Source organism: Bacillus sp. NPDC094064, assembly GCF_050279585.1.
Lineage (GTDB): Bacteria > Bacillota > Bacilli > Bacillales > Bacillaceae_G > Bacillus_A.
Genome location: NZ_JBNNUI010000002.1, coordinates 42,487 through 100,157 on the forward strand (window position 1 = coordinate 42,487; position 57,671 = coordinate 100,157).

Annotated in this window: 57 protein-coding genes, 2 pseudogenes and 3 other annotated features (1 of these 62 running past the window's edge); of the genes and pseudogenes, 35 read left to right on the forward strand and 24 right to left on the reverse strand. The window is 36.7% G+C overall.

Annotated elements, in window-relative coordinates; translation table 11 throughout:
• Window positions 1–218 precede the first annotated feature (218 nt).
• Window positions 219–1,208 carry a tryptophan--tRNA ligase gene (trpS, locus tag ACQKNI_RS04770; protein ID WP_088231442.1) on the reverse strand — a complete coding sequence of 330 codons (990 nt, stop codon included), beginning with the start codon at window positions 1,206–1,208 and terminating at the stop codon, window positions 219–221.
• 74 nt (window positions 1,209–1,282) lie between these two features.
• Window positions 1,283–1,499 (reverse strand) — a binding site (T-box leader).
• 105 nt (window positions 1,500–1,604) lie between these two features.
• Window positions 1,605–1,985: a DUF3899 domain-containing protein gene (locus tag ACQKNI_RS04775; protein ID WP_088231441.1), complete on the reverse strand. Its 381-nt coding sequence runs from the start codon at window positions 1,983–1,985 to the stop codon at window positions 1,605–1,607.
• A gap of 319 nt (window positions 1,986–2,304) precedes the next feature.
• On the opposite strand from ACQKNI_RS04775, the gene ACQKNI_RS04780 reads away from it, so the two are divergent.
• The 5 genes from ACQKNI_RS04780 to ACQKNI_RS04800 all read left to right on the forward strand — a co-directional run bounded on the left by ACQKNI_RS04780 (window position 2,305) and on the right by ACQKNI_RS04800 (window position 8,022).
• Window positions 2,305–3,954 (forward strand): peptide ABC transporter substrate-binding protein, encoded by a 1,650-nt coding sequence (locus ACQKNI_RS04780; protein ID WP_088231440.1) that lies wholly within the window; start codon window positions 2,305–2,307, stop codon window positions 3,952–3,954.
• A gap of 133 nt (window positions 3,955–4,087) precedes the next feature.
• Complete coding sequence (opp3b, locus tag ACQKNI_RS04785; protein WP_088231439.1) at window positions 4,088–5,017, forward strand: oligopeptide ABC transporter permease; 930 nt, start codon at window positions 4,088–4,090, stop codon at window positions 5,015–5,017.
• Window positions 5,014–6,030, forward strand: a complete 1,017-nt coding sequence (opp3C, locus tag ACQKNI_RS04790; RefSeq protein WP_088231438.1) for an oligopeptide ABC transporter permease — start codon at window positions 5,014–5,016, stop codon at window positions 6,028–6,030. Before opp3b ends, opp3C begins: the two co-directional genes overlap by 4 nt.
• A gap of 20 nt (window positions 6,031–6,050) precedes the next feature.
• Window positions 6,051–7,094 carry an ABC transporter ATP-binding protein gene (locus ACQKNI_RS04795; RefSeq protein WP_000854340.1) on the forward strand — a complete coding sequence of 348 codons (1,044 nt, stop codon included), beginning with the start codon at window positions 6,051–6,053 and terminating at the stop codon, window positions 7,092–7,094.
• A complete protein-coding gene (locus tag ACQKNI_RS04800; protein WP_088231437.1) occupies window positions 7,087–8,022 on the forward strand; it encodes an ABC transporter ATP-binding protein in 936 nt (311 codons plus the stop codon). The genes ACQKNI_RS04795 and ACQKNI_RS04800 overlap by 8 nt, the downstream gene beginning before the upstream one ends.
• A 108-nt stretch (window positions 8,023–8,130) precedes the next feature.
• On the opposite strand, the gene ACQKNI_RS04805 is transcribed toward ACQKNI_RS04800, so the two are convergent.
• A complete protein-coding gene (locus ACQKNI_RS04805) occupies window positions 8,131–9,576 on the reverse strand; it encodes an MATE family efflux transporter (RefSeq protein WP_140417403.1) in 1,446 nt (481 codons plus the stop codon).
• 353 nt (window positions 9,577–9,929) lie between these two features.
• Between ACQKNI_RS04805 and ACQKNI_RS04810 the strand changes: the two genes are divergently transcribed.
• On the forward strand, window positions 9,930–11,576 hold the full coding sequence (locus tag ACQKNI_RS04810) for a peptide ABC transporter substrate-binding protein (RefSeq protein WP_088231435.1): 1,647 nt from the start codon (window positions 9,930–9,932) through the stop codon (window positions 11,574–11,576).
• A gap of 27 nt (window positions 11,577–11,603) precedes the next feature.
• On the opposite strand, the gene ACQKNI_RS04815 is transcribed toward ACQKNI_RS04810, so the two are convergent.
• Window positions 11,604–11,807 (reverse strand): hypothetical protein, encoded by a 204-nt coding sequence (locus ACQKNI_RS04815; RefSeq protein ID WP_088231434.1) that lies wholly within the window; start codon window positions 11,805–11,807, stop codon window positions 11,604–11,606.
• Window positions 11,808–12,399: 592 nt separating this feature from the next.
• On the opposite strand from ACQKNI_RS04815, the gene spx reads away from it, so the two are divergent.
• On the forward strand, window positions 12,400–12,795 hold the full coding sequence (spx, locus tag ACQKNI_RS04820; protein ID WP_000258267.1) for a transcriptional regulator Spx: 396 nt from the start codon (window positions 12,400–12,402) through the stop codon (window positions 12,793–12,795).
• 49 nt (window positions 12,796–12,844) lie between these two features.
• Here the strand turns inward: spx and ACQKNI_RS04825 are convergent, their stop codons facing one another.
• Entirely contained in the window at window positions 12,845–13,519 is a 675-nt protein-coding gene (locus ACQKNI_RS04825; protein ID WP_088231431.1) for a TerC family protein, read from the reverse strand.
• A gap of 357 nt (window positions 13,520–13,876) precedes the next feature.
• On the opposite strand from ACQKNI_RS04825, the gene mecA reads away from it, so the two are divergent.
• The 4 genes from mecA to pepF all read left to right on the forward strand — a co-directional run bounded on the left by mecA (window position 13,877) and on the right by pepF (window position 19,378).
• Window positions 13,877–14,560 (forward strand): adaptor protein MecA, encoded by a 684-nt coding sequence (gene mecA / locus ACQKNI_RS04830; RefSeq protein WP_088231430.1) that lies wholly within the window; start codon window positions 13,877–13,879, stop codon window positions 14,558–14,560.
• A gap of 72 nt (window positions 14,561–14,632) precedes the next feature.
• Window positions 14,633–16,177, forward strand: a complete 1,545-nt coding sequence (locus ACQKNI_RS04835; RefSeq protein WP_088231429.1) for a cardiolipin synthase — start codon at window positions 14,633–14,635, stop codon at window positions 16,175–16,177.
• Window positions 16,178–16,256: 79 nt separating this feature from the next.
• Window positions 16,257–17,501 (forward strand): competence protein CoiA, encoded by a 1,245-nt coding sequence (locus ACQKNI_RS04840; protein WP_427282232.1) that lies wholly within the window; start codon window positions 16,257–16,259, stop codon window positions 17,499–17,501.
• Between the two features lie 50 nt (window positions 17,502–17,551).
• Window positions 17,552–19,378 (forward strand): oligoendopeptidase F, encoded by a 1,827-nt coding sequence (gene pepF, locus ACQKNI_RS04845; RefSeq protein WP_088231427.1) that lies wholly within the window; start codon window positions 17,552–17,554, stop codon window positions 19,376–19,378.
• 531 nt (window positions 19,379–19,909) lie between these two features.
• On the opposite strand, the gene ACQKNI_RS04850 is transcribed toward pepF, so the two are convergent.
• The 3 genes from ACQKNI_RS04850 to ACQKNI_RS04860 form a co-directional block, all read right to left on the reverse strand.
• Complete coding sequence (locus tag ACQKNI_RS04850) at window positions 19,910–20,803, reverse strand: ClpXP adapter SpxH family protein (RefSeq protein ID WP_088231426.1); 894 nt, start codon at window positions 20,801–20,803, stop codon at window positions 19,910–19,912.
• On the reverse strand, window positions 20,803–21,201 hold the full coding sequence (locus ACQKNI_RS04855; protein WP_088231425.1) for a globin: 399 nt from the start codon (window positions 21,199–21,201) through the stop codon (window positions 20,803–20,805). Before ACQKNI_RS04855 ends, ACQKNI_RS04850 begins: the two co-directional genes overlap by 1 nt.
• Before the next feature lie 184 nt (window positions 21,202–21,385).
• Window positions 21,386–21,964 (reverse strand): CYTH domain-containing protein, encoded by a 579-nt coding sequence (locus tag ACQKNI_RS04860; RefSeq protein ID WP_098252437.1) that lies wholly within the window; start codon window positions 21,962–21,964, stop codon window positions 21,386–21,388.
• A 144-nt stretch (window positions 21,965–22,108) separates the two neighbouring features.
• On the opposite strand from ACQKNI_RS04860, the gene ACQKNI_RS04865 reads away from it, so the two are divergent.
• Genes ACQKNI_RS04865 through ACQKNI_RS04880 form a run of 4 tightly spaced genes read left to right on the forward strand, consistent with a single transcriptional unit; the run spans window position 22,109 to window position 24,874 of the window.
• Complete coding sequence (locus tag ACQKNI_RS04865; RefSeq protein ID WP_088231423.1) at window positions 22,109–22,480, forward strand: hypothetical protein; 372 nt, start codon at window positions 22,109–22,111, stop codon at window positions 22,478–22,480.
• A 30-nt stretch (window positions 22,481–22,510) separates the two neighbouring features.
• The gene (locus ACQKNI_RS04870; RefSeq protein ID WP_001081488.1) at window positions 22,511–23,149 is read left to right on the forward strand and encodes a GTP pyrophosphokinase; all 639 of its coding nucleotides are present in this window, start codon (window positions 22,511–22,513) and stop codon (window positions 23,147–23,149) included.
• A gap of 18 nt (window positions 23,150–23,167) precedes the next feature.
• Entirely contained in the window at window positions 23,168–23,965 is a 798-nt protein-coding gene (locus ACQKNI_RS04875) for an NAD kinase (RefSeq protein WP_088231422.1), read from the forward strand.
• Window positions 23,966–23,980: 15 nt separating this feature from the next.
• The gene (locus tag ACQKNI_RS04880; RefSeq protein ID WP_088231421.1) at window positions 23,981–24,874 is read left to right on the forward strand and encodes an RluA family pseudouridine synthase; all 894 of its coding nucleotides are present in this window, start codon (window positions 23,981–23,983) and stop codon (window positions 24,872–24,874) included.
• A gap of 47 nt (window positions 24,875–24,921) precedes the next feature.
• Here the strand turns inward: ACQKNI_RS04880 and ACQKNI_RS04885 are convergent, their stop codons facing one another.
• The 5 genes and pseudogenes from ACQKNI_RS04885 to ACQKNI_RS04905 all read right to left on the reverse strand — a co-directional run bounded on the left by ACQKNI_RS04885 (window position 24,922) and on the right by ACQKNI_RS04905 (window position 29,842).
• Window positions 24,922–26,310: a peptidase G2 autoproteolytic cleavage domain-containing protein gene (locus tag ACQKNI_RS04885; protein ID WP_088231420.1), complete on the reverse strand. Its 1,389-nt coding sequence runs from the start codon at window positions 26,308–26,310 to the stop codon at window positions 24,922–24,924.
• A gap of 158 nt (window positions 26,311–26,468) precedes the next feature.
• A complete protein-coding gene (prpE, locus tag ACQKNI_RS04890; protein ID WP_088231419.1) occupies window positions 26,469–27,209 on the reverse strand; it encodes a bis(5'-nucleosyl)-tetraphosphatase PrpE in 741 nt (246 codons plus the stop codon).
• 75 nt (window positions 27,210–27,284) lie between these two features.
• Window positions 27,285–28,445 (reverse strand): FtsW/RodA/SpoVE family cell cycle protein, encoded by a 1,161-nt coding sequence (locus tag ACQKNI_RS04895; RefSeq protein WP_088231418.1) that lies wholly within the window; start codon window positions 28,443–28,445, stop codon window positions 27,285–27,287.
• A 114-nt stretch (window positions 28,446–28,559) separates the two neighbouring features.
• Window positions 28,560–28,727, reverse strand: a pseudogene (locus ACQKNI_RS04900) (glycosyltransferase family 2 protein); the annotation flags it as partial.
• A gap of 152 nt (window positions 28,728–28,879) precedes the next feature.
• On the reverse strand, window positions 28,880–29,842 hold the full coding sequence (locus tag ACQKNI_RS04905; RefSeq protein ID WP_427282236.1) for a BclA C-terminal domain-containing protein: 963 nt from the start codon (window positions 29,840–29,842) through the stop codon (window positions 28,880–28,882).
• A gap of 241 nt (window positions 29,843–30,083) precedes the next feature.
• Here ACQKNI_RS04905 and ACQKNI_RS04910 point away from each other — a divergent pair.
• The 3 genes and pseudogenes from ACQKNI_RS04910 to ACQKNI_RS04920 form a co-directional block, all read left to right on the forward strand.
• Window positions 30,084–30,543: pseudogene (locus ACQKNI_RS04910) on the forward strand (tetratricopeptide repeat protein); the annotation flags it as partial.
• Between the two features lie 186 nt (window positions 30,544–30,729).
• A complete protein-coding gene (gene fabI / locus ACQKNI_RS04915; protein WP_000421885.1) occupies window positions 30,730–31,500 on the forward strand; it encodes an enoyl-ACP reductase FabI in 771 nt (256 codons plus the stop codon).
• Window positions 31,501–31,641: 141 nt separating this feature from the next.
• Window positions 31,642–32,163, forward strand: a complete 522-nt coding sequence (locus tag ACQKNI_RS04920; protein ID WP_088231505.1) for a CotO family spore coat protein — start codon at window positions 31,642–31,644, stop codon at window positions 32,161–32,163.
• Between the two features lie 60 nt (window positions 32,164–32,223).
• On the opposite strand, the gene ACQKNI_RS04925 is transcribed toward ACQKNI_RS04920, so the two are convergent.
• A complete protein-coding gene (locus tag ACQKNI_RS04925) occupies window positions 32,224–32,682 on the reverse strand; it encodes a CotY/CotZ family spore coat protein (RefSeq protein WP_088231417.1) in 459 nt (152 codons plus the stop codon).
• Between the two features lie 125 nt (window positions 32,683–32,807).
• On the opposite strand from ACQKNI_RS04925, the gene ACQKNI_RS04930 reads away from it, so the two are divergent.
• Both ACQKNI_RS04930 and ACQKNI_RS04935 read left to right on the forward strand, forming a co-directional pair.
• Entirely contained in the window at window positions 32,808–33,167 is a 360-nt protein-coding gene (locus ACQKNI_RS04930; RefSeq protein ID WP_088231416.1) for a DUF1360 domain-containing protein, read from the forward strand.
• Between the two features lie 101 nt (window positions 33,168–33,268).
• A complete protein-coding gene (locus ACQKNI_RS04935) occupies window positions 33,269–33,454 on the forward strand; it encodes a cytochrome C oxidase subunit III (protein ID WP_088231504.1) in 186 nt (61 codons plus the stop codon).
• Window positions 33,455–33,529: 75 nt separating this feature from the next.
• Here ACQKNI_RS04935 and exsF read toward each other — a convergent pair whose 3' ends face one another.
• The 6 genes from exsF to ACQKNI_RS04965 form a co-directional block, all read right to left on the reverse strand.
• Entirely contained in the window at window positions 33,530–34,033 is a 504-nt protein-coding gene (gene exsF / locus ACQKNI_RS04940) for an exosporium protein ExsF (RefSeq protein ID WP_088231415.1), read from the reverse strand.
• A gap of 167 nt (window positions 34,034–34,200) precedes the next feature.
• Entirely contained in the window at window positions 34,201–34,668 is a 468-nt protein-coding gene (locus ACQKNI_RS04945) for a CotY/CotZ family spore coat protein (protein WP_098252435.1), read from the reverse strand.
• A gap of 141 nt (window positions 34,669–34,809) precedes the next feature.
• Window positions 34,810–36,876 (reverse strand): ATP-dependent helicase, encoded by a 2,067-nt coding sequence (locus ACQKNI_RS04950; protein WP_427282238.1) that lies wholly within the window; start codon window positions 36,874–36,876, stop codon window positions 34,810–34,812.
• Between the two features lie 99 nt (window positions 36,877–36,975).
• Window positions 36,976–37,398: a GNAT family N-acetyltransferase gene (locus ACQKNI_RS04955; RefSeq protein WP_088231412.1), complete on the reverse strand. Its 423-nt coding sequence runs from the start codon at window positions 37,396–37,398 to the stop codon at window positions 36,976–36,978.
• 1 nt (window position 37,399) lies between these two features.
• Window positions 37,400–37,918 carry a YjcG family protein gene (locus tag ACQKNI_RS04960; RefSeq protein WP_088231411.1) on the reverse strand — a complete coding sequence of 173 codons (519 nt, stop codon included), beginning with the start codon at window positions 37,916–37,918 and terminating at the stop codon, window positions 37,400–37,402.
• Window positions 37,919–38,011: 93 nt separating this feature from the next.
• Window positions 38,012–38,743, reverse strand: a complete 732-nt coding sequence (locus ACQKNI_RS04965; RefSeq protein ID WP_088231410.1) for an alpha/beta hydrolase — start codon at window positions 38,741–38,743, stop codon at window positions 38,012–38,014.
• Window positions 38,744–38,945: 202 nt separating this feature from the next.
• Between ACQKNI_RS04965 and ACQKNI_RS04970 the strand changes: the two genes are divergently transcribed.
• Both ACQKNI_RS04970 and ACQKNI_RS04975 read left to right on the forward strand, forming a co-directional pair.
• The gene (locus tag ACQKNI_RS04970; protein ID WP_088231409.1) at window positions 38,946–39,857 is read left to right on the forward strand and encodes a DMT family transporter; all 912 of its coding nucleotides are present in this window, start codon (window positions 38,946–38,948) and stop codon (window positions 39,855–39,857) included.
• Window positions 39,858–39,933: 76 nt separating this feature from the next.
• Window positions 39,934–40,329 (forward strand): PH domain-containing protein, encoded by a 396-nt coding sequence (locus ACQKNI_RS04975; protein ID WP_088231408.1) that lies wholly within the window; start codon window positions 39,934–39,936, stop codon window positions 40,327–40,329.
• Between the two features lie 25 nt (window positions 40,330–40,354).
• On the opposite strand, the gene ACQKNI_RS04980 is transcribed toward ACQKNI_RS04975, so the two are convergent.
• The gene (locus ACQKNI_RS04980) at window positions 40,355–40,750 is read right to left on the reverse strand and encodes an Ig-like domain-containing protein (RefSeq protein ID WP_098252433.1); all 396 of its coding nucleotides are present in this window, start codon (window positions 40,748–40,750) and stop codon (window positions 40,355–40,357) included.
• A 161-nt stretch (window positions 40,751–40,911) separates the two neighbouring features.
• Complete coding sequence (gene putP, locus ACQKNI_RS04985) at window positions 40,912–42,384, reverse strand: sodium/proline symporter PutP (RefSeq protein WP_088231406.1); 1,473 nt, start codon at window positions 42,382–42,384, stop codon at window positions 40,912–40,914.
• Window positions 42,385–42,690: 306 nt separating this feature from the next.
• Window positions 42,691–42,928: a binding site (T-box leader), on the forward strand.
• Window positions 42,929–42,970: 42 nt separating this feature from the next.
• Window positions 42,971–43,215: a binding site (T-box leader), on the forward strand.
• Window positions 43,216–43,267: 52 nt separating this feature from the next.
• Between putP and trpE the strand changes: the two genes are divergently transcribed.
• The 10 genes from trpE to ACQKNI_RS05035 all read left to right on the forward strand — a co-directional run bounded on the left by trpE (window position 43,268) and on the right by ACQKNI_RS05035 (window position 52,459).
• Complete coding sequence (trpE, locus tag ACQKNI_RS04990; protein WP_140417401.1) at window positions 43,268–44,686, forward strand: anthranilate synthase component I; 1,419 nt, start codon at window positions 43,268–43,270, stop codon at window positions 44,684–44,686.
• Entirely contained in the window at window positions 44,683–45,270 is a 588-nt protein-coding gene (locus tag ACQKNI_RS04995; protein ID WP_098252431.1) for an aminodeoxychorismate/anthranilate synthase component II, read from the forward strand. The genes trpE and ACQKNI_RS04995 overlap by 4 nt, the downstream gene beginning before the upstream one ends.
• Window positions 45,267–46,292, forward strand: coding sequence for an anthranilate phosphoribosyltransferase (gene trpD / locus ACQKNI_RS05000; protein WP_088231403.1), 1,026 nt, complete (start codon window positions 45,267–45,269; stop codon window positions 46,290–46,292). Before ACQKNI_RS04995 ends, trpD begins: the two co-directional genes overlap by 4 nt.
• A 1-nt stretch (window position 46,293) precedes the next feature.
• Window positions 46,294–47,055 carry an indole-3-glycerol phosphate synthase TrpC gene (trpC, locus tag ACQKNI_RS05005; RefSeq protein ID WP_088231402.1) on the forward strand — a complete coding sequence of 254 codons (762 nt, stop codon included), beginning with the start codon at window positions 46,294–46,296 and terminating at the stop codon, window positions 47,053–47,055.
• Window positions 47,052–47,666 (forward strand): phosphoribosylanthranilate isomerase, encoded by a 615-nt coding sequence (locus tag ACQKNI_RS05010; RefSeq protein WP_088231401.1) that lies wholly within the window; start codon window positions 47,052–47,054, stop codon window positions 47,664–47,666. Before trpC ends, ACQKNI_RS05010 begins: the two co-directional genes overlap by 4 nt.
• Entirely contained in the window at window positions 47,663–48,856 is a 1,194-nt protein-coding gene (gene trpB / locus ACQKNI_RS05015) for a tryptophan synthase subunit beta (protein ID WP_098252430.1), read from the forward strand. The genes ACQKNI_RS05010 and trpB overlap by 4 nt, the downstream gene beginning before the upstream one ends.
• A 3-nt stretch (window positions 48,857–48,859) precedes the next feature.
• Window positions 48,860–49,636, forward strand: coding sequence for a tryptophan synthase subunit alpha (gene trpA, locus ACQKNI_RS05020; protein WP_098357504.1), 777 nt, complete (start codon window positions 48,860–48,862; stop codon window positions 49,634–49,636).
• Window positions 49,637–49,709: 73 nt separating this feature from the next.
• A complete protein-coding gene (locus ACQKNI_RS05025) occupies window positions 49,710–50,069 on the forward strand; it encodes a DUF4029 domain-containing protein (protein WP_088231398.1) in 360 nt (119 codons plus the stop codon).
• A gap of 115 nt (window positions 50,070–50,184) precedes the next feature.
• Window positions 50,185–51,684: an L-lactate permease gene (locus tag ACQKNI_RS05030; protein ID WP_098252428.1), complete on the forward strand. Its 1,500-nt coding sequence runs from the start codon at window positions 50,185–50,187 to the stop codon at window positions 51,682–51,684.
• A gap of 91 nt (window positions 51,685–51,775) precedes the next feature.
• Entirely contained in the window at window positions 51,776–52,459 is a 684-nt protein-coding gene (locus ACQKNI_RS05035; RefSeq protein ID WP_088231396.1) for a DUF2278 family protein, read from the forward strand.
• A gap of 296 nt (window positions 52,460–52,755) precedes the next feature.
• Here ACQKNI_RS05035 and ACQKNI_RS05040 read toward each other — a convergent pair whose 3' ends face one another.
• Window positions 52,756–53,589, reverse strand: coding sequence for a hypothetical protein (locus ACQKNI_RS05040; RefSeq protein WP_088231395.1), 834 nt, complete (start codon window positions 53,587–53,589; stop codon window positions 52,756–52,758).
• Window positions 53,590–53,785: 196 nt separating this feature from the next.
• Between ACQKNI_RS05040 and ACQKNI_RS05045 the strand changes: the two genes are divergently transcribed.
• Window positions 53,786–54,568 (forward strand): zinc ribbon domain-containing protein, encoded by a 783-nt coding sequence (locus ACQKNI_RS05045; protein ID WP_088231394.1) that lies wholly within the window; start codon window positions 53,786–53,788, stop codon window positions 54,566–54,568.
• A 19-nt stretch (window positions 54,569–54,587) separates the two neighbouring features.
• Window positions 54,588–55,823 carry a TcaA 3rd/4th domain-containing protein gene (locus ACQKNI_RS05050; RefSeq protein WP_088231393.1) on the forward strand — a complete coding sequence of 412 codons (1,236 nt, stop codon included), beginning with the start codon at window positions 54,588–54,590 and terminating at the stop codon, window positions 55,821–55,823.
• Between the two features lie 37 nt (window positions 55,824–55,860).
• Here the strand turns inward: ACQKNI_RS05050 and ACQKNI_RS05055 are convergent, their stop codons facing one another.
• A complete protein-coding gene (locus ACQKNI_RS05055; protein ID WP_088231392.1) occupies window positions 55,861–56,289 on the reverse strand; it encodes a hypothetical protein in 429 nt (142 codons plus the stop codon).
• A 199-nt stretch (window positions 56,290–56,488) separates the two neighbouring features.
• Here ACQKNI_RS05055 and ACQKNI_RS05060 point away from each other — a divergent pair, with 199 nt between their 5' ends.
• Window positions 56,489–57,671: the 5' portion of an FAD-dependent oxidoreductase gene (locus tag ACQKNI_RS05060; RefSeq protein WP_088231391.1), read on the forward strand. 152 nt of this gene lie beyond the right edge of the window; 1,183 of the gene's 1,335 nt are visible here — the first part of the coding sequence; its start codon is at window positions 56,489–56,491; its stop codon lies beyond the right edge, outside the window.

Sequence of the window (57,671 nt, forward strand, 5' to 3'; positions counted from 1 at the left end):
CGCGTCTAAGAACCTTCCGCATAAGAAGACAAAGAGCGTCTTCTATGCGAAAGAACCTTAGCCGTCAGGGCTAAACAGTCGCCTCCGCTTTTTATGAAATCCAGCTCCGGCTCCTAGCCCTTCGCGTCTAAGAACCTTCCGCATAAGAAGACAAAGAGCGTCTTCTATGCGAAAGAACCTTAGCCGTCAGGGCTAAACAGTCGCCTCCGCTTTTTATGTTACCTACGCTTTCTACTTAATCCCATTGCGTTTTCTACTTTGCGTAGTTGTTTGAATGCAACGCGGTTTGCTTTTTCGGCACCTTTGTCTAGAATTTCGTCTAGTTCTGGTGAGTTGATTAGTTCGTTATATTTGTCTTGGATTGGGCGAATTGCTTCTACGACTACTTGTGCTAGGTCGCCTTTGAAGTCACCGTATCCTTTTCCTTCGTACATTGCTTCTATTTCTTCAACTGTTTTTCCTGAGAATGAAGAGTAGATTGTTAATAAGTTAGAGATACCAGGTTTGTTTTCTTTATCAAATTTCACGATACCTTCAGAATCAGTTACGGCACTTTTAATTTTCTTTTCAATTGTTTTTGGCTCATCAAGCATACTGATCATCGATTTTGGGTTTGGATCAGATTTACTCATTTTTCTCGTAGGTTCTGTTAATGACATAACGCGAGCTCCTACTTTTGGAATGCGAATTTCTGGCATTGTAAAGATTTCACGGTAACGTTTGTTGAAACGGTCTGCTAGGTCACGTGTCAATTCGATATGTTGCTTTTGGTCGTCACCAACTGGTACGATTTCAGTGTTGTAAAGTAAAATATCAGCAGCCATTAATGGTGGATACGTAAGTAATCCAGCTGGAACTGAATCTCTACCTGATGCTTTATCTTTATATTGTGTCATGCGCTCTAATTCCCCAACGTAAGCAACAGATTGCATAATCCATCCTAATTGAGCGTGTGCTGGTACTTCTGATTGTACAAATAAAGTAGCTTTTTCAGGATCGATGCCGCATGCAACATATAAAGCTGCAAGACTGCGGATATTTTTACGAAGTTGTACGGAATCTTGAGGTACTGTAATAGCATGTTGGTTTACAATACAGAAATAACAGTCGTGTTCGTTTTGGAGTTCTGTAAATTGCTTCATAGCTCCTAAATAGTTTCCAAGTGTAATCGTTCCACTCGGCTGAATACCAGAAAAGATAACTGACATAAGTAATTCCTCCTAAAATTGAATGCGTGATAGGGAAGAGAAGGCAAACAAAAAAGCCCATTCATCCCAAAAATGATAGGGACGAATGGACCGCGGTACCACCCTAATTATTTCACTACTGTGAAATCTCTTTAATCCATAATAACGTTTGGATATAACGCCAAAGCCTACTACTTTCGGTTCGGTTTGGTGCTCAAAAGCCCATTCCACATTGTACAATTACTTGTTCACACCAACCACAAGCTCTCTGAAATTGCCTCAATATGTACTCTTCTTTGTCATCGCATACATATAAATTTATTTATTGTTACTTGAGCTCTTTTAATATGAAAGAACTAAAGTTTTATAACAAAATGTTTTGCTGATAATTATATCATATGGGCTAGTGTTTGCAAACTACATCAAAATAGTAAAGCTAATGAGAGTCGAGAACACCCCAAGTACGATGCCTGTAATACATATAGGATATGTCCATTTGAATGAATATGTTTTATAAATACGTTCTTTCTTATTAACAGGTTCCTCTGCTTCTTCAATTAAAGAGTCTATTTTTTTGTTCGTACCAAATACTTTTTGGAAAGCATACATGGTTACATTAAAAAATCCATTTTGAAATATGTATAAAAAACCACCAACCAGAATAAAAAATAGTGCGATATAAAACGAGATATTGACAAAATTCAACAAAAATTGAGATGAAATGAGGAATGCGCCAATACTAGAAGCAATGATCGCTATAAAAATTAGTATACAAGTATGGAAAAAAACTTTATTCAAAATATTCCCCTCCGTCAAAATATTACTAGAATTATTATACTATAAAAGCTATAATAAGTACTAGAAATAATTTTTTGAAAATTATACGCAATTAAAGGTCTGATTTCAAGATGATGGTAGCAATGTTAACGTATCCCTTTACAGAAAAATAAAAAAATAAACATTTTATTAAAAATTTTAACAAAAAAACAAAAAACTATATTCACAATCGTCGTATTATATGTATAATGAAAATTGTAGAAACTTGGAGATTATTCTTTCAATTCTACTTTTTAACAAGTGGGGGTACAGGAAGTGCAATTAGGGGAGGCAACACAACATGAAGAAAAAGATACCGTTATTACTTGCATCAACTTTAACTGCAAGTATGTTGCTTAGCGCGTGTAGCTACGAAAAAGATGACGCAAAAGCAAAAGGGAAAGAGAATGCTACTAGTAGTAGTAATGGAAAACAGATTCTTAATTTAACAGAGTTATCTGAAATTCCGTCAATGGATGCATCATTAGCATCTGATTCTTCATCTTCTACAGCATTAAATAACACGATGGAAGGTTTATATCGTATCGGCAAAGATCAAAAGAGAATGCCGGGAATTGCTGAAGATGTCGAAAAACTAGATGATGGGAAGAAATACATATTTAAATTAAGAAAAGATGCGAAATGGTCGAATGGGGAACCTGTAACAGCGAAAGACTTTGTGTATTCATGGAAAAGAGCAGTAAATCCAGATACAAAAGCGACGTATTCGTACATTATGTTTGATATTAAAAATGCAGAGAAGATTCATAAAAAAGAATTACCTGCTGATCAATTAGGTGTAAAAGCGATTGATGATTATACATTAGAAGTGGAATTAGACAACCCTGTTCCTTACTTTATCGATTTAACAGTTTATCCAGTATTTTACCCACTGAATGAAAACTTTGTAAAAGCACAAGGTGATAAATTCGGTTTAGAGGCAAATACAACACTATATAACGGGCCATTCGTAATGAGTGATTGGAAACATGAACAAAGTTTCCAATTCAAGAAGAACCCTTCATATTGGGACAATAAAACGGTTAAAATCGAAGAGATTAATTTTAATATTGTAAAAAATACAGCAACTGATGTGAATTTATATGAGACAAACGCGATTGATCGTGCGGCTTTAACGTCGGAATTTGTTGATAAATTTAGACAAAGCCCAGAGTTCGAAACAAGAAAAGAAGCAGGTGTTGCTTACTTAAGATTTAATCAAAGTAATCAATACTTAAGTAATAAAAACTTAAGAAAAGCAATTTCAATGTCATTTGACCGTGATAACATTGCAAAAGTTATTTTAAATAACGGTGCAATTGGAGCTTACGGATTTGTTGGAAAAGATTTCGCTGAAGGCCCGAATAAAAAAGACTTCCGAGATGAAAATGGAAAGTTAGTTGAAACAAATCCAAAAGAAGCGAAAAAGCTTTGGGAAACAGCGAAGAAAGAGCTTGGCACTGATAAAATCGAACTAGAATTCTTAAACTTCGATAATGAAGATGCTAAAAAAATTGGCGAATTCTTAAAAGGTGAGATGGAAAAGAACTTACCTGGTTTAACGATTAAAATGAAACAACAGCCATTCGCACAAAAAAATAAATTAGAAGATTCTCAGCAATATGATATTGCGTATGGTATTTGGGGACCAGATTTCCCAGATCCAATCTCATATTTAGATATGTTTGTTACGAATGGTTCTCAAAATAAAACAGGATATTCTAATCCGAAATATGATGAGTTAATTCTAAAAGCTAAAACAGATACAAAAGATTTACAAGCTCGCTGGAACGACCTTTTAGAAGTAGAGAAAATGCTAGTTAAAGAGGATGCGGTTATCGCTCCGATCTTCCAAAAAGGCTCAGCGTATGTAGTAAAAGGTGCTGTAAAAGATATTATCCCAATCAACTATGGGGGTAAATTAACTTACAAATGGGCATCTGTTGAATAAAAATAATCTTTTTTTCCATCGTTTACAGGGGTATGTGCCTATGATGGGCATATGCTCTTATTTTAAAAAAATAAAAGTAAGAATATTTTAAACTATCTTATTGCTTTTGAGAAAAACGGGGAGGTGCTTGACTATGGGACGTTATGTATTAAAACGTTTCGTGTACATGGCTTTGACATTATTTTTAATTACTACACTGACTTTCTTTTTGATGAAATTACTTCCGGGTTCTCCGCTTAAAAACCAGGAGAAGCTATCGCCGGCACAAAAAGAAATCATTCTTGAAAAATACGGATTGAATGATCCAGTACCAGTTCAATATGCACGTTACTTAGGTAACTTAGCACAAGGTGATTTAGGGGTATCATTCCAATATGATAACCGTCCAGTAACAGATATGATTGTGGATCGTATTGGACCATCAGCACAACTTGGTTTACAAGCGATTATTTTAGGAACATTTGTCGGATTAATTTTAGGGATTGTTGCCGCACTTCGTAATAATACGTGGGTGGATTATAGTGCAACAGTTATTTCGGTACTCGGGATGTCAGTACCATCATTCGTATTCGCCGCATTACTGCAATATTTCGTAGGGGTAAAACTTGGCTGGTTCCCAGTAGCATTCTGGAAAGGACCAGAGTTTACTGTAATGCCTACAATTGCACTATCAATGGGAGTTATCGCAACAATCGCACGTTTCTCTCGTGCAGAATTAATTGAAGTTATGCAGTCTGACTATATTTTAACAGCGAAAGCAAAAGGGATTAGCCAAGGCGTTATCATTGTAAAACACGCACTTCGTAACGCGTTAATTCCAGTTGTAACAATTTTAGGACCAATGGTTGCTGCATTAATTACAGGGACACTTGTTATCGAGCAAATTTATGCTGTACCAGGACTTGGGGAACAATTCGTTAAATCGATTACTTTAAATGACTATACAGTTATTATGGGAACTACGATTTTCTATAGTGCAATCTTCATATTAGTTATTTTCATTGTCGATATTTTATACGGAATTATTGATCCTCGTATTCGTTTAGCGGGAGGGAAAAAATGATGAAAGATGTACAAAAATTATCTCCAGATCTATTTCAGCAAGCAAATCAAAATAATGTTGATAATGAAGTCATTGCCCGTCCAAGCTTAACGTTTTGGCAAGATGTAAGAAGACGCTTGTTCCAACATAAAGGTGCGATGCTTGGTCTTGTATTATTAGTTATCATCACACTATTAGCGATTTTTGGACCTATGGTAAGTAAACACTCGTATAAAGAGCAAGATTTAGGTCGTGCGAAATTACCACCGAAAATTCCAGTTATTGAAAATGTTCATTGGTTACCATTTGACGGTACAGATCAATATGGTGTTGACCAATATGCAAAACGTGATATTAAAGAGTACTTCTGGTTTGGTACAGATGATCTTGGCCGTGACTTATGGACAAGAACATGGGAAGGTACACGCGTATCATTATATATCGCTCTTTTAGCAGCAGCAATTGACTTAGTAATTGGGGTTGCATACGGAGGAGTTTCAGCATTCTACGGCGGTAGAGTAGATAATATTATGCAACGTATTATGGAGATTATTAACGGTATTCCATACTTAATCATCGTTATTTTAATGGTAATCATTATGGGATCTGGTATTTGGTCGATCACACTCGCGATGGCGATTACAGGTTGGATAGGGATGTCGCGGATTGTTCGTGGACAAATCTTAAAGTTAAAAAACCAAGAGTATGTATTAGCATCTCGTACATTAGGTGCAACAAACACACAATTAATTGTAAAACACTTAATTCCAAACGTAATGGGACCTATTATCGTAATGACAATGTTTACAATTCCGTCAGCGGTGTTTGGTGAAGCGTTCTTAAGTTTCATCGGTTTAGGAATCCAGCCACCATTTGCATCACTTGGTTCTCTTGTAAATGATGGTTATAAATCTATTCAAACGTATCCACACATGATGTTCATCCCTGCGGTTGTCATCAGTATGTTAATTTTAGCATTCAACTTAATGGCAGATGGATTACGCGATGCGTTAGATCCAAAAATGCGTAAGTAAACGAGGAGGGAGAAGTAAAAATGAAAACATTGTTAGAGGTAAAAGATTTACAAGTCTCCTTTGATACACATGCAGGTGAAGTACAAGCAGTGCGCGGAGTTACTTTTGATTTGAAAAAAGGGGAAACATTAGCGATTGTAGGAGAGTCTGGTTCTGGGAAATCAGTTACTTCTAAAGCGCTAATGGGATTAATCCCGAATCCTCCAGGACGTATTAAAAATGGAGAGATTGTATTTGATGGCCGTGATTTAACGAAATTAACGGAAAAAGAAATGCAGCAAGTACGCGGTAAAGATATCGCGATGATTTTCCAAGATCCTATGACATCATTAAATCCAACGATGACAATTGGGAATCAAATTATGGAAGGTCTTATTAAACACCAAGGGATGAGTAGAGCAGACGCGCGTAAAGTAGCGTTAGAATTAATCGACCTTGTAGGTATTCCAAATCCAGAAGCACGTTTAAAACAATATCCTCACCAATTCTCAGGTGGTATGAGACAGCGTGTAGTTATTGCGATGGCGTTAGCTTGTAACCCAAAATTATTAATTGCCGATGAGCCGACAACAGCGCTAGACGTTACAATTCAGGCGCAAATTTTAGAGCTTATGAAAGACATTCAGCAAAAGACAGAAGCAGCAATCATTTTCATTACGCATGACTTAGGTGTAGTAGCAAATGTTGCGGACCGAGTAGCGGTTATGTATGCTGGTAAAGTTGTTGAAATTGGAACGGTTGATGAGATTTTCTACAATCCGAAACATCCATACACTTGGGGCTTAATCGCATCTATGCCAAGCTTAGATGGATCAGAGGAAGAATTATACGCAATCCCTGGAACGCCTCCAGACTTATTAAAACCGCCAAAGGGAGATGCTTTTGCACCACGTAACCCACAGGCGCTGAAAATTGATTTTGAAATGGAACCACCTTTATTTAAAGTAAGTGATACACACTATGCGGCAACTTGGTTACTTCACGAGCAAGCTCCAGAAGTAAAACCGCCGGCAGTCGTTGAAAAACGCATTCTTCAAATGAAAGCAGGTGAACAACATGACTAAACAACGTGAGAAATTAATTGAAGTGAAAAATGTACAACAACACTTTGATGTGAGTGGTGGTGTTGTCAAAGCGGTTAATGATATTTCATTTGACATTTATCGCGGTGAAACATTTGGACTTGTAGGAGAATCTGGTTGTGGTAAATCAACAACTGGAAGAACGATTATTCGTTTATATGATGCAACTGCTGGTGAAGTGTTGTTCGATGGTGAAAATGTACATGGTAAAAAATCACGTGCAGAACTGAAGAAATTCAATCGTAAAATGCAAATGATTTTCCAAGATCCATATGCATCATTAAACCCTCGTATGACAGTAGGGGACATTATTGCAGAAGGTATTGATATTCACGGACTAGCAAAAAGCAAAAAAGAGCGTATGGATCGTGTTCATGAACTGTTAAACACAGTTGGCTTAAATAAAGAACACGCAAACCGTTTCCCGCACGAATTCTCAGGTGGACAACGTCAACGTATCGGTATTGCGCGAGCACTTGCTGTAGAACCTGAATTTATCATTGCCGATGAGCCAATCTCAGCACTTGACGTATCGATTCAGGCGCAAGTTGTAAACTTACTGAAACAGTTACAAAAAGAAAAAGGTTTAACATACTTATTCATTGCCCATGATTTATCAATGGTAAAATACATTAGTGACCGCATCGGCGTAATGTATCGTGGTCAAATCGTTGAGCTAACAACAAGTGATGAGTTATATGCGAATCCAATTCATCCATATACAAAATCACTATTATCAGCAATTCCGCTTCCAGACCCAGATTATGAGCGCAATCGTAAACGTATCGTATACGATCCATCGCAGCATAATTATGGTAGTGAAGCACCAACAATGCGCGAAATTAGCCCAGGACATTTCGTATTATGTTCTGAAGCAGAGTATAAGAAATACAAAGAAATCTATCAATAAGAAAAAGAGCCACTCTTCTGTTATGGAAGGATGGCTCTTTTTCTATTATTTAAAGAATCTCCAATATAAATTTCATTTGCAAATGAATGTATCTTGATCAAACGAGTGTTACTGCGCCTGAACAGAAACACTACCGTCTTGCTCTTCCGGTTTCACAAGCGCATAACGTTCCCACGTTCTACTTCTCCAGCGGAAGAACATAATAATGGCACGCGTCCATTCATCGATAGCAATCGCTAGCCAAATGCCAACTAGACCCATGTCTAAATGGAAGACGAAGAAATATCCGAGTGGTAAACTCATTAATACCATAGAGAATACACCGATTAAAACAGGATATTTTGCATCACCAGCTGCACGAAGTGAGTTAATGATGACGATATTCATTGTGCGTCCTGTTTCCAGTAATACACTTAGTAAAAGAACTGACGCACCTAATGAAATAATGTGCGGATTATCTGTAAACAGTCCCATTAATTGTGTGCGGAATGTAATAACGAGAATGACCATACATAAAGTTACGCCAATTGCCCATCTTACACTTTTCCATACACGTTCATATGCTTCATCTTTTTCGCCACCACCAACAAGGCGGCCGATAATAATGGCTGTTCCCATGCCAATCGCAATTGCGAATAAGTAAGTGAACATCGAGATGTTAGTAGCGTATTGTCTAGCTGCTAATGATTCCGTTCCTAAGTATGTTGCATAATATAGGAAGACAATTTGGCAAGCTTGATACATAACTTGTTCGAATGCAGATGGAATGCCGATTTTCAAAATTTTTCCGATGTATTCTTTTGATAAGGTGAAGTAATATTGTAATTTCACACGGTATTCCATAACGCGGTATAGTAACCAGAAGAAAACAATAAGTGCGATAAATCGGCTGACAGCAGAAGAAATGGCGGCCCCTTGAACACCAAGCTCTGGGAAACCGAATTTCCCGAAAATGAGTACGTAGTTTCCGGCGATATGAATAATATTCATCCCAAGTGAAACAAACATTGCTTGCTTTGTAAAACCGTGTACGCGGATAATTGCAGCTAATGAGTTAATAATAGCTTGAAGGAAGATAGCTCCCCCGACGATAGATAAATAGTTTTGCGCATACGTTAATACATCGCCTTGTAAATTCATTGCCATCATCATATGTTTTGAAAATAAAAGAAAACCAGCACTTATAATGAGACCGACCACTAAATTTAATGTAACGGCTAATGCTGATATTTTAGATGCTTCCATAAAACGTTTGGAACCGAGGTATTGAGATACAACGATAGCTGCGCCGTTCCCGATAACTTCTAGTACCAAAATAGCGATATGAAGATATTGATTCGCTGCACCAACCCCAGATACAGCATCGTCTGATAATGCACTTAACATGAAAGTATCAGCGATCCCCATCAACATAAAAAGAAAAACTTCTAGAAAAATAGGCCATGTTAATAAGAATAAACTCAATTTCTCTGCCGGCCTGTTTTTTGAGTGAGTTGCTGTCATGTCCGTCCCCTCTTTACCGATATCTATTTTTAGCAAAGTGTATCGTAACATACTTTCTTATCCTTTGCACTCAATTTAACCTACATATTTTTAATATGAAAGGAGCGCTATTTTATGTTAAAAAGAGAAGGATAATTATACGGAAAATATAATGAGATATAAATTTCATTTTTCTCTGATAATTAAGAAAAATATAAAAATAATAATTTTCGGCACTTTAGTATGGATAAACGGTAATATGAAACGTTTACAAAGAGTTATTTCTTTAACAGAAAATTTTAATAAAATAGAAATATAAATATACAAAAAATATATTTGTGTGTATAATATGAATTATTAGAACATATATATATTTCTTTCTGTTTGAAAATGAAAGGGCTAACATTTTTTGGAGGGGTGGAAGTATGAAAAAAAAGATACCAGTTTTTGTAGCATCAACAGTAGCAATGAGCATGATTTTAGGGGCATGTAGTTATGACAAGGAAGAGCCGCAAGCGAACGCAAAAGGGGATAGCGGGAAGAGCGGTACAAAGCAGGTTATCAACTTAATTGAAACACAAGAAATTCCAACGATGGATCCAGCTTTATCAGCTGATGCGGTTTCTTCGAAAGTAATGAACAATACAATGGAAGGTTTATATCGTCTTGGAAAAGATGATAAGCTAGTTCCAGGTGTAGCGAAAGAATTCCAAAAATCAGAAGATGGTAAAAAGTATACATTTAAATTACGTGAAGATGCAAAATGGTCAAATGGTGACCCTGTAACAGCGAAAGATTTCGTATATGCATGGCAAAGAGCGATTAATCCAGATACAGCTGCAAAATCAGCGTACATTATGTATGATATAAAAAATGCAGAAAAAATTAATAAAAGAGAGATGAGTCCAGATCAATTAGGCGTAAAAGCAATTGATGATCATACATTAGAAGTAGAATTGGATAATTCTATTCCATATCTTGTTGATCTAATGGTCTATCCAATCTTCTATCCTATGAATGAAAAGTTTGTGAAAGAGCAAGGTACGAAGTTTGGTTTAGAAGCAAACACAACACTTTATAATGGTCCATTTACATTAAGTGATTGGCAGCATGAACGTAGCTTCAAGATGACAAAGAGCCCATCATATTGGGACAATAAAGAAGTGAAGCTTGACGAAGTAAACTTTAATATTGTAAAAGATACGTCTACGCCAATTAATTTATATGAAACAAACGCAGTCGATCGAGCGACGTTATTAGCAGAGTTCATCGATAAATATAAAGGGAAACCAGATTTTAAAACGGTAGAAGATACTTCTGTATTCTTCCTTCGCTTAAATCAAAAAGACCCAGCTTTAGCAAATAAAAATATTCGTAAAGCAATTTCTCTTGGTTTTGACCGTAAACCATTCGTTGATACGTTATTAAATAATGGTTCTAAGCCAGCGACGGGATTAATTCCAGATAACTTTATTAAAGGGCCAGATAACAAAGATTTCCGTGCTGAAAATGGAGATATTGTAACACCAAATGTAAAAGAAGCGAAAAAGTATTGGGAAGCTGGTAAAAAAGAGCTTGGTAAAAATGAAATTGAATTAGAGTTATTAAATGAAGACGTTGAATTATCGAAGAAAACTGGTGAATATTTAAAAGGTGAGTTAGAAAAGAATTTACCAGGCTTAACGGTGAAAATTAAACAACAGCCATTCGCGCAAAAACTAAAATTAGAAGATGCGGGTGACTATGTAATGTCATTCTCTGGATGGAGTGCAGACTTCCCAGATCCAGTTACATATCTTGATATGTTCGTAACTGACGGAGCGCAGAATAAAATGGGTTATTCTAATCCGAAGTACGATGAGATTATTATGAAAGCGAAGAAAGATGGAAGCGACGTAAATGCTCGCTGGAAGAACTTATTAGAAGCGGAAAAAATGTTACTTGATGACGCTGCGATTGTTCCAGTATATCAACGTGGTAGAGCATACTTACAAAGAGAAACAATTAAAGATATGTACAATCATAAATATGGTGGCGAAGTAAGCTTCAAATGGGCATCAGTAGAGAAATAAAAAAAGCAGGTGATTACCTGCTTTTTTTTAATACGTACGTTTTTTATAAATACCTTTTCCACCAACTTGGTTCCAGCCGGATTGTACATCCAAACTTTTGTTAACAAACTTCATTTTTTCTTTTCCGCCAAAGAGTTTTTCTCCGATGCCATTTGTAATGACGCCAATCAATGCTGTGATTCCGATGATGAGGGCAGCGACAATGGCAAAATCAATAAAAAAAGCAATCATTTGTAAATTCCCCCTTTGCCTGTCTGTATTTTTATTGTATGAGATAAAAGAAAAAAAAGAAAGAAATGTCAGAAAAATATTCGGAGTGTTTTAGAAATCATATAGACAGGGGGAGGAATATTTGTTAAAATGAGAACAAATGTTCCTTTTGTTTTTACCTGTATGGTCTTACATTTCTTAATTGAATTATCAGGAAAAAGTAAGAAAACGTTCTCTTTTTCATAGGAAAGATTATGGGGGAATAACTATATATCATGTGAGAAATCTATGAAAAGCGAGTGCTAAAAGGGTTGAATGTCGTTGTTAAAGGACAGTTTAAGTGAGCGTCATCATGTTACATAGCAGTGAAATACACGGAAGAGTTTTCTCAACTAACAGGAAATTTACTGTATATTTCTTGCAAAATCTATTGTATAATGATTATAGAAGTTACTTATTAAAAGTAATTGTTGTGTATTAAAAGTTGTTGCTTACATGAAATGCGATTTTTGCACTTTTCAATAAGACAAGTTATCGCGAAAAATTGCTGAAATTAGAAATTTAAACTGTAATTAGTACAGAATTTGTACTCTTTAAGGAGAGTGAGCTTTGTATGGTAACATTATATAGTTCTCCAAGCTGTACGTCTTGTAGAAAGGCGAAATTATGGCTAGAGGAAAATCATATTCCTTATACAGAACGTAATATTTTCTCAGATCCATTAACGATTGAGGAAATTAAAGAGATTTTACGTATGACAGAAAGCGGAACGGATGAGATTATTTCTACTCGTTCGAAAGTTTTCCAAGAATTAAATGTAAACTTAGAGTCTTTACCACTTCAAGATTTATATAAGATGATTCGTGACTATCCGGGGATTTTACGTCGTCCAATTATGATTGACGAAAAACGCCTTCAAGTAGGTTACAACGAAGACGAAATCCGCCGTTTCTTACCACGTACAGTAAGAACGTTCCAATTACGTGAAGCGCAGCGTCTTGTAAATTAATTATAATAATATGAAAACCTTCTACCTATTATATAGTAGAAGGTTTTTTTTAATGTTTCACATTCCGTAATCGAACTTGTTGAACGATAATACCGATGCATAGAACAGTGAAAATGAATAAGTAAGGAATGCTTGTGGTGAAACTTGGGTTTTTATGAAAAAAAGTTGCAAGTCTATCTTCGTGTGTAACCATTTTTCCTGCTGTATAGGAAAGAATTGCTGCGCCGCAATAGATGAGGAATGGAAAGCGTTCCATAAGTATTAAAATAAGTTTGCTGCCCCAAATAATAATCGGTATAGAAATGAGCAAGCCGATTATGACGAGTAAAAATCTCCCGTGAGCTGCACCTGCAATGGCGATAACATTATCAAACCCCATAACGAGATCCGCGAATACAATTGTACGCACAGCTTGGAATAAAGTTGTTTTTCCTTGAATAGAAGAAAGGTCGTTATTATTATCAGTTAATAAATTGACAGCAATTAATGTAAGTAAAATCCCACCAATAAGCTGTAGAAATGGGATATCGAGTAAGTAGACAGCTAGTATGGTAAGGAGAATTCGTAGTACAATTGCTAAAATAGTACCGATCAAAATGGCTTTATTTCGTTTCGGTTCAGGTAAATTTCGGCTAGCTAATGCGATGACAATTGCGTTATCACCACCTAATACAACATCGATACCGACAATCATTAGTACAGATGTTAAAAACTCTAAGTCCATTCGTCTGCCTCCATTTATGATGTTTTAATAAGCGAACCTTATGTATGTGATGAAGAAAGTTTCCTGTATCTTGGGGACTAAAAAATCTTCGGTAATAGAAGTTTCACCTTATTACAGTGTACGGGGGAATGTGGAAATGTATGTCCAAATTTTTTGTGAGTAAGAAATCGCTATAATGATATATTCGTGTAGACAATCAAATGAAGATAGGCATATAACTATTTTTGTAAAATAAATCGATTTTATTTCCATTCTGGAGAATCTTATCATAAAATGAGAGTACAAGAATCTATTGATTTGTCATATGAGTGGGGAATCCCTTCATAACAATTCTAAGCAGGAAGGGAGAGTTGTATTTTGGAAATTGAAAGAATTAATGATCATACGATGAAATTTTTTATTACGTACGTTGATATAGAGGACAGAGGGTTTAACCGTGAAGAAATTTGGTATGACCGCGAACGAAGTGAAGAGCTCTTTTGGGAGATGATGGACGAAGCTCGTGATCATGACGATTTCTTTATTGATGGACCGCTATGGATTCAAGTGCAAGCAGTCGATAAAGGGATTGAAGTACTTGTAACGAAAGCAGAACTGTCAAAGGATGGGCAAAAGCTGGAGCTACCAATAGGTGTAGACAAAATTATAGACATTCCTCTTGATGAAGGAATCGAATCATTATTCCAGCAAGAATTAGTGGAAGAGGTAGAGGAACAAATAGGAACAACCTTTAATGAAGATGGTACGTTTGGCTTTTTAATTAAGTTTAATGATTTTGAAGATGTTATTTCATTAAGCCACCGTCTTATTTTTGAGGATATAAAAGATGAGCTGTATTCATTTGAGGACCGCTATTATGTATATGTGGAATTCGATGAAGTGCTACATGATGAAGAGGAAATTGATCGTATTTTAAGTGTTATTTTAGAATATGGAGAAGAATCTACTTTAACAATTCATCGTGTAGGTGAGTATGGGAAACAAATTGTGAAAGAGCATGCGCTTGAAACAATTCGCAATAATTTTCCTGCTAAAACGTAGGCCGATTTCTGTAGTATGAAATCGGCTTTTTATATGAAGAATAGGAAAGCTTTCTTAGTTAGGAGGTAAGAGATGAAAAATACGTTAAAGCTAATTTTCTTTATTCTACTATTGTTCGCATTATTTGTTTCGTTACGTATGTTTATTGATGTAGCATTTTATTCGGATGTGATTGGGATACAAGATGTTTCGATTTTAGGTATTATTAGTATTTTATTTACGGTATCTGCATTTTTAATTGGCTGCGTTATTTTTTTAGAAAATCGCCATCCATCTAAAACACTTACATGGCTAATTGTACTAGGTATTTTTCCGGTATTTGGCTTCTTTGCTTATTTATTATTCGGACAGAACTTTCGGAGAAAAAGAATGTTCCAAAAGAAGGCGTTACTCGATGAACAGGCGTTTTTACAATATAAGGGACATGAAGATTATGAAGAGCGGATTTTGCGTGATCATAAGCATCAGGAGTTGTTATTTCGTTTAGCAGATCGATTAGGTGCTTTAAATATTTCATTCCAAACTGAAACGAGAACATTAACAAATGGAGATGAAACGTTTCAGGCTATTTTGGACGGATTGAAACGAGCAAAACATCATATTCATATGGAATATTACATTGTACGTGATGATAAGCTAGGGACAGAAATTAAAGATATTTTAATACAAAAATCAAAAGAAGGCGTTGTCGTTCGTTTTTTATATGACGCAGTTGGAAGTTTTAAATTATCAAATTCGTATATCGAAGAATTAAACGATGCAGGTGTAGAAATGATTCCGTTCTTTCCTGTGCGTTTTCCGATTTTAAACGATAAAATTAATTATCGAAACCACAGAAAAATCGTTATTATTGATGGAAATGAAGGGTTTGTAGGTGGACTAAATATTGGTGATGAATATTTAGGAAAGGATAAATATTTCGGCTTTTGGCGAGATACGCATTTATATTTACGTGGTGAAGCTGTTCAAAGTTTGCAACTTATTTTCCTTCAAGATTGGTTTTATATGACTGGTGAGGCCGTACTAGCACCTGAATATTTACAAGCAAAAGCAGTAGAAGGGGGAAATTGGGGAGGAGTACAACTCGTTGCAGGTGGACCAGATAATAAATGGGAAACGATTAAACATTTGTATTTTGCAATGATTGCTTCTGCTCGGAAATCCATTTGGATTGCAACGCCGTATTTCATTCCAGATGATGATATTTTATCAGCACTAAAGGTAGCGGCACTTGCTGGTATCGATGTTCGTTTACTCATGCCGAGTAAACCTGATAAGCGCACTGTCTTTTACGCATCAAGATCGTACTTCCCAGAGCTTTTAGATGCAGGAGCAAAGATATATGAATATGAAAAAGGTTTTCTTCATAGTAAAGTTGTCATCGTCGATTCTGATTTGGCTTCGATTGGGACAGCAAATATGGATATGAGAAGTTTTCATTTGAATTTTGAAGTAAATGCCTTTTTATATGATACAGACAGCATTCGAAAACTCGTTCAAGACTTTAAAGAAGATCTAGAAGAATCAAGTGAAATTCATGTCGATCGTTTTCATAAAAGACGTCTCCATAGACGAATTGTGGAATCGGCGTATCGGCTATTATCACCGTTGTTATAGAAAGAGATGTCCGAAATTAGGACATCTCTTTTTTAAAGGAATTTGTAACAAATTGTAGAATATAAGGAGCAGAAAGGGTGTGATTCTCATGTTTATCGCTAGAAGAGAAAACGGAGAGAAAATTCATCTGCTTTATAATCGTGATGAAGAGCTTTTACAACGTATGCGCAAAAAGGAACGCTTCTTTTGCGTAGCTTGCGGAAAGGAAGTGCGCATGAAATTAGGGACACAAAAAAGTTGGCATTTTGCTCATAAGAAAGCGAATGTATGTCTTGCTTTTTATGAAGCAGAATCTATATATCATATGCACGGTAAAGAAGTGCTATATAGATGGTTGAAACGTCAAAAGTTTCATGTGAATATAGAACATTACCTTCCGGAAATTCAGCAAAGACCAGACATTTTCGTGGAGAGAGCAGGTAGAAAAGTTGCGATTGAATATCAATGCGCGAATCTTTCCATAGAGCAGCTTTCGAAACGAACATACTCGTATTGGCAAGCTGGTATACAGGTCATCTGGATTATTGGTGGAAATCAATTAAAAAAGCAATCTGCATATTGGATGAAATTCTCCTCGTTTTTGGCTTTCTCCTTACAATCTTATCCTCAGCCACTTCTTATTTTTTTCTGTCCGAAACAAAAATCATTTATGAAATGCGTATTTATCACGCCGTTTTCTACAAATGTCTCTTTCTCACATACTATTTATTTATCAAGTGATACGACTACTGTTGAAATGCTCTTTTCTGCTGTTCCTTTCCAAAAAGAAAAAATAGAGCAAGAATGGAAGAAAAGGAAGAACTATTTCCGGCAAAACGCTCTGCCAATTTGGAATTATAATTATAAGTCACTATTACGCCATTTATATCAATTAAAATGCCCTCCAGCGAGCTTTCCTTCTGAAATTGGTGTTCCGCTTCCCTCCTCATTTGCGTTTCAAACAAATCCATTTATATGGCAAGCTTACATATATATGAAGTGTATCGGTGAGCTTGCGGTAGGGGACTGTATTTCCCTTCAATACGTATGTAATAATGTGAAAAAGTATACGAAGAGACGTCTACTACCATATTTTTCGCAGCACATATGGAAAGTAGCAGTTACGGAATATATGACCTTTTTATGTTATGTAGGTGTGTTGCATAAAGTAGGGAATTATACGTACCAAAAAATAAGGGATGTAGTTATGTTACAAACAGAGGAAGAAGTTTGGAAACATGATGAAATTTGCTTAACGTATGCACTATCTCTATTTGAGACAAAGTTCAACATGGGAAAAGGAAAAGGGGATATAATAAAGAGTGATCGTGAAGGAATTACATAAGAAAAAACGAATTGTACTTAAGTAGAGATATTTAAAGGAGGGCTTAAAGAATGTCTGAACAAAACAAAGCAAAAACATTGCCAGATCGTAATGAGATTGAAGAAGCAAATACGTGGCGATTAGAAGATATTTTCCAAACAGATGCAGAATGGGAAAAGGAATTTCAAGCTATTAAAGAGCTATTGCCAAAGTTAACTGAATTTAAAGGGAAGCTTGGAGACTCTGCAGACAATTTGCTTGAGGCATTGCAATATGAAGATGAAATTTCAATGCGATTAGGTAAGCTATATACATATGCACATATGCGTTACGATCAAGATACAACAAACTCTGTGTATCAAGCGTTAAATGATCGCGCAACAAATTTATATTCACAAGTATCTAGTAGCACAGCTTATATCGTACCTGAAATTTTATCTATTTCAGAAGCTACGCTACAAACTTTCTTACAAGAAAATAGAGATTTAAGTATATATGAACATGCATTAGAAGAAATTACACGTCAACGTCCGCACGTATTATCTGAAGCGGAAGAAGCTTTATTAGCAGAAGCGTCTGAAGTTATGAACGCATCAAGTAATACATTCGGTATGTTGAATAATGCGGATTTAAAATTCCCATCTATTAAAGGTGAAGATGGAGAAGAAATAGAAATTACACATGGCCGTTACATTCAGTTTTTAGAAAGTGATGATCGCCGTGTTCGCGAAGATGCATTTAAAGCTGTTTATGAGACGTATGGGAAGTTTAAGAACACATTCTCAAGTACGTTAAGCGGAGCAGTGAAACGTAATAATTTCAATGCACGTGTTCGTAAATATGATTCTGCTCGCCAAGCTGCATTAAGCAATAATAATATTCCAGAAGCAGTATACGATCAACTCGTTGAAACAGTAAATGACAATTTACATTTATTACATCGTTACATTGATATTCGTAAGCGAGCACTAGGACTTGATGAGATTCATATGTACGATTTATACACACCGCTCGTACCAGAAGTGAAAATGAACGTGAAATATGAAGAGGCACAAGACCTGTTAGTAAAATCTTTAAACGTACTTGGTGATGAGTATGTTGAAATTTTGAAAGAAGCATATGAAAATCGTTGGGTAGATGTGTATGAGAATAAAGGAAAACGAAGCGGAGCATATTCATCTGGCGCATACGGGACAAATCCGTATATTTTAATGAACTGGCATGATAATGTGAATAATTTATTTACACTTGCTCATGAGTTTGGTCATTCGGTGCATAGTTACTATACAAGAAAGACACAGCCGCACGTATATGGGGATTATTCAATCTTCGTTGCAGAGGTAGCATCAACTTGTAATGAAGCGCTTCTAAATGATTATTTATTAAAAACGACAGAAGATAAGAAAGAGCGTCTATATTTATTAAATCATTACTTAGAAGGATTCCGTGGTACTGTATTCCGTCAAACGATGTTCGCAGAGTTTGAGCATATTATTCATAAGAAAGTACAAGAAGGACATGCTGTTACGCCAGACATGTTAACGGAAATCTACTACGATTTAAATAAGAAATATTTCGGTGACGCTTTAGTAATCGACGAAGAAATTGGCTTAGAGTGGTCTCGCATTCCGCACTTCTACTACAACTATTACGTATATCAATACGCAACAGGATTTAGTGCGGCAACAGCTTTATCGAAACAAATTTTAGAAGAAGGTCAGCCAGCGGTAGAACGTTACATTAACGAATTCTTAAAGGCAGGAAGCTCTGATTATCCGATTGAAGTGTTGAAAAGAGCAGGGGTAGATATGGCATCTCCAGAACCGGTAAAAGAAGCATTACAAGTATTCGAAGAAAAATTAAATGAATTAGAAGCATTACTATTTGAAGAAAAGTAATAGAAAAGACGAGGGAGTTATCCTCGTCTTTTCTTGTTAAAAGTAATTTGTCGATATTTGTCGAAAAAAAGTGGTAAGTTCCCTTGCTTTTTCTAAATTAGAAGACATTTTTACAGTTGATTTTTGAAGTTAAAACCTTTTAAATCGTTTTCTATGATTGAAAGAGGAAAGAGCAATGACGATGACTCCAAATAAAAGAGGGAAGGCAATAATTTTAGGGAAAGCTTGTAATAGAGAGAGAATATACAAGAAAAAAGAAACGAGAACACATAAAAAAATGAGTAAAATATAGGATTTTTTAATGAGAAACACCTCCTAAAGAGCTTTTATATAGCTTATTCAAAAATGAAAACGTTTAGAATGTGACAAAAGTGTGAAATTCGACAAAAGGGGTTGTCATCTGACGTCGAATCTTGTAATATAATAAGCGTGAACGAATTCACATACAAACATATACCCCTTTGTTTGAACGTGAAAATTTCTCCCATCCCCTTTAATATTTTTATAAGCCGTAAAGAAAAGACCTGGTGTTTACACCAGGTCTTTTTCTTTTGCTATCCATTTCCAATACCGTTCACATTTTACCTCAATCATTTGTACTTTTCGTTTCAGTTGCAATTTTTTTAGTTCGCGCTCGATTTCTTGTTGCGGGCAGTCATATATAAATGCTACTTCTTTTGAAGAGATAAATTGTGTTGCTTCTAATAATACTTCTAAAGGTGGTAACGGTTCTGGTTCAATTTCACATTTTATGAGCTCTTTCAATAATTGTACGTATACGTCATAGGAATAAGTTCCAGCAATTTTAATACCTTCTTCATCTGAATTCGCATGAAAAAAGACGAGGGAAGGTATTTCTGTAATATGCATCTCATTCGTGAATTTCAAGTCGCATTGGAAAGCTTTTTTTGCGCTAGCAGAATGTAGGTCTTTTTTAAATTCTTCTACGTCAATGTCGCTATCTTTCGCACATGCAAGTAATAATTCGCAGTCAGGGTTTGATACATTTTTAAGGAAAATGTATTCTTGGAGCTTTCGCAAAAACTTCGAACCTGCTTTTCGGCCCTGTAATTCCGCGGCCTTAATGGCCATCGAAACTAAATATGGTGTTGATGATGCTTCTTGCATATGTACCTTTCCGTCACATGAAAAACCTTGTAAACTTGTTGTCTTTTCCCACACAAATCGAATATTAGCAGGTTTATTCCATTTGTGTGAGGAAGCGTTCGTTCCATCCACTTTCCCTGTTACGATATGACGAATAGAGAAGTATTTCCCGTATTCAAGCCATAGTTTAATAATAAAGGGCTCAATTTCCCAGCAATCTTTACAAAGTGGATCAATAAATAAATATGCTTCTACAGACTTATGCTCACATGCGGAAGGAGATGGCATATTTATATGCTTTGCTTCCTGCTTATCCATTACACTTCACCTGTTTCGTCTGGAGTATTAACCATATGCTGAGCAGTTAATGCTAAACGTTCAAAAACAAACTCTCTTATATGACCGTGCACTCCTGTATCATCCATTGCTCTCTCCATACATGATAGCCAAGCCTCTGCTCGTTTTGGAGTAATCTCAAACGGAAGATGGCGTGCTCGTAACATAGGATGACCATGTTCTTCAGTGTACAAATTAGGACCACCTAAATATTGTGTTAAAAATTGTTTTTGCTTCCTAGCGGTTTCTGTTAAATCATCTGGGAAGATGGGAGATAAGTCAGGGTGTTTACTGACATAGGAATAAAATGTGTCTACTAATATTGCAATGCATTGTTCACCGCCAATTGCTTCAAATGGTGTCATCGGTTGCTTGCTCATCCTTTATAAACTCCTTTTTCCATGAAATGTATATCTATTGTAGCAATGGAATGTTCGAGAGGGCAAATAAACAGCCTCTCAAACATTCGTTGCGTATTCTCCATGTTGCAAATGGATCATTTTCTTTTCTTTTTTAGTGAGATGGATTCACTAGTAGAACGTATTCACTAGTGGAATTTTCACTTTAGCGTGCTTTGTTTTGTTTGGCAAGGAAAAAGCGTTTTACTTTGTTATTTGTATGACGGATTGGTATGTTATGTTGTGTTAATAAACGAATAAATGCAGCTTTTCCTGTTTCTTCATCTTGTACTTCAAATTCAATTTCATAATCATCGTGATTGTAATAGAAACTATGGTCAAAGACAAGCGTTCCGCCTTCAAATAACGTTTCTGCCCTTTCTGTTGTTAAACTACCCATATAAGTTAAAGCGGAAACAGGAATTTGTAATTTGTGTAGTTGATCTACTACAGGCCCTTCAATGATTGTATTTGTTTCCATCATCATTCTTGCTTCGTCTTCTGTTACGACTTGATGCGTTTCTAACAAGCCAACTTCTGCAGGTTGTTTCAAAGTTAATGTATAAGTTTCCCCTTTATGACGAATACGAAGTGCAGAGCCAGCTTCTTTTAATGAAAAGCTCGGTGTTTCAAAGTAGTGATTCACTTGTTTTGTAAAGGCATTAATAGAAAATGATTGACATAATGTACTGAATTCGTCTTCTGTAACTATATTTTTAAATTCAATTTCAATTTCTTGTGTCATTGTATGAGCTCCTTTTGAAAAATAATTCTTAACACATTATCGCTTTTTCGCAAATTTGGTTCAATGTTTTATTTGTTTGCGTCCATGTTATGATACAATAATACTGTTAAGTAAGACAGGAAGTTGAGATGGAGGAGTTAGAGCATGCAAAATAAAATCCAAGTTAAGAGCGTAGAAAAGAGAGAGAATGCTCTTATTTTTTGTGCAGAAAATACTGAAATAGAGGTAAAGGAGTTAAGTACGCGTAATCACGTACTTGTAGACTCAGACAATTTATCATTTTTATATATCTTAGAAAACGAATCATCTTTCATTTATGTAAGTATTCCGCATACATGCTGGGAAGCAATGCATGAAGCGATGAATAAAGATGCAGCAATGTTTATTCACGTGAATGATGTTGAAATGGAATTAGAAGGATTAAAAGAAGAAGTAGAATATTTAGTTGAAAATATTGAAGGTAATGCAAATTACGGAGAAGAATTAGTAACTGCTGTAGAAAAAGTATTTCTATAAGCAAATGGATTGATTTTGGTGGTGGTTGAAATGAATCGAAATTGGGAAGAATTTTTAGCACCTTACCACCAAGCGGTGGCAGAGCTGAAAGTGAAACTAAAAGGAATGCGTACACAGTTTACGATGTTGACGGAGCATTCCCCAATTGAGTTTGTAACTGGACGAGTGAAATCAGTTGCGAGTATTATCGATAAAGCGGAAAAAAGAAATGTACCGTTAGATCGGTTGAGAGAAGATATGCAGGATATTGCTGGTCTTAGAATGATGTGTCAATTCGTGGATGAGATTAAGCCTGTTGTAGAATATCTTCGAAAACGAAATGACTTTGAAATCGTGGAAGAACGTGATTATGTCACGCAAAAAAAAGATAGCGGTTATCGCTCTTATCACGTTGTCATTAGTTACCCTGTTCAAACGATACAGGGGGAACAAAAGGTATTGGTAGAAATCCAAATACGCACGTTAGCAATGAACTTTTGGGCAACAATTGAGCATTCTTTAAATTATAAATATAGTGGGCGTTTTCCTGAAGATATTAAAATACGCTTACAACGTGCAGCGGAAGCAGCGTTTTTATTAGATGAAGAAATGTCTTCTATTCGCCTTGAAATTCAAGAAGCGCAGAAGATTTTTTCAAGAAAGCAAGAAGCGAAAGATTCCGAATCATAAACTAAAGGGTGTTGGGCGATGAAATTTACAATTATGTCAAAGGGAGATCAATCATCAGATACACTAGCAAGTACGATGAAAGAGTATTTGTTAGATTTTGGATTTATAATGGATGAAAAGGAACCCGATATTGTAATTTCTGTTGGGGGAGATGGAACGCTTTTATATGCGTTTCATCGCTATTATGATCGATTAGATGAAACAGCATTTGTTGGCGTACATACAGGGCATTTAGGTTTCTATGCAGATTGGTTACCGACAGAAGTAGAGAAATTAGTAATTGCAATTGCGAAAACACCATTCCAAGTGGTGGAATATCCACTTTTAGAAGTGATTATTCGCTATGTGAATGGTAGTAAAGAGTCACAGTATTTGGCGATGAATGAAGCGACTGTAAAAAGTGCGGAAGGTACATTAGTAACAGAAGTGGAAATACGCGGAGAGTATTTTGAAACGTTCCGTGGTGATGGTCTTTGTATCTCTACTCCTTCAGGAAGTACCGCTTATAATAAAGCGCTTGGCGGGGCAATTATTCACCCTTCTATTGAAGCGATTCAAATTGCAGAAATGGCATCTATTAACAACCGTGTGTTTCGTACTGTAGGCTCGCCACTCGTATTGCCGAAGCATCATACATGTGTGTTGAAACCGGCTGCAGGAATGAACTTACAAATTACGGTGGATCATTTAACGATGGTTCATCAAGATGTGAAATCAATTCAGTATCGCGTTGCAAACGAGAAAGTGCGGTTTGTTCGTTTTCGTCCGTTCCCGTTCTGGAAACGAGTTCGTGACTCGTTTGTTGCAGATAAATAGAAAGGGTTTATATATTTGAACAGATTTACGTTGAAATGGGATATAGGGCCGGCTGAAGAGGGAACTTTAGTTAGGGAGTTTTTAAAAACGAAAGAGATTTCTAAAGCCGCTTTAACGGATATAAAGTTTCGTGGCGGAGCAATTGAAATAAATGGCCAACATACGAGTGTTCGTCATCAGCTAAAAGCTGGTGAAGAGTTGCGTGTCTTTTTTCCAGTGGAAGAAAGAAGTGAAGGGATGATTGCAGAAGACATCCCGTTAAGCATTGTATATGAAGATGATGCAGTTCTTGTCATCGATAAAGAAGCGAATATGTCAACGATTCCGTCTAGAGAACATCCGGTAGGGAGTGTGGCCAATGCGCTTTTATCTCATTACGATAAGCAGCATCTTGCAAGTACGGTGCATATTGTAACAAGGTTAGATCGTGATACTTCAGGGCTTATGCTTATTGCAAAAAATCGTTTTGTGCATCATCTTTTATCGAAACAGCATCAGCAAAAAGCTGTGAGACGAACGTATGAAGCAGTCGTTCATGGAGAGATGTTAGAACGAGAAGGAACGATTGACGCACCGATTGGGCGAAAATCGGATAGCATTATTGAGCGAACCGTTTGTGAGGATGGACAGAGGGCAGTTACTCACTTTAAAGTGATTGATAGCGCCTGTCATAAGACGCATGTATCGCTTGAACTGGAGACAGGAAGAACGCATCAAATTCGTGTACATATGGCGCATATGGGACATCCGTTGCTTGGTGATGACTTATATGGAGGAAGAAGGGATGAGATGAAACGACAAGCACTTCACAGTACATCTTTGACGTTTTATCATCCTATTTTAGAAAAGGAAATGTCGTTTACTACGACAATTCCACTCGATATGAAAGAGCTATTAAGACATGTTTAAAAAGGGAACAAAATTCTTATGTAATGAAGAATTTTGTTCCCTTTTTCTTAGCGGAATAATATTAAAATTTGATTATCACCCGTACGTTTTATAACGAAAAAACCACTTTCGGATTTTGTAGCAATGCCATCATCATTTGGGCGACAATATCCATGAGTTTCGCACGTTCCATCATCACGTACTAACATTTGTCCAATTAAGCCGACGGGAATCCACTCGGCCCGATCCTTTCTTGCTATATATTTGCAAGTTGGATCCAAGTTTGTATTTAAGAGGGGTTGTATGTCTTGAGTTGCCGTCTTTGTATATTGTCGTCTTCCGAAGTTATCCGTTTCATAGCGATTTTTCCAGTTTAAAGCACCACTATTTCCGATGATAGCGGGCGTGGCACTAGACACGCCTAACAGGAATGAATCGTTTGAAGTAGCGATCCGAATTTTTTCTTCGTTACTAAATGTAACGAAATAACCGACATCAATTGGCTTGTTGTCTTCTGTTTCAAACATTTGTGCAAAATCTGTTCCGCTTGCATTGTAAGAAGCGCCCTCAATGTACATTTCTCCATTATGAGCAAGCCATTTTGCACCTATATTATGGTCAGTGTCGTTTGTTCCATTTGCAATGAACCAAGAATAAGATTCTTCTGCCGTGCCGAAGCGCCCCATAATATGGCTACCTGCAAATTGAGCTGTTGATGTATGCATACCTTCCGCATGAGAAGAGAATCCGTTAGCGATAGTTGCGGTTCCTTCTGCATGTGCTGCTTCGCCTAAAGCGATCGTATGTTTACCTTCCGCATGAGAATAAGAGCCGCCTGCTGTCGTTTCACTTCCTTCACTATGCGAACTATGTCCAGTTGCTTCTGTTTTGGATCCTTCTGCATGAGAGAAAGGACCTTTTGCGTGTGTAAGAAGCCCTTCTGCATGTGAAGCTGCCCCTTCTGCATGAGAGTGAAGACCCTCTGCATGTGCATACCGGCTTCCTTTTTTTACTTTTGTATTTTCAGGTGTAGGGGTCTGAATTATGATAGTTTTTTCTGTTTGTACATCATTTGATGGAGCTAATGCTTCTTTTATCTTTTTTACTTGATTTATAATAGTAGCTGGAATTTCTAGTTCCGCTTTTTTATTTATTACTACAGGGATATTTTCCTCTTTATTTTTCTCTGTTTGCTCAGAATGTATTACCTGCTCATCAGGAGTAGAGAGAGGTTTGCTTTTTGGCTGCATCTTCGTTTTTCTATTATCGATTATGCGGCTCATTACAGTATTTTCTAAAGAGACATATTTTGTTCTTGCTTTGCTTTTTTTTGATGACTTTTGTTCTTCCAGTTCTTCTAAAGCTGCAGCTCGAATACCGCACCAGTTGTTAATTCCGTACATAGGCAGATATAAAGGCGGGAATTTTCTTTTTTGTTTAGAAGATTTTTTCTTCATTCTGTCACCTCCTGCGACATTATATGTAGGGTAATGAAAAAAAGATGCACTTTATTGCATCTTTTTTTCATTACTTTATTTAGTTTTTATATGAAATACGCCTAAAAATACGGTAATCCCCTGTAATTGATGAATTGTACTATACAAAGTAAGAGGCTTTATGAGATTGGGCGGAATTTCTCAGCGACAAAAGGCAGGGAAGAAGGGACAGAAACAGTTTCCATTTCAGGATAACGTAGTACAGTTAGCTTACCACCAAATACAGCACCAGTATCGATATTGACTGTATGATTTACAAAGCGAGGTTCTTTTACAGGTGTATGTCCATATATAATCCAGGCGTCCCCTTTATATTCCTTAGCCCAGTCGCGACGGACAGGTGAGCCATCATCGTGTTTTTCACCTGTAATATCCCCGTATAATACAAACGTTTGTACTTTTTTATCTTGTCTTCCTATGTAATCTTGCCGGATCCCGGCGTGACATACGATTACTCTTTTTTCATCTAGTATGTGGTAGAGAGGCGATTGTTCATAAAGAGTGATGAACTTTTCTTTTATAATACTTTGTTTATGAGAAGGTAATGCTTCATATTCGGCAACAGTTGTTTCGAGCCCGTGAGCGATTGTTACATTACGCCCAAGGAAGAAGCGGTATAGTTTATTGCAGTGATTTCCAGGAGCGTAATAAGCCTCTTTTTGATTTATGACGAGTTCCCATACAATTTCAATCATACGTAATGAATGAGGACCGCGGTCTGTAATATCACCAACAAATGCAAGTTGACGTTTGTCAGGGTGAACCGGCAGGCCGCTATTCCAGTTATATCCTAATCTCGTTGTTAAATTTTGAAACTCTTGGAAGCAGCCGTGAATATCACCTATAATGTCATATTTCATATGTAAACCTCCAGCCTATTTTTCATTAGTATAACTAAAAAAGGATAGAGATAAAAATACCGTTTTTTGTGTGGCTTATTTAAACATAAAGATTTTCGTTCTTGAGCGAACATTTAAAATGAATCCAATCGCAATCATGTATGTAAGTAGCGAACTTCCTCCGTAGCTCATAAGAGGTAATGTGATCCCTGTAATAGGGAGTAACCCGATTGTCATTCCGATGTTTTGGAATACTTGAAAAGTAAACATGCCAATTGTACCAGCGCAAATGTAACTACCGAAAGGGTCATTACTTTCTAAAGCGATATGAATCATTCGGAAAATGAGTAAGAAAAAAAGTGAAATAATGACACTTGCGCCTAAAAAACCAAATTGTTCAGCGACATTCGTGAAAATAAAATCTGTATGTGGTTCTGGAAAATATACTTGTCCATTTTCCCAGCCTTTTCCTTGCATTTCTCCTGATCCAGCAGCTAAGAATGCTTGTCTTAATTGATAGCCTTGCGCATCATATTCGTAAGGTGCTAACCAGCCGTAGAATCGGTTTAATTGATATTCTTTTAAGATATGTTCTTTGAAGAATTCCGTATGAGCGAAATAAATATATGTTAGGGCAGAACCTGCAGCACAACTGACAGAGGTTAATCCAAAAATGAAACGCCATCGTATACCAGACACTAGTATCATTGCTGCGAGCATCGCTGAAATGACCATCGTATTTCCTAAATCAGGTTCCTTCGCAATAAGGAGTAGTGGTGGCAAACTCGTTGCAAATATTTTTCCGAGTAATATAAAATCTTCGCGTATTGTTCGGAAAAAATATTTTTCATTATGATCCGCTATAATTCGTCCAATGACGATAATTAAAAACAATTTCATAATTTCAGACGGCTGGAAATTTCCGATGCCTGGAAGTCTGTACCAAGCGGTAGCCCCTTTAATTGTAACAGCACCTGGGACTTGAAGTTCTAGCCCAATTAGCAGTACCATTGCAAAGCTATATAAATACCAGGCAATTTTTTGGTAACGATCGAAATCGATAATCATAATGACACCAATGGCTATAAACCCAATGAAGTACCATTGAATTTGCTTTAGTACAAAATTTACGTTTTGTAAAAATGGTGGTAAAGAGGTTTGTGCGCTTGCAATAGCAAAACAACTAACAGTCCCAATGGCAAATAAAATGAGTAGTAATACGTAGTCTATTTGATATTGAGAATTTGAATCTTTCAATGTATGTATTCCTTTCTACTGCTTTTTATATGAATGGGTTTTGTAGTTTAGAAAAATGTATGAGCTATACGAATCATGTATATAGTTCATACATTTTTTATTTTATCGAATAGCTTAATCATCTAACTCTTTAATAATTATATCCAAACAATGAGAAAGACGTACATGTGCGTCTGGAATGAGATCTGGTAGACTCCGATAATATTGTAAAGAACCTTTGCACCATTGGTAGGCGCTAAGGAGAGCTGTTCTATAGTCTGTAGTATTTTGTAAAAAGTCGTATTTATTCAACAGGGTGTAAATATCAGTTTCAGGATAAGCAACTGCAAAATGTCATACAACAATATGATTATGTAGGTAGTGAAAGTTGCATGATTGAATTCCTAACTGAAAAAGCAGTAAAACTGATATCAGTTTTACTGCTAAGTAAAAAGTTAAACGATTTTTTCAATAATAATGGATGCACTTGTACCAAAAGCTAGAGATAATCCAGTTCCTGTAACGACAGCTTCAACCATTGATGGGGTTATTGTAATTTGTGTAATGGCTTGGATAACGAGAGGCGCTCCAACCGAGATTAAGCTTGTGCCTGCACCTGGTACATTAGAACCGCCTACTTGAATTGCAAGGCTACCTAATGCACTTACTGCTGCCGTATATGCGATAACCGTAATTTTATAGAATCCAGCTTCATGTATGATGAAAGTATCAGCGTCCAATTGAGAAATTGCTGTACCAAACTGAAATCCGAGAAAATTAAATGGTACGGGATCATTCACTCCGAGAGAAAGGCTACTTGTAGCAGAATTAAATGCATATAGTCCTGCTGAAAGACCTAATCCAGACGGTCCAGTGTCACCAGTCGGTCCAGTGTCTCCGGTCGGTCCGGTAGCCCCGGTCGGTCCAATGTCGCCAGTCGGTCCAGTATCTCCAGTCGGTCCAGTATCTCCAGTCGGTCCAGTATCTCCAGTCGGTCCAGTATCTCCAGTCGGTCCAATGTCGCCAGTCGGTCCAGTATCTCCAGTCGGTCCAGTATCTCCAGTCGGTCCAGTATCTCCAGTCGGTCCAATGTCTCCGGTCGGTCCAGTGTCGCCAGTCGGTCCAATGTCTCCGGTCGGCCCAGTGTCTCCAGTCGGTCCAATGTCTCCGGTCGGTCCAGTACCTCCATTGGGCCCAATGTCACCAGTGGGCCCAATGTCACCAGTCGGTCCAATGTCACCAGTCGGTCCAGTGTCTCCGGTCGGTCCAATGTCTCCAGTCGGCCCAGTATCTCCGGTCGGTCCAGTGTCACCAGTCGGCCCAGTATCTCCGGTCGGTCCTACAAGGTTAGGATCAAATGTACTAGCTGATAAAGATTTATCAGGATTTAATCCGTCTGAATAATTATTATTTGACATAGATTCACCTCCAGAAAGCGTTCATTATATAGTAGGTGAAAAACTAGAAGAAAATGACACGGACATTTGAATTATGGAAAAGAAATCTTGAACTATTGAACAAGTTAAAAAATGGAAAGTTTATTGTACGTATAACATATGATTGATTTGGAAGAGGGGGATGGTGTTGAACAAGAAAAGGACTACAATTAGTTTATGTATGATTGTTCGCGCTGAAGAAAATACAATAGGTTGATGTTTGGATGCAGTTTTACTATATGAAACATTTCTTAATCAAGACGAAGGTTGGTATGAAGAGAAAATCTATGCATGTGGTAAGTTAGGGGATTGTTATGCAAAATTGGGGGATTGGGAAAAGGCAATTGAATCTTGTACGAAATCTTTTCGCTATGATATTCCAAGAGGAGAGAATTGTACAAGAATAGGATATATATATGGAACAAGAAAAATATAATGAAGCGATATTTTGGTTTAAACTTGCAACAGAAGTACCAATGGCAAAGGATAGTCCTTTTCATAGTCCAGCAAGCTACACATGGTTACCATATTTACAAATGTGTATTTGTTATAGCAAGTTAGGAAATCAAGAGAAAGCTTATTATTACAATGAATTAGCAGCTTCTTATGTTCCGAATAATGCTGCAATTGAATATAACCGTAAATATTTTCGGAGAGTTTTCGATAAACAATATAAAGAGTAATAGGTTTCGCTTTTTTATAAATACCTTCTTGGGAAGAAGGATTAGAACGGTTTTTTATAGAAACAAAAGTCATTAGCAAATTTTATGTTAATGACTTTTTTGTTTGCCTTTAAGAGGTTTTATGGTACTATAATTATAAGTATCAGGTACTAATAACAAGTATAAGTATTTCTGGGAGGATATATCATGGAACTATTACAAGGGAAAACATTTGTTGTTATGGGCGTTGCGAACCAAAGAAGTATTGCATGGGGAATTGCTCGCTCTTTGCATAATGCAGGCGCAAAATTAATATTCACATATGCAGGAGAACGTTTAGAAAGAAATGTTCGTGAATTAGCAGACACATTAGAAGGACAAGAATCACTTGTATTACCTTGTGATGTAACGAATGATGAGGAGCTTACAGCTTGCTTTGAAACGATTAAGCAAGAAGTTGGGACAATTCACGGTGTTGCACACTGTATTGCTTTTGCAAATCGTGACGATTTAAAAGGTGAATTTGTAGATACTTCTCGCGACGGATTTTTACTTGCACAAAATATTAGTGCATTCTCTTTAACAGCTGTAGCAAGAGAAGCGAAGAAAGTAATGACAGAAGGCGGAAATATTTTAACGTTAACATACCTTGGCGGCGAGCGCGTTGTGAAAAACTATAATGTTATGGGTGTTGCGAAAGCTTCATTAGAAGCGAGCGTAAAATATTTAGCAAACGATTTAGGCCAACATGGTATTCGCGTTAATGCTATTTCTGCAGGACCAATTCGTACGTTATCTGCGAAAGGTGTAGGCGATTTCAACTCAATCTTAAGAGAAATCGAGGAGCGCGCACCACTTCGCCGTACAACAACTCCAGAAGAAGTTGGCGATACAGCAGTATTCTTATTTAGTGATTTAGCACGCGGTGTAACAGGAGAAAATATTCACGTTGATTCAGGATATCATATTTTAGGATAAATATTGATTATAATTTTTAAAGGGTAGTCTCTAAACATTGAGGCTGCCCTTTTTTATTGTTCTTAGAAAGAAAGATTTTTACGAAAGTTCTTGCCGCTTGATGAATATAACTATAATAGTACACGATTTATCCAGCTACGTATGGAAGTGGGAGGGACGAGTGTGAAAAATAAAAATAAAAGCTCAACAGTTGGAAAACCGTTGTTATATATCACGCAAGTAAATTTAGAACTTGCTACGACGAAAATAAAAAGAATTATTCTTACAAACTTTGAAAATGAGAATCGAAAAGAACAAAATAATAGAAATGAAAATATTGTAAGTAGTGCTGTGGAAGAGATACTAGAACAAAAACAACAAGAAGAGCAGCAAGTAGAAGAAAAAATAGAAGAAGAGGAACAAGAACAAGAAGAGCAAGTGAGAACGGTTCCGTACAATAAATCATTTAAGGATATGAATAATGAGGAGAAAATTCATTTTTTATTAAATCGCCCTCATTACATTCCGAAAATAAGATGCAGAATAAAAACAGCGACGCTCTCATATATCGGCTCGATTATATCGTACCGTAATGGTATTGTATCCATTATGCCGCCAAATACTATGCGAGATATTAAGTTATCTATTGAAGATATCAAATCGATTGATATGGCTGGTTTATAAATATGTAAAGGTGGTAGAAATGTTCTACCACCCCAATAGTTTTTTAGTTTACTTCACTTATTAGATAGAAACGTCGCGTAAGCACTGAATCGCACAGAAACAGCTTAAATCAACAGTAAGGCAAGTAGCAGTCGATTTTAATTTCGAATGTGGCACATTTAAAAACGTACAGATTGGATCGTCACCTTCTTTTACAGGTGTCCCATCATGATATACCACAGTTAATACACGTAGTACAGCGCAGCTATCATCATCTACGCTTTCAACGCGGAAAATCGAGGAAGTACAGTGTTTAAGGTCTCCTACTGGTGCAAATGCTTTAAAAGGTTCGCCAGCTTTTGTGTATAAAATAAAAGGACGTGTATTTGCTACTGCAGCACTATTATGTGCTCCTAAAAATGGGATTTCACAACCAGATCCACACGTTGTTGTAGAGCAATCTTGTAATTCATTGATGAATTTTACAACGTCAACTACACAATGAGAAGAGCCATGGTGTTTATTTTCGTTACAACTCATTAATGTCACTCCTTATCTTCTTGTTTGTATTTACATTAATAAGATATTGGAGTCGGGGAGATTTGGTCACAACCTCAAGACCTTTTTTTTTAAATAGGCGAAAGAAGATAAGGGAAGGTGGGAACATGCTGTTTACAAGTTGGCTTTTATTTTTTATTTTCGCACTAGCAGCTTTTAGGTTAACTCGTCTCATTGTTTATGATAAAATCACAGCCTTTTTACGAAGACCGTTTATTGATGAATTAGAGATTACAGAGCCAGATGGAAGTGTAGCAACTTTTACAAAGGTGAAAGGTAAAGGATTAAGAAAGTGGATTGGCGAATTATTAAGCTGCTATTGGTGTACAGGTGTATGGGTTAGTGCTTTTTTATTAGTTTTATATAAGTGGATCCCTATTGTCGCGGAGCCGTTACTTGCATTATTAGCTATTGCGGGTGCAGCAGCGATTATCGAAACGATTACAGGATATTTTATGGGAGAATAATATATTTTTATAATACGAGAAAAAGCGGAGTTTAAACGAATGAGGGAACGGAAATAAGGAGTTGTTCATATAGTAAATAGACAGAATTGATAGTAGAGGAGATGTTTGCTGTGAGCAATAATCCAAGGCAAAATTCATATGATCTGCAGCAATGGTATAATATACAGCAACAGCACCATGCACAACAACAGGCATATCAAGAGCAATTAGAGCAACAAGGATTTGTGAAGAAAAAGGGATGTAATTGTGGGAAAAAGAAGAACATAATAAAACAATATGGAGAATGAAACACTCATGTTACTGTGAGTGTTTTTTATTATAAATATAAAAGCGGTATTTCAATGAAGAAACACCGCTTTTTACTAACCAATTTGTGTAACTGTTAATGCTGCAGCACGGATGTCTACAGTTCCACTTAATTCAACTGGTACAATTTGAATTAAGTTACCAAGGTTTAAGTTAATAAGAATAACACCACTGGATACATCTACTTCGCCAGTACCAATAACGTTAGACCGGACCGCTGTACCTGAGCCAGGAATAATGTTTTGTGGTGTATCTAATGATAAGAAGAAACGGCCAGCTTCTGGTATTGTATTAGAATTATTAAGACTTATGGATAATGTATAACTGATTTGATAAATACCAGTTCGTTGAATTCGAATACCGTCTCCAACACTCACTGTATCATTTATGATGGGAACAGTAATATTTGGGTTTGGACTTACGCTAGGTAATAGTAGTGGTTTGAATAATGAAGCAAACTGAGGTGCAGATGCATTGAACGCAAAACCAAAGGCAGGTAGTGTGCTAGCTGGTTGCGGTTTGCAATCGATTTTAGTTACTCCACGATCAGAAGAGAACATGTTTCTCACTCCTTTATCTGTGTCTACTTTTAGTTAATGAAAGGGACATGTTCTATGCCCTAGACAAGTTCCTAACTTTAAGAAAAATACATAATAATACCTTTTAAGCATGGATTGGGTGGCAGAAAATTCTGCCACCCAATCCATGCTTAAATTAGTATTTAGTTTTATATAGAAACATCGCGTAAGCATTGAATAGCACAGAAGCAACTTAAATCAACAGTAAGACAAGCAGCAGTCGATTTTAACTTCGAATGTGGCACATTTAAAAACGTACAAATTGGATCGTCACCTTCTTTTACAGGTGTCCCATCATGATATACTACAGTTAATACACGTAATACTGCGCAGTCATCATCATCTATACTCTCGACACGGAAAATCGAAGAAGTACAGTGCTTAAGGTCTCCTACTGGTGCAAATGCTTTAAAAGGTTCTCCAGCTTTATTGTATAAAATAAAAGGACGTGTATTTGCTACTGCAGCACTATTATGTGCTCCTAAAAATGGGATTTCACAACCAGATCCACACGTTGTGGTTGCGCATTCTTGTAATTCATGTATAAAACGAACGACATTCGATACACAATTAAAATCAAAATCATGTTGGTTATCTTCATTACAATTGCAGCTCATTATGTTCACTCCTTATCGTGAGTTCTGACATACACTATTACAATATGAATGGGATATGGTTGATATTACGTTAATTCATATGATAAAAACAGGGAATTTATGTAGTGGGGATGTACATAACGTGATATGAAAAAGACATCCTTATGTAGTGGATGTCTTTTCAGGTAAATCTTTTCGCACTGTATATAAAAAACGAGATATATCTAATTTCTTTCCTCTGAAAAATTGCGGAGAGGAAATGTAAAGTTCTTCTTTTGCACGTGTAATTGCAACATAAAGTAGTCGGCGTTCTTCTTCTAAAGCTTCAGAAGTATCCGTAACGCGATCATTTGCATCTTTTAAAGAAGAAGTATGGGGCAGAATCCCATCGCTCGCTCCAAGTAAAAAGACGCATGGAAATTCAAGACCTTTTGCGTTATGAATGGACATAAGCGAAACTGCATCTTTTTGTGGCATTGTTTTTAATGCTTCCATTTCTTTTTGACCTTGAATCGCCTCATCAATAAATTGTAAGTAAGATGGAATATCGGTGAAACGAGTGGCAGACTCCATTAATTCTTCTAACATTTCTTCTTGTATATCTTTATGCATCGTAAAGGAAGAACGATCGTTACTTTGTAAGTACTCTAAATATTTTCCTTTACCATGAATAATTTCTTTTAATGCTTTTTTCGGTTCTAATTCTTTTATAAACTTAATAAAATCGATGCGCTCATTTACCTTTTTCACTTGAAAAGGTTTCAAGCTCGGATTTAATAGTAAGAAATGAAGAAGAGAAGGGAAACGTCCCTCACCATATTTCCATTGTTCACGTTCAATAAATGAAATGCAATCATCACGTCCGATATACATCGTTGGTAATATATTTGAAAGTGATTCTAGTCGAAACGGTTCAATCACCAGTCTTAAATGATCTAATACAGGCTTAATTAAAGAATGCTCGTAAAATGATTGACTCGCCCCGTGTTTAATAAACGGGATTTTATGAATTGTAAGCTGGTCTAGTAATGAACGGCTTACAGAGTGTGTGCGATATAGTAAACAAAAATCTTTGAAGTTACGTTCGCCGCTATCCACTTTTTCTTGAATGAGCTGCAAAATTTGATTTGCTTCATCAAGAGTCGTAGCTGGTCGTGCGTAAAATGGTTGTACACCTTCTTCACGAACAGAGTATAGCTCTTTATCAAAACGTTCTTGATTTAGTTTGATAACCTCATTTCCAAGTCCGACGATAAATGGATTGGATCGATAATTCGTATTAAGCGCAATAATCGTAGTGTTATCAAATTCTTTTGGAAAAGATAAAATAATTTGGTGACTTGCTCCTCGCCAGCCATAAATAGCTTGGTCATCATCCCCTGCGATAAATAAATTATTTCTTGGGGTAGCTAACAATTTTACAATTTCATATTGTGCATACGATGTATCTTGGAACTCATCTACTTCAATATAGTGGAACCGTTGTTGCAATTGTGTAAGCAAAGGCGCATTATTTTCTAGCATATAATATGTTTCTAATAAGATATCATCGAAATCAATATAATTATATCGTTGTTTTACCTCTTCAAAACGTTCATATACTTCTTTAAATTCTTGCTCGACTGGTGTCTTCGCTTTTACATCTTTCGGACGATTCAATTTGTTTTTCTCAAGTGAAATCATAGCGAGAATCGTTTCTGCATCATAATCGTCTTTCAAGCGTAGTTCTTTTAAAATTTTCTTTATCATAATTTGTTTATGTTTTTCATTTGCTAAAATTTGCTGATTATATCCTTGGCTACGAAGCAATTTTAAAAAGACAGAGTGAAATGTACCAGCGACAACATAGCTGCTTGCAGCATGGTTCATACCAGGTAAGTTCGCTACGCGCGTTCGAATTTCTTCAGCTGCTTTTTGTGTAAACGTTAGTAGTAAAATATTTCGCGGATGAACTTGTTTTACATTCACTAAATAACCGACGCGAGTTGTTAAAACGGACGTTTTCCCGCTTCCGGCACCAGCTAATGTAAGGACAGGACCTTCTGTTGTTCGTACTGCTTCTAATTGTTTTTCGTTTAAATAAACGTTCTGCTGTTCGAGAGCACGAAAATACGCCGCGTCTGCATCTTCTTCCATAATTAAATGAATAGATGTTTTCGGAATATGATATGTTGCTCGCGGAATGTCAGCGTGTGTTAACGATTTTTGTGAAAATTTTTCTTGTGTCATATATTCACCTTCAAAACTATAGCATCAACATTTAACTTTAGCGGAAGAAAAAGAAAATAGCAATGTAAAAAACAGGAGGGGTTACCTCCTGTTTTCAAATTACAATTCTTTTATCATTACGACGTGCGGGATATTCGCTTCCATAAATACATCAGAAGTCGTTACGTATCCAAGTTTTGTATAGAAATCTTCAGCATGTGTTTGGGCATGAAGTTTCAATTTTGGTAGTGAGTTTTCCTTCGCATGTATTTCAAGTGCATCCATAACAATTTTTCCAATGCCTTTTTTGCGATGAGAACTTAGTACGCAAATGCGCTCCATCTTTCCTATTCCATCAACGATGCGAAAGCGGCCAGCGCCAACTGGAACATCATGATCATATATAACAACGTGTGTAGCAGTTTCTTCAAACTCATCATATTCTTCTTCAGCAGAAACACGTTGTTCGTTCACAAATACTTGCTTACGTACAGAGAATGCATCTCTTAGTTGTTCGTCTGTTTGTACGATTTGTGCGTGCAAATTAGTTGTTCCCCTTTCCAAGGTGGAATGTTTCATATACAGTCCACGTTCCATTTTCTAATTGATATAGAAGATGGAAACGGTCGATAGGTTGCTCATAATAGAAATCTTTCATACGTAATCGACCTAATACATCAGCATGCTCTGCATCTGATAAACCTTGTCCAATTGTTAAATGTGGTACGAAAGCGTATTCGCGTTCTTGTGTAAAGAAACCATTATGCATTTCTTCATTTAAGAAAGTAAGTTCAGGTGTTTTTTCTACTTTAAAATAAAGAACATTATTAACAGGTGCGAATGAACCGACTTTTCCAACATGAAGGGTGAAAGGGTTCGTTTTACTTGCGATTGTATGTAACTCGTTTACAATCGATTCTAGTTGATCATCTTGCGTTTCAAAGGGTGTTTTCAATGTAATATGTGGCGGAACTAATGCGTAGTGCGGATCATAACGCTTACGCAATCCGTTCGCTTTATCTTGAATCATTTTAGATGGAAAAATTACAATGCCTAATTTCATGTTCCAATTCCTCCCTTTGTAAGTCTAGTTAGATTTTGAGAAAAATAAATCTCTTTATCTATTATATCAAATTATTCTGAATACTGCTCTCTATTATTTCATTGATAGAATATGAGAGAAGGCTTTCGGTAAATCTGCTTGCCAATACTTCCATGTATGATTCCCTTCAAATTCTTCGTAATGCGTAATGAAATTTCGATCTGTAAGAAGAGCATTCAAATTACGGTTTGGTTCTACGAAATCAGATACTTGTCCGTCCGTACGCTTTACAGCTGTTTCTTCTGTCCCAATGACGTGATAAAGTTCTAACGCCTGTGGATCTTTGAATTCTTTTGCTAAGTTCATCACTGTTTCATCAACAAATGGTGATTGCATAACGACTTTACCAAATGTATGCGGATACATAAGTGCAGTCATAAAGGAAACTGTGCCGCCAAGGGAATCCCCAATTAAAACACGTCCTTTGCCCATTTGATATGTTGGATAATTTTCATCAATATATGGTGCAAGTTCATGAGCAAGGAAGCGAATATACGCAGCATTTTTCACTTCATTTGGGAAATACTTTTCTTTACGATCGTGTACATTTTTATATGGAATACCGACAATAATTGTACGGTCAATGTCTTCCGTTTCACGAAGACTTTCAATTACACGGTGTGCTTTACCAAGCTGAAAATAATCTCTGCCATCTTGTGCAATTACAACTGTATGTTTGTGTAATGGCGTGTAATTTACTGGTAAGTAAACGAGAAGCGTAACGTCTTCTTGAAGTGATGTGCTATAAAATGAAATTTCTTCAATTCTCCCTACTGTTTGATTCATGTAGATCCCCCTAAATAAAAATTTACTGTAACGATTGTAAGAGCGACGCTTGTAGTGAAAAGGAAAGAAATATTCACTAATAGGTGCCTTAATTTCTATTTTACCATAATGGTACGAAGAATCTAAAAAATTAGTATTTAAGTTATGAAAGAAAACAGATATAATGAAGTGGGATTTTTACAGGTGAGAGGGGAGACAGGATTTGAAACAAGAAAGATCAATCGCACTACCATTAGCAATTTCCATTATAGCCATTTCATTTGCAGCAGTTTTTGTAAAGATGTCCTCAGCACCATCTTCTATTTTAAGTATGTATCGATTATGGATTATCGTACTTATCATGCTGCCAATCGTTTGGAAGAAACGGGAAGAATTTCATAAGATTCAAATAAAAGATTGGGGATTTTTAATTGGATCTGGATTCTTTTTAGCGCTTCATTTTCTTTTATGGTTTGAATCTTTAAAGCATACAACAGTTGCTAGTTCGACGATTATTTTAGCACTTCAACCGATCGTATCTTTAGTAGGAGGCTTTTTCTTATTTAAAGAAAGAACGACATACTCAGCCATTGCGACAATGGGAATTGCGATACTAGGCGTAATGTGTATTGGGTGGGGAGATTTAGGGCTAAGTGAACAAGCGATTTATGGGGATATATTATCCTTTTTAAGTGTAATAGCGGTGGTTGGTTATTTATTTATTGGTCAAACGACAGTAAAAAAAGTATCACACTGGATTTACAGCTTTACAGTCTTTGCATTCGCAGGTATTTTCATGGGAATTTATAATATCGTGCTACAAGTGCCTTTTACAGGTTATACGAAGTGGGACTGGACTGTTTTTCTTTTACTTGCGGTCGTACCGACAGTGTCACATGTAATCAATAACTGGCTGTTAAATTATGTGAATGCAACAACGATTTCAATGAGTATTTTAGGAGAACCAGTTGGAGCATCGATACTAGCGTTCTTCCTACTTGGAGAAACATTAAACGCAATGCAAATTATCGGTAGCATGCTCGTATTGTTTGGTGTATCTGTTTTCTTACTACAGCAACAAAAACGAACAACAAAAAATGTGGTGAACGAGCCTGTGTATACACAGGAATTATAATGTTGGAGGAGAAAAGAGAAGTTGTGTGGCTTCTCTTTTTGTTTTATAGAAATTTAGGTGAAGAAGGGGGAGGGGAATGGAATTTCCATCAAAAAAAGATGCATGGTTATATCCAGTTTTTTTCATTGTTGTGAGTGCTTGTTTTGCACCAATATTTGTAGGGAGAGACTACTTTCTCTTATTTTTTACAATTCCGTTAGCTATCCTATTTAGTTGGAGTTGGTTTTCGACAAAATATATTGTCGGGGAAGAAATCATTACTATTCAATCCGGTTTCGTTAAAAAACGCATATTTATACGAGATATAAAACAAATTTCCGAAACGAAAAATCCAATAGCAGCTCATGCATTGTCATTTGATCGACTTGAAATTGCTTACGGGGCATATGAAACAGAGATTATTTCTCCTAAAGATAAGGAGCGATTTATCTATCTTGTAAAGAGTAAAAACTCAAATATTGAAACAAAGTAAAAGAGTGGCTAAGGAAGCCACTCTTTTACTTTGGATTTATTATATAAGGTTGTACATGAATGACACATAAGTCGCGGAATTTTCCTTCAGCAGTTGTAACAATTACGACTACTCTTCCTGCACTTTTTCCAGTAATCGTTACCGTATCACCTTTTGGATATATGGTGATGACATCAGAGTTCATATTTGTCCAAATAAGCTCTTGATTTGTCGCTTGCTTTGGCGAAATAGAAGCTGATAATTCAGTGCTTTGCCCAGTTTTTATTTTTAACTTATTTTTTTGCATATGAACACCAATAACTGAAATAACAGAAGGAGCAATGGAAATTGTAGGTTTAGGTTGTATGTGTAAACAAGAAGTAGAAGCGTTTGTAATAGGTGAAAATTTTCGTGTTTGTTGTTGCTGGAAAGATGCTAACATATTGGAGTCCCCTTTCTGTATAAGTGCTGATACTAACACTATAAAGGAGTAGTGTTATGCTAAATTTAACGAAACATAAAGAATTTGTTAAGTTCGCGAAGAAGATTGTCGAACTTTGATTAAAAAAACTCTGCTGTTATTGTAACAGCAGAGCTTTCCCTTTATAGATTATGTTGTTTTTCAAAATTCTCAAATTGTTCTTCAACTTCTTTTGAAGATTGCGTTAGTAAACTAACAATTATGATCACTAGTAAACTAATAGCGAAACCAGGAATCATTTCATATAAGAAGTCTTTTAAGAATTTAAATTGTGTCCATATAATAACAGTCGCAGCACCAGAAATCATACCAGCAAGCGCGCCCCATTTTGTCATACGTTTCCAATATAAACTCAATAAAATAGCAGGTCCAAATGAAGAACCAAATCCAGCCCAAGCATATCCAACAAGAGCTAAAATCGTATCATTTTGTTTAAACGCTAAAGCGCATCCGATTAATGCAATACCAAGTACAGCCATACGACCGACAAATACAAGCTCTTTATCAGAAGCAGAACGTTTAAAGAATGTACGATATAAATCTTCAGTTACCGCACTTGAAGTAACGAGTAACTGAGATGAGATTGTACTCATAATAGCCGCTAAAATAGCTGCTAATAAAAATCCAGTAATAAGTGGATGGAATAAAATTTTTCCAAGTTCAAGGAAAATTGTCTCTGGGTTAGATAATGTCAACCCTTGTTGTGAATAGTAAGCAATACCGATAAGACCAGTAAACATAGCTCCGACAACAGAGAAAATCATCCAGCTCATACCAATTCTTCGTGCGCTTTTAATTTCTTTTACAGACGAAATCGCCATAAAGCGTACAATAATATGAGGTTGTCCAACATAACCAAGGCCCCATGCGAATAAAGAAATCATTCCTAAAGTAGAGGCACCTTTAAAAATATCTAAGCGTGTTGGATCTACAGATCGAATTGTATCAAATGCAGGTCCAAGTCCATTCGAATTCATAATTGTTACGATAGGAACAAGAATAAGAGCAATTACCATAATGATTCCTTGCACGAAGTCTGTCCAACTTACAGCTAAGAAACCACCAAATAGCGTGTAAGCTACAACAACTGCTGCGACAATGAATAATCCAACATGATAGTTCATACCAAAGGAATTTTCAAATAATACAGCGCCTGAAACTAGCCCTGAAGCTACATAGAAAGTAAAGAAAATCATAATAACAAGTCCAGATACTAAGCGTAGCATGTGAGATTTGTCGTGGAAACGGTGTTCCAAAAATTCTGGAATAGTAATAGAGTTATTTGCAATTTCAGAGTAGGTACGTAAGCGAGGAGCGACATAAAGCCAGTTTGCGTATGCGCCTAGTGTTAGGCCGATCGCAATCCAACTACTACTTAATCCAACGCTAAACATTGCACCGGGTAATCCCATTAAAAGCCAACCGCTCATATCGGATGCTCCAGCACTTAATGCTGTTACTGCGGGGCCTAGTGTACGCCCGCCAAGCATATAATCTGTTAAGTTGGACGTTCGTTTATAGGCGAAATAGCCGATTACTAACATCCCGAGCATGTAAATAGAGATAGAAGTTAAAGTTAACATCTGCGTACTCATGTAGTTCCCCTTCCTTTTGTCATGTCTTTTGATGCGTTATGCATATTCATAATCTATCATGATTATTCAGAAAAATCCATGCTGAAATATGAATTTTCTGAAATGTAAGCGTTTTTTGACAATGATTTATTTTTTTGATATATAAATATAAGACAAAAAAGCTTAATTTCAATAGAGTATTTATTATATTTACATAAAAAGAGATTGTTTTGTCAATATAATATTGAAACAAGAAAAAAATAATTTTTTCAAAAAAATATTGACTTATGAAAAAAGTTAGGTCTATAATGAGTGCAACTTAAAAAAATGCAAGCGTTGATGAAGAAGAGTACACATGATGAACATGTCAGAGAGCTGATGGTTGGTGCGAATCAGTATGGGATTGATGTGGAATGGGCTTCGGAGCTTCCAAACCGAAACGAAAGAAGTAGGCTTTGGCGACATGATCTCATCGATACAAGAGACACGTATTGTTTTTGATACGGTAAAGTGCGTTACAGTCGTAACGAATTAAGGTGGCACCACGGGAGTACCCGTCCTTTCTATAGGATGAGTACTCCCTTTTTGTATACAAAAAATTAAATAAATGAAATCGTTTAAGTAAGAAGAGTACGTATATTGGAGACGTTTCAGAGAGCTGGGGATAGGTGGGAGCCCGGTGCGGTGCCATATACGGAATGGGCTTACGAGAGGTATGCTGAACAATTATTTTCAGTAGGCAACCCGGGTTCCGCCGTTACAAGGATAAGGTATAAATTTTGTACCTGAATAAAGCGGGATGCTTTTGCATCCAACATGAGGTGGTACCGCGGTATATTTATCGTCCTCTACATATTTTCGATATGTAGAGGGCTTTTTTATTTTTCCGGGCGAGGTGAAGGACATGATGACGAAAGAAGAATTTATAAAGCGAAAAGAACAAGGAAAAACATTTTTAGTAATAGCTGAAGAAGAAGGAGATAGCATTACGCCAATTTCTTTATATAGACGTATGAACGGAAAGAAGAAGTTTTTACTGGAAAGCTCACAGCTTCATCAAGATAAAGGACGTTATTCTTACTTAGGATGTAATCCGTATGGTGAAGTGAAAAGCGTGGGTACGGAAGTAGAACGAACGACATACGGGCAAATAGAAAAGTTGCAAGATAACGTGTTACAAGTGTTAGAAGAAGTAATTGCACCAACGCAAGTAGAAAGTCCATTCCCATTTTGCGGAGGAGCAGTTGGTTATATTGGCTATGATGTCATTCGACAATATGAAAACATTGGAGCAGATTTACACGATCCATTGAATATTCCAGAAGTACACCTTTTACTGTATCGCGAGTTTATCGTTTACGATCATTTACGCCAAAAGTTGTCGTTTGTATACGTATGCAGGAAAGATGATTCAGCAGATTATGAAGAAGTGTATGAAAGGTTGCAAGTATACAAAAATGAAGTATTGGAGGGAGAAGAAACGGAAGGAAATGAAATACAATCAACGTTATCATTCACTTCTTCCATAACTGAAACAGAGTTTTGCGACATGGTAGAAACGGCGAAAGAACATATACGAGCCGGGGACATATTCCAAGTCGTATTGTCGCAGCGTTTGCAAAGTGAATGTATTGGTGATCCATTCGCGTTATACCGAAAACTTAGAATTGCGAACCCATCACCATATATGTTTTATATCGATTTCCAAGATTATGTTGTACTCGGTTCTTCACCGGAAAGTTTGCTATCAGTAAGAGACGATAAAGTGATGACAAATCCAATTGCTGGTACGAGGCCAAGAGGGAAAACGAAGAGAGAAGATGAGGAAATAGAAAAAGAATTATTAGGCAATGAGAAAGAGCGAGCAGAGCATATGATGCTTGTAGATCTTGGACGAAACGATATTGGCAGAGTGAGTGAAATCGGCTCAGTTACAATAGATAAATATATGAAAGTAGAAAAATATTCTCACGTTATGCACATTGTATCTGAAGTTTACGGAACATTGCGAAAAAGAATGAGCGGTTTTGATGCATTAGCTTATTGCCTGCCAGCTGGCACAGTATCAGGAGCTCCGAAAATTAGAGCGATGGAAATTATAAATGAACTAGAGAAAGAAAAAAGAAATGTATACGCCGGTGCAGTTGGATACGTTAGTTTTTCAGGTAATCTTGATATGGCGCTCGCAATTCGAACGATGGTTGTAAAAGATGAAAAAGCGTACGTTCAGGCGGGAGCAGGCATCGTGTACGATTCAGATCCAGTAGCTGAATATGAAGAAACATTAAATAAAGCGAGAGCACTTTTGGAGGTAATGAAATGATTGTACTGATTGATAATTACGATTCATTCACATACAACTTGTATCAACTGTTAGGTGAATACGAAGAGGATATTGTCGTCGTAAGAAATGATCAAATAACGATAGAGCAATTAGAAGCGATGAATCCAAAAGGAATTGTGCTTTCACCAGGACCAGGGAAACCGGAAGATGCTGGTATTTGTATCGATGTCATTCATCATTTTTATAAGAACGTTCCCATATTAGGGATTTGCCTTGGCCATCAAGCAATTATATCAGCATTTGGAGGAGACATTGTAAGAGCAGAGCGCATTAAACATGGAAAAACATCGCGTGTGAAACATAATGGAACGTCAATCTTTTCATACGTAACGCAGCCGCTTACAGCAATGCGCTATCATTCTCTTGTTGCAGCGCAAACGAGCTTGCCAGAGTGTTTTGACATACTTGCGACAGCGATGGACGACGGCGAAATAATGGCAGTTCGTCACAATTATTATCCGCTTTTCGGATTACAGTTTCATCCGGAATCAATTGCAACAGAAGAAGGCGGGAAATTAATACGTGCCTTTTTAGCAGAAGTGAAAGAGGAGGAAAGAGTATGAATAACTATCTTCGCAAATTAATGGAGGGACAACATTTAACAGAAGAGGAAATGTATAGGGCGGGACTTCTTTTATTAAGTGAAAACCTATTAGAAAGTGAAATTGCAGCTTTCCTAGTCTTACTGAAAGCAAAAGGTGAAACTGCAGATGAAATATACGGTCTCGTTCGTGCTCTTCGTGAAAAGGCATTACCGTTTTCGAATCATATAAAAGGTGCGATGGACAATTGCGGGACAGGTGGTGACGGTGCGCAAACGTTCAATATAAGTACAACATCGGCATTCGTACTGGCAGGAGCAGGTGTAAAGGTTGCGAAGCATGGAAACCGTGCTGTTTCTAGTAAAACAGGTAGTGCTGATTTATTAGAAGAACTTGGTGTAAATATTAGTTGTACGCCGGGTGAGATTGACTATTTATTAGAGAATGTAGGAATTGCCTTCTTATTTGCACCAGCGATGCATCCAGCACTAAGGCGCATTATGAAAATAAGAAAAGAATTAAATGTACCGACAATCTTTAACTTAATTGGCCCTTTAACAAATCCGGTGAATTTAGAAACACAATTTGTCGGCATTTATAAACGAGATATGTTATTACCAGTTGCGCAAGTGTTACAAAAGCTAGGGCGGAAACAAGCGCTTGTTGTAAATGGAAGTGGCTTTTTAGATGAAGCTTCATTGCAAGGGGAAAATCATGTCGTCGTTTTAAAAGATAATGAAATAGTAGAAATGAGTATTGTGCCTGAGAAATACGGTTTCTCAAAAGTGAAAAATGAAGAAATTAGAGGCGGGAATCCAAAAGAAAATGCAAAAATTACACTTGGAGTATTGAGCGGAGAAAAGAGTGTTTATCGCGATACCGTTTTATTCAATGCAGGTCTTGCTCTTTTTGCAAATGGAAAAGCAGAAACGATTGAAGAAGGAATTAAACTAGCAACGCATAGCATTGACTCTGGAAAAGCATTAGCGAAACTAAACGTATTAATTGCAGCAAGTAACGAAAAATTAGAAAGGGTGAATTAAAGTGGGGACGATTTTAGACAAAATTGTAGAGCAGAAGAAAGTGGAAGTTGCGGAGTTATATAAAACGTATACACCAGTAAAAGAAAACAGAAAAACACACTCACTTGTAAAAGCTTTAGATCAATTTACTGTCATTGCAGAAGTAAAGCGAGCATCACCATCAAAAGGAGATATTAACTTACACGTTGATGTACGAAAGCAAGTGAAAACATATGAAGAATGCGGCGCTGGTGCAGTTTCTGTTTTAACAGACGGTCAATTTTTTAAAGGATCGTTTCACGATTTACAAACGGCAAGAGAAGAAAGTAACATACCGCTTTTATGCAAAGATTTTATAATTGATAAGATTCAAATTGATAGAGCATACGAAGCAGGAGCAGATATTATTTTGCTAATCGTAGCGGCGTTAACGAAAGAGAAATTAAAAGAGCTGTATAGCTACGTACTAGAAAAAGGATTAGAAGCAATCGTTGAAGTTCATGATGAACAGGAATTAGAAATTGCAATCCAATTAAATCCGCACGTTATCGGTATTAACAACCGCAATTTAAAAACGTTCGAAGTCGATTTAAGCCAAACAGAAAAGCTTGGAAAACGACTGAATGAGGAAAATCTATTTTGGATTAGTGAAAGTGGTATTCATTCAAAAGAGGATATCATCCGTGTCAAACGAGCCGGAGCAAAAGGCGTATTAGTCGGAGAAGCGCTTATGACATCGTCTTCTATTCGTAGCTTTTTTGAAGATTGTAAGGTGAACATATGAAAGTGAAAATTTGCGGGATCACTGATATGGAAACAGCAAAAATTGCATGCGAATATGGTGCGGATGCAATTGGATTTGTTTTTGCAGAAAGTAAACGGAAAATCACTCCAGAGAGAGCGAAAGAAATTATTGAGGTGATTCCGGCACATGTTTTAAAGGTCGGTGTTTTCGTAAATGAATCAGTAGACATGATCCAGAAAATTGCAGATGAGTGCGGGTTAACACATGTGCAATTACATGGAAATGAAGATAATTATCAAATTGAAAGATTGAATATTCCGTCTATAAAAGCGCTAGGAGTAACTTCAGAGAGTGATATGAAAAACGCTCAAGTATATGAAACGGAGTTTATATTGTTTGATAGCCCAAAAGAAAAGTTTCACGGAGGAAATGGAAAGACATTTTCATGGGAGTTACTCGCTCATATGCCAAACGAGTTGCGAGGGAAAACGATATTAGCTGGTGGATTAAACGTCCTTAATATAGACGAAGCAATTCGAACTGTTCAGCCTTATATGGTTGATGTGAGCAGCGGAGTAGAGACAGAAGGAAAGAAAGATATAAAGAAAATAAAACAATTTATTATAAAAGCGAAGGAGTGTTCCAAATGAACTACGCATACCCAGATGAAAAAGGTCACTACGGTATATACGGAGGACGATACGTTCCAGAAACATTAATGCAATCTGTATTAGAGCTAGAAGAAGCATATAAAGAGGCAATGGAAGATGAAGCGTTTCAAAAAGAATTAAATCACTATTTAAAAACGTACGTCGGAAGAGAAACACCGCTTTATTTCGCTGAAAATATGACGAAGTATTGCGGAGGGGCAAAGATTTATTTAAAACGTGAAGATTTGAACCATACAGGAGCTCATAAAATTAACAATACAATCGGTCAGGCACTTCTTGCAGTAAGAATGGGCAAGAAAAAGGTTGTCGCTGAAACAGGAGCAGGACAACACGGAGTGGCAACAGCTACTGTATGTGCCCTTCTTGGATTAGAATGCGTCATCTTTATGGGAGAAGAAGATGTAAGACGTCAAAAATTAAATGTGTTTCGAATGGAATTACTCGGAGCGAAAGTAGAAAGTGTAGCGGCAGGTAGCGGCACATTAAAAGATGCGGTGAACGAGGCGCTTCGCTACTGGGTTTCACATGTGCATGATACGCACTACATTATGGGATCCGTTCTTGGACCGCATCCATTCCCGCAAATTGTTCGTGATTTCCAAAGTGTAATTGGGAAAGAAACGAAAAAACAATATGAAGCGCTAGAAGGGAAATTACCAGAAGCAGTTGTTGCTTGCATTGGCGGTGGTAGTAACGCGATGGGAATGTTTTATCCGTTCGTACACGATGAAGATGTTGCTCTTTACGGCGTAGAGGCAGCTGGAAAAGGCGTTCATACAGAGAAACATGCAGCGACATTAACGAAAGGAAGCGTCGGTGTTTTACACGGATCGATGATGTACCTTCTGCAAAATGAAGAAGGACAAATTCAAGAAGCACACTCTATTTCAGCAGGACTTGATTATCCTGGCGTTGGGCCAGAACATAGTTTGCTAAAAGATATTGGCCGCGTTTCTTATCATTCAATCACAGACGATGAAGCACTAGAGGCATTTCAATTATTAACGAAAAAAGAAGGGATTATTCCGGCGCTAGAAAGTTCACATGCTGTCGCGTACGCTTTAAAATTAGCACCGCAAATGAAGCAAGACGAAGGGCTGGTCATTTGTTTATCTGGCCGTGGCGATAAAGATGTAGAGAGTATAAAACGTTATATGGAAGAGGTGTAAACAATGGGAGTAGAAAAAATTAAAGCAGCGTTTGAAAATGGTAAAAAAGCATTTATTCCGTACGTAATGGGCGGAGATGGTGGACTTGAAAAATTAAAAGAAAGAATTCGTTTTTTAGATGAAGCAGGAGCAAGCATCGTTGAAATCGGTATTCCGTTTTCAGATCCAGTCGCAGACGGCCCAACGATTCAAAGAGCAGGGAAACGAGCGCTAGATAGCGGCGTAACATTAAAAGGTATTTTTCAAGCGTTAATAGAGGTGAGGAAAGAAGTACAAATTCCATTTGTACTCATGACATATTTAAATCCGGTACTTGCATTCGGAAAAGAACGATTCATCGAGAACTGTACGGAAGCAGGTGTAGACGGCATCATCGTTCCAGACTTACCATATGAAGAACAAGACATTATTGCCCCGTTACTTCGCGAGGCAAGCATTGCGCTCATTCCACTTGTTACCGTAACGAGTCCTATTGAAAGAATCGAAAAAATTACGAGTGAATCAGAAGGATTCGTTTACGCCGTTACAGTAGCAGGCGTAACGGGGGCACGTCAAAACTTTAAAGGTGAGATTCATAGTTACTTAGAAAAGGTAAAATCACATACGCATTTACCAGTAGTTGCAGGATTCGGCATTTCAACAAAAGAACATGTAGAAGAAATGATTACAATATGTGACGGAGTTGTCGTTGGGAGTAAGGTTATTGAGCTGTTAGAAAATGAAAAACGAGAAGAAATATGTGAATTAATACAGGCAACAAAACAAAAAGAAGAGGCATAAGTCTCTTCTTTTTGTTTTGCGTAATAAATGTTAAAATATACAGAAAATACATATAATTTAGAGGTGAGAAAGCATGCTAAGACGGAAACTACTATATCTTCTTTTAACTGTACCACTATACGCTTGGCTCATTAGCATGACGAAAATAGAGGTGATGGCTCTATTTTTAGGGTATGTATTCATCTTTTCCAACTTAAATCGCATTCAAGAGCAATCTATTTTAGAAGTATGTATATTTTCGATTAGTATAGAACTATTTAGTATCGTTTCGATTGTATTATTAAATGAATTATTCCGGTGGATCTATTCATTTGAATTAATAAAGCTTGGGAATATTGTATTGCAAGTAATATGTGCTTATATTGTGTTTGTTATGTTAGACAAAATAATTAGGCAGCAGACGGTTTTTCAAGATAAAAGAAACTGGGATTAAATCAAAAAAGAGCCGCGTTGGTTCTTTTTTGATTCTGTTATAAAAACAATTGAAAGTGATTCCATCTGTTATATAATAGTTAAAAATTGTATTTTAAACGAAATGAGATGATAACATGTCCGTATTATTGGCACTTATCCCAATTATGATGATTTTCATTTGTTTATTTTTATTTAAACAAACGTCATTAAGGTCCTCATTAATTTCTTATGCCGTTTCTGTTGGAATTGTTTTACTCTCGCCAACATTTCGGTTAGGGATAAGTGAAACTGTGCACGCAACGATTAAAGGTTCGTTAATTTGTTTTATTGTTGGATACGTTTTATTTTTCGGTATTTTTTTATTTCACCTCATGAACAAAATGGGATACATCGATCAAGTAGCACGTTTTCTAGAAGAAGTTACTCACGATCGCTTATTACAAATGCTGCTTATGTGTTTTGGCATTTGCCCGCTTATTGAATCAGTAAGTGGATTCGGTATTGGCTTCATGGTCGCGGCACCTATTTTTCTTTCATTAGGATATAAACCGTTTCAAGCTGTACTGCTCTCATTTATCGGGTTACTAGCTAGTTCATGGGGAGCGATGGCAACAGGTACGATTATCGGTTCGCAGCTTATAAATATGCCACTCACGACACTTGGCACAAATACAGCACTATTAAGTATCCCGATGTTTGCGTACTTCGTCATTCTTTCTTTACACGTTGTTGGTGGCTGGAAGGCTGTTATTGAAAAGTGGAAAGAAGGAGTAGGATTCTTTCTATTATTTTCTCTCGGAATCTATCTTTCTAACGCATACGTAAGTGTTGAACTAGCAGGTATATTAAGCTCTATCGTTACGATTACATTTGGCTTTCTTATCATTAAACTAAAAGGAAAAAGTGAACAAAATTTAATAACAGAACATGCTGCGGCAACGGAGAGAGAAGTATCTATTATAAAAATTATTAGCCCTTATATATTCTTAACCGTTTGTATTTTGCTTTCTCGCCTCGTTCCAGCATTACATGATTTGCTAAAATCGTATGCAGTTCTCGATTTGAAATCATATTCGTACAAACTAGAAATGCTATATTCACCGGGATTTTGGCTCGGTATGACTTGTTTATTTACGATTATTTTCTTCCGTATTCCGTCTCACATTATTAAACAATCACTCTCGCAAACGATTAAACAATGGATTCCTTTCGCTATTACAACGACAATGTTTATTGCGATTGCAGAACTCATGGGGGCATCTGGCATGCATTCATTACTTGCAAAAACAGCTGGTGAAACATTTGGTACATTTTTCGTTTTCGTTGCTCCGTTCATTGGAGGTATTGGCGGTTTTTTAACAGGTAGTAACGCAGGATCAAATGCAATGTTTATAAAATTACAAATGCAAACAGCACAAAACGTAGCACTCCCGTGGCAATACGTCACAACACTTCAAAACACCGCATCATCAGTAGCGACAATCGCTTGCCCATCACGGATTACACTAGGTGCTTATTTATGTAATATACCGCATCGTGAAAATGAACTATTAAAGAAAACGACGTTAATGATTTCTGGTGCGGTGTTGCTTGTAGTGGTAGAGGTTGTTATTTGGTATATGTTGAGAAAATAAGAAATCCTCCTGAGAAAGGAGGATTTTCTTTTTATATGGATAATGCCTAAAGTATGAAAAGCTTCTACTCAATGAATAGGAGATGAAATGTATGCCCTTAAAAAATTATGGTGTGTTAAAAGGTACAGTTATACAATCAAAGATTGGAAAAGGGAAAACACCTCATTATCAAGTTCATTTACAGGGCGAGGCAGGAGTAGACTATCGTATTGCAATTAACGTAAAGTCGCAAAGTTATCCGTCAGAAGTTTTATATTTTGCAAGCGACAATATTCGGTCAGAGGCGATTCATATTTTACCGACGTTACCATTTGGTTTTACACAAATAAAAAACAATGAACCGAAAGTAGCTTTAGACTACGTAAGAGGTAATTTATTTGATTCAAAACAAATGATTCCTTTACCTGCTGAAAAAGCAGGAGTAGATAATGATTTAAACGAAAAAATAGAACGTTATATAAAACGAGCAATAGAAGAAAAAGCAATTATTTACGCGTTTGGTGAAAGATGGGGACCAGAAGAAAATACACCTGATTCTTACTTTCATTTCGAACCAGGAAACGGTATACACGATATTCACATGAATCAAGGAAATGTAGAGAAATGGAAAGGTGATAATGGTATATGGCAAGACGGAGGAATACTCATTCACTTTGAAAAGGAAGAAGAATGGATCGGTATCTTCCTTGCCTTCCAGTCACAGTCATGGTGTACCGATGAAGAAGGGCATGCTCGTGTTCCGGTTGAGCATTGTGATTATAAGAGAAGTAATTAAAGGGAAGAGCTAGTTCGCAATGAACTAGCTCTTCTCATTATGAGCAAGATATATGTTGTTTAATGGTGAAATTGTGTTTGCAATATGAAAAACAGTGATAGGGTTATTGTTTTTCATTTGTATCGAATAAAGGCGGAGACATTTCTTTTAGTAGATTTGATGGAATTAATGTAGCGGCGGGAAAATATTCACTTGTACCGTATTCGGGGAAAGAAAACGAAGTGATTGGACCATCTATTCCCATTCAATAACTTATTAAATCTGATAAATAATTATTTAAAGATAGAAGAGGGACGTCAAAACGAACGCCCTCCTCTTATTTTATAAAACACAAAACTAACAAGTGTAGAAATACAAGAGAACAGCAGTGCCACACTAGAAAATGCAATGAGATACATATTATATTTCATAACCTGTCCAATTAGCAGATTACTGTCGTATTGGAAAAGACCTGCTATTATATTGAATAAAAATAACACGATAAACATGACGATAACACCGTCTATCGATCCTTTAATGTCTGGTTTACTTAAAGCGATATGAGCAGAAATACAAATGGCGATAAATAAAAATAACCAAAAGGAAGGATTCAATAAATTGCTTATTGTAAATAAGCTTTTTAATAACACAAACGTCGACAAGAACATATTCTGAACCATTTCTAAATTAATAGAAGTAGAGGAAACGGTTGTTTCGAGAGTTGTATTAAATAAAGAATAAGATTCGGGTACGAAATAGCGCATTAAAAGGATTAATGCAGTAATACCAGAAATAATAGGGCCAATTCCAATGAAGAAATTCCCGATTCGTTGATATATGCTTTTTTGATTGTATTGGTGTTGTACGTAACCTAAAGCTCCTTGACTTGTATCTGTTGGGAAGAACTGCGTTGCTACAATTTTATGACGGAATAGTATGCACATAATGGCATGTCCGAGTTCGTGAATAGGAACACCAATCCATGCAGTCAAAAGGAATCCTTTTCTTCCGAAAGCTCTCGACCAATACGTTCTTGTTAGTGATTCTAAATAACCTAATAGAAATCCGATTACAATGATGACTCCAATTAAAGAAAATAGTTGGATTACACTTGTAAGGAGTATTTGAAAAATAGAGTTTACAAATTCCATTGTCTTTCATCCAATCTGTTTAAAATGTTATTTGCTCTGTTTCATAATAGCATTATTTTTCTAGATTGCTAGTCTATATATTTTTCTTCAAAAGGAGGAGTTCATAATCTTCTTCTTGTAGTCATGTTTTATGTACAAAGTCATATATTGAATTTGTAACACCCTATCAGGTATATGCATAAGGAGGGATGAGAGCATGAAATGTTCAGCGTGTCATACAGAGAATGCAGCAGAGGCAAAGTTTTGCGGGAATTGTGGACATTCGTTAACGGAAGAAGTAGTAGCGAGTGGTGTCCCAGAAGGGGGGCATCAACCATCGGCAGCACAAGTGAAGGAAACACGTCCAAATGAAACAGTAGAGCAAGCGAAGCGATTTGCAAGTGGCTATTTCCAGTTTTTTAAACATGCTTTAAAAGCACCGACAGCAATTATGAAAAGTGGCAATATTGAAGTGCGAAATGGAATTACAAGCCTTTTACTTATTTGTTTTTTAGGAGCATGTATTTTTTATAGAATAATGAGCGCTGGGGCAGCACTTACGAGAACATTAGCGCCAGATTTATCTACGCCTTCTTTCTTTGGAGAGTCTATAAAGGTCTTTTTATTTTTACTAATTTTAACTTTATTTGTCGGATTTATTATTTTTGTAAGTGGTAAGATGATGAAATCTTCTTTTTCGTTTCTTGAAGTATTCGGTATATGGGGAACGATAGCGACTCCAGCTATTGCTATATTAGTACTTTCTTTTCTGTTTAGTTTCTTATTAATCCTTTTTTTACCGTTATTATTAGGGCTGGCTACAACGTATATGGGAATTAGTATAGTTGTAGCTATAGCAAAATTAGATAACGGTGGACTAGATCTTGTTTACACTCTTCTTATCGCAAATGTTTTAAACGGAATCGTAGTATGGATTATATTTTGGTCTTACTTTAACATGATAATTCAAACATTTACTGGAGGATTAACTGGCTTCTAAAGAAAAGGTGGGTGAATGGATGAATGTCTGTACAAAGTGCGGAATTCAGTTTGAAGATGGTGTGCAATTTTGTCAAAACTGCGGGACGAAGAGGGGAAATCCTGTAGTAAAGAAGAATATGAACGGTGGTACAAAAGTTGGTATTACACTGTTAGCGCTATTTATTATAGCGATTGTTGGATTGTATTTGTACGGATCATCGTATTATGCGCAGGGGGCACAAGTAGACCGGATGATTACGATTTTACAAGAGAGGGACGGGGAGAAATTAGCTGAGATCATCACGGCAGATGATCCATCAGTTGTTGTAACGAGAGAGAGTGTAATGCCTCTATTTTCGTATATAAAAGAGAATCCATCCTATGTGAATGAATTGAAAGCATATTTGATACAAGGTGAAAAACAAGGGGACGGAATTGAAAGAGCAGATTTTTCTTTAACGAAAGACGGGAAGTATTTCGTTATATTTGATCGGTATAGATTGAAAGCGAAGACGTACTATACAACTTTGCTTTCAAATGAAAAAGGCACATCCTTAAAAATGAACGGAAAAGAAATTGATAAGACAGATGACAAAAAGTTTGAGAAGCAATATGGACCGTTTCTTCCAGGAACGCAAGTATTTCAATCAGAATATAAAAATGAATATGTAAAACTATTACGCGAGGAAAAGGTCGTACTTATGAAACAAAGCCAAAATAATGTAACGATCGATTTAACGTTACAAGGAAAATATATTACAGTTCAAACGAATATGCCAGGCGCGACATTGTACGTGAATCAAAAACCAGTTACAGCGCTGGCTGGAGAAGAAATTACGTGGGGACCGATAGCGACTGATGGAAGCGCGACGATTTATTTAGAACGAAATGGAGAAAGTGGACGGGAAACGACGAAAGTAGAAACGGTAACGGCACTTTCGTCTTATAATCTTCCATTTCAAAAGAAAAGTGAAGAAAAAACAGTTGTTTATAATGTTGCTCCGACGCCCACGACTGGGTATGTATATAATGGTTTCATCTTTCCAGATAGTGATATTCGAAAATTAACGAGTTCAGATTTAAGATACTTATCGAAAGAACAGTTAAAAATTGCTAGAAATGAAATATACGCAAGGCATGGACATATGTTTCAAACGAAAGATATGCAAGCGTACTTTTCAAAACAATCTTGGTATAGAGAAAATCCATATTTTACAGGAGTGTTGACTAATATTGAGTCTTATAATGTTGAATTAATCAAATCAAGAGAATAGAATACGTGAAAAGGTACAGTGCATAACTGTACCTTTTTTATGGTTTTTTATCTGAACCAGGATCCCTAGAGAAAAAGATGTGGAAGAGGAATGTGACTTTACTTGCTTTTCCTGATGTACTTGCTTGCACATCAGACAAAGCACTAGACGTTAAAGCAGCTTCAGAATGAGGGGGGACGATTATTTTGAGTGCATCTTCTGATTCTGATGATATAGTAACTGTTATTGTATCATCAGAAAAATTTACAATTTTAACAGTACCAACTGGGAAGATGGACTTGCGAGCGTGTGATGCAGAAGCGAAGCGAGAGGCTTTCCAAATCGTTTGTGCAAAAGTCTCATCATTAGATAACCAAGCACGAGCACTATAAATAGTTGCATTAACGGAAAATTCTTGTTCAAGCGGGAGGGCGGGTCTCGGTTCTATCGGTTCCTCTGGAAGCTGGACGAGAAGGCTGGCGCACATGTATGTTTCACCTACTTTCAATAGTTACTGTTATAGCATATTAAACATGTTGTTTATAAGACACGACGGTTACCTATTTACGCATAGTTTTGTACACCAAATTTGTAGATGAAATATTCTTTCTTTACAATAGGGAGAGGTGTTATTTTTATAGAATATGGAAATCGTAAAGAGTATGTAAAATAGAAGGAGTGGTAAAGTGAACTATGTCATTATTGGCGGAGATGCAGCTGGTATGAGCGCAGCAATGCAAATTGTTAGAAACGATAAATCGGCAAATGTTGTGACGTTAGAAAAAGGTGAAATCTATTCATACGCTCAGTGCGGTTTGCCTTATGTAATTAGCGGTGCTATCGCTTCAGCTGAAAAATTAATAGCGCGCAATGTGAAGACATTTCGTGATAAATATGGAATTGATGCGAAAGTGTGTCATGAAGTTACAAAAGTAGATACGGAAAAGAAGATTGTGTACGCAGAGCATACGAAGACGAGAGATGTTTTTGAATTTCCGTATGATCGCTTATTAATTGCAACTGGAGTGCGTCCTGTTATGCCAGAGTGGGAAGGACGAGAGTTACAAGGTGTGCATCTTTTAAAAACAATCCCGGATGCTGAGCGTATAGTAAAAACGCTAGAAACGAATGAAATTGAGAATGTAACGATTATTGGCGGCGGTGCCATTGGACTTGAGATGGCAGAAACATTCGTAGAGCTTGGTAAGAAAGTAAGAATGATTGAGCGAAACGATTATGTCGGTACGATTTATGATGCAGATATGGCAGAGTATATACATAAAGAAGCAGATAAACATCATATTGAAATTTTAACGAATGAAAATGTAAAAGCGTTTATCGGAAAAGAGCGAGTAGAACAAATTGAAACGGATAAAGGCACGTACAAAGCGGATCTTGTTTTAGTATCTGTCGGAGTAAAACCAAATAGTGATTTTCTTGAAGGAACGGGTATACGTACAAATTATAAAGGGGCAATCGAGGTAAATGCATATATGCAAACGAATGTAAAAGACGTATATGCAGCTGGTGATTGCGCCACACATTACCATGTTATAAAGGAAATTCATGATCATATCCCGCTCGGAACGACTGCAAATAAACAAGGGCGACTTGCTGGACTCAATATGGTTGATAAGCGAAGAGCATTTAAAGGTACGTTAGGTACAGGCATTATTAAATTTATGGATTTGACGCTCGCAAGGACAGGCTTAAATGAAAAAGAAGCGAAAGGACTAAACATTCCGTATAAAACAGTCAAAGTAGATTCTACAAATATGGCGGGCTATTACCCAAGTGCCAAACCACTTCACTTGAAATTATTATATCGCACTGACACGAAACAATTATTAGGCGGACAAGTAATGGGAG

Coding starts and splice junctions, on each gene's coding strand:
- ACQKNI_RS04805 (WP_140417403.1), bottom strand. CDS start 9,576: ATGTTACGATACACTTTGCTAAAAATAGATATCGGTAAAGAGGGGACG.
- ACQKNI_RS04810 (WP_088231435.1), top strand. CDS start 9,930: ATGAAAAAAAAGATACCAGTTTTTGTAGCATCAACAGTAGCAATGAGC.
- ACQKNI_RS04855 (WP_088231425.1), bottom strand. CDS start 21,201: ATGAGCAAGCAACCGATGACACCATTTGAAGCAATTGGCGGTGAACAA.
- ACQKNI_RS04875 (WP_088231422.1), top strand. CDS start 23,168: ATGAAATTTACAATTATGTCAAAGGGAGATCAATCATCAGATACACTA.
- exsF (WP_088231415.1), bottom strand. CDS start 34,033: ATGTTCTCTTCTGATCGTGGAGTAACTAAAATCGATTGCAAACCGCAA.
- ACQKNI_RS05055 (WP_088231392.1), bottom strand. CDS start 56,289: ATGTGCGCCAGCCTTCTCGTCCAGCTTCCAGAGGAACCGATAGAACCG.
- spx (WP_000258267.1), top strand. CDS start 12,400: ATGGTAACATTATATAGTTCTCCAAGCTGTACGTCTTGTAGAAAGGCG.
- trpS (WP_088231442.1), bottom strand. CDS start 1,208: ATGTCAGTTATCTTTTCTGGTATTCAGCCGAGTGGAACGATTACACTT.
- ACQKNI_RS04860 (WP_098252437.1), bottom strand. CDS start 21,964: ATGACACAAGAAATTGAAATTGAATTTAAAAATATAGTTACAGAAGAC.
- ACQKNI_RS04850 (WP_088231426.1), bottom strand. CDS start 20,803: ATGGATAAGCAGGAAGCAAAGCATATAAATATGCCATCTCCTTCCGCA.
- ACQKNI_RS04870 (WP_001081488.1), top strand. CDS start 22,511: ATGAATCGAAATTGGGAAGAATTTTTAGCACCTTACCACCAAGCGGTG.
- ACQKNI_RS04800 (WP_088231437.1), top strand. CDS start 7,087: ATGACTAAACAACGTGAGAAATTAATTGAAGTGAAAAATGTACAACAA.
- trpA (WP_098357504.1), top strand. CDS start 48,860: ATGGGAGTAGAAAAAATTAAAGCAGCGTTTGAAAATGGTAAAAAAGCA.
- ACQKNI_RS05040 (WP_088231395.1), bottom strand. CDS start 53,589: ATGGAATTTGTAAACTCTATTTTTCAAATACTCCTTACAAGTGTAATC.
- putP (WP_088231406.1), bottom strand. CDS start 42,384: ATGAGTACGCAGATGTTAACTTTAACTTCTATCTCTATTTACATGCTC.
- ACQKNI_RS05035 (WP_088231396.1), top strand. CDS start 51,776: ATGCCCTTAAAAAATTATGGTGTGTTAAAAGGTACAGTTATACAATCA.
- pepF (WP_088231427.1), top strand. CDS start 17,552: ATGTCTGAACAAAACAAAGCAAAAACATTGCCAGATCGTAATGAGATT.
- ACQKNI_RS04815 (WP_088231434.1), bottom strand. CDS start 11,807: ATGATTGCTTTTTTTATTGATTTTGCCATTGTCGCTGCCCTCATCATC.
- ACQKNI_RS04825 (WP_088231431.1), bottom strand. CDS start 13,519: ATGGACTTAGAGTTTTTAACATCTGTACTAATGATTGTCGGTATCGAT.
- ACQKNI_RS04945 (WP_098252435.1), bottom strand. CDS start 34,668: ATGAGCTGCAATTGTAATGAAGATAACCAACATGATTTTGATTTTAAT.
- ACQKNI_RS04950 (WP_427282238.1), bottom strand. CDS start 36,876: ATGACACAAGAAAAATTTTCACAAAAATCGTTAACACACGCTGACATT.
- ACQKNI_RS04795 (WP_000854340.1), top strand. CDS start 6,051: ATGAAAACATTGTTAGAGGTAAAAGATTTACAAGTCTCCTTTGATACA.
- fabI (WP_000421885.1), top strand. CDS start 30,730: ATGGAACTATTACAAGGGAAAACATTTGTTGTTATGGGCGTTGCGAAC.
- ACQKNI_RS04885 (WP_088231420.1), bottom strand. CDS start 26,310: ATGAAGAAAAAATCTTCTAAACAAAAAAGAAAATTCCCGCCTTTATAT.
- ACQKNI_RS04925 (WP_088231417.1), bottom strand. CDS start 32,682: ATGAGTTGTAACGAAAATAAACACCATGGCTCTTCTCATTGTGTAGTT.
- ACQKNI_RS04995 (WP_098252431.1), top strand. CDS start 44,683: ATGATTGTACTGATTGATAATTACGATTCATTCACATACAACTTGTAT.
- ACQKNI_RS05030 (WP_098252428.1), top strand. CDS start 50,185: ATGTCCGTATTATTGGCACTTATCCCAATTATGATGATTTTCATTTGT.
- trpE (WP_140417401.1), top strand. CDS start 43,268: ATGATGACGAAAGAAGAATTTATAAAGCGAAAAGAACAAGGAAAAACA.
- opp3b (WP_088231439.1), top strand. CDS start 4,088: ATGGGACGTTATGTATTAAAACGTTTCGTGTACATGGCTTTGACATTA.
- prpE (WP_088231419.1), bottom strand. CDS start 27,209: ATGAAATATGACATTATAGGTGATATTCACGGCTGCTTCCAAGAGTTT.
- trpD (WP_088231403.1), top strand. CDS start 45,267: ATGAATAACTATCTTCGCAAATTAATGGAGGGACAACATTTAACAGAA.
- ACQKNI_RS04975 (WP_088231408.1), top strand. CDS start 39,934: ATGGAATTTCCATCAAAAAAAGATGCATGGTTATATCCAGTTTTTTTC.
- ACQKNI_RS04780 (WP_088231440.1), top strand. CDS start 2,305: ATGAAGAAAAAGATACCGTTATTACTTGCATCAACTTTAACTGCAAGT.
- ACQKNI_RS04865 (WP_088231423.1), top strand. CDS start 22,109: ATGCAAAATAAAATCCAAGTTAAGAGCGTAGAAAAGAGAGAGAATGCT.
- ACQKNI_RS05045 (WP_088231394.1), top strand. CDS start 53,786: ATGAAATGTTCAGCGTGTCATACAGAGAATGCAGCAGAGGCAAAGTTT.
- ACQKNI_RS04905 (WP_427282236.1), bottom strand. CDS start 29,842: ATGTCAAATAATAATTATTCAGACGGATTAAATCCTGATAAATCTTTA.
- trpB (WP_098252430.1), top strand. CDS start 47,663: ATGAACTACGCATACCCAGATGAAAAAGGTCACTACGGTATATACGGA.
- ACQKNI_RS04980 (WP_098252433.1), bottom strand. CDS start 40,750: ATGTTAGCATCTTTCCAGCAACAACAAACACGAAAATTTTCACCTATT.
- ACQKNI_RS05050 (WP_088231393.1), top strand. CDS start 54,588: ATGAATGTCTGTACAAAGTGCGGAATTCAGTTTGAAGATGGTGTGCAA.
- ACQKNI_RS04960 (WP_088231411.1), bottom strand. CDS start 37,918: ATGAAATTAGGCATTGTAATTTTTCCATCTAAAATGATTCAAGATAAA.
- opp3C (WP_088231438.1), top strand. CDS start 5,014: ATGATGAAAGATGTACAAAAATTATCTCCAGATCTATTTCAGCAAGCA.
- ACQKNI_RS05010 (WP_088231401.1), top strand. CDS start 47,052: ATGAAAGTGAAAATTTGCGGGATCACTGATATGGAAACAGCAAAAATT.
- ACQKNI_RS04935 (WP_088231504.1), top strand. CDS start 33,269: ATGTTTGCTGTGAGCAATAATCCAAGGCAAAATTCATATGATCTGCAG.
- ACQKNI_RS04835 (WP_088231429.1), top strand. CDS start 14,633: ATGAAAAATACGTTAAAGCTAATTTTCTTTATTCTACTATTGTTCGCA.
- ACQKNI_RS04920 (WP_088231505.1), top strand. CDS start 31,642: ATGGAAGTGGGAGGGACGAGTGTGAAAAATAAAAATAAAAGCTCAACA.
- ACQKNI_RS04965 (WP_088231410.1), bottom strand. CDS start 38,743: ATGAATCAAACAGTAGGGAGAATTGAAGAAATTTCATTTTATAGCACA.
- ACQKNI_RS04930 (WP_088231416.1), top strand. CDS start 32,808: ATGCTGTTTACAAGTTGGCTTTTATTTTTTATTTTCGCACTAGCAGCT.
- ACQKNI_RS05025 (WP_088231398.1), top strand. CDS start 49,710: ATGCTAAGACGGAAACTACTATATCTTCTTTTAACTGTACCACTATAC.